Annotated in this window: 58 protein-coding genes, 1 tRNA gene and 1 pseudogene (2 of these 60 cut by a window edge); 25 read left to right on the top strand and 35 right to left on the bottom strand. The window is 60.4% G+C overall.

From position 1 onward, the window contains the following. Positions 1-368: the 3' portion of a methylated-DNA--[protein]-cysteine S-methyltransferase gene (locus ACTJJW_RS11225; protein WP_462644697.1), read on the top strand. The gene continues 145 nt to the left of window position 1, outside the view; the window shows 368 of its 513 coding nt (coding positions 146-513); its start codon lies off the left edge, out of view; its stop codon occupies positions 366-368. Continuing rightward, positions 365-955: a DNA-3-methyladenine glycosylase I gene (locus ACTJJW_RS11230; protein ID WP_462644699.1), complete on the top strand. Its 591-nt coding sequence runs from the start codon at positions 365-367 to the stop codon at positions 953-955. The genes ACTJJW_RS11225 and ACTJJW_RS11230 overlap by 4 nt, the downstream gene beginning before the upstream one ends. Here ACTJJW_RS11230 and ACTJJW_RS11235 read toward each other — a convergent pair. The 10 genes from ACTJJW_RS11235 to atpB are packed head-to-tail and all read right to left on the bottom strand — an operon-like array spanning position 952 to position 9,222. Further along, the gene (locus ACTJJW_RS11235) at positions 952-1,707 is read right to left on the bottom strand and encodes a YaaA family protein (RefSeq protein ID WP_462644701.1); all 756 of its coding nucleotides are present in this window, start codon (positions 1,705-1,707) and stop codon (positions 952-954) included. The two genes, ACTJJW_RS11230 and ACTJJW_RS11235, sit on opposite strands and share 4 nt — an antisense overlap. Next, a complete protein-coding gene (locus ACTJJW_RS11240; protein WP_462644703.1) occupies positions 1,704-2,225 on the bottom strand; it encodes a P-loop nucleotide/nucleoside kinase family protein in 522 nt (173 codons plus the stop codon). Before ACTJJW_RS11240 ends, ACTJJW_RS11235 begins: the two co-directional genes overlap by 4 nt. Before the next feature lie 7 nt (positions 2,226-2,232). Continuing rightward, positions 2,233-2,493, bottom strand: a complete 261-nt coding sequence (locus ACTJJW_RS11245; RefSeq protein WP_343925573.1) for a F0F1 ATP synthase subunit epsilon — start codon at positions 2,491-2,493, stop codon at positions 2,233-2,235. A gap of 2 nt (positions 2,494-2,495) precedes the next feature. Continuing rightward, positions 2,496-4,094 carry a F0F1 ATP synthase subunit beta gene (atpD, locus tag ACTJJW_RS11250; protein WP_462644705.1) on the bottom strand — a complete coding sequence of 533 codons (1,599 nt, stop codon included), beginning with the start codon at positions 4,092-4,094 and terminating at the stop codon, positions 2,496-2,498. 20 nt (positions 4,095-4,114) lie between these two features. Further along, positions 4,115-5,014, bottom strand: coding sequence for a F0F1 ATP synthase subunit gamma (locus ACTJJW_RS11255; protein WP_462644707.1), 900 nt, complete (start codon positions 5,012-5,014; stop codon positions 4,115-4,117). A 50-nt stretch (positions 5,015-5,064) separates the two neighbouring features. Further along, positions 5,065-6,702 (bottom strand): F0F1 ATP synthase subunit alpha, encoded by a 1,638-nt coding sequence (atpA, locus tag ACTJJW_RS11260; RefSeq protein WP_462644709.1) that lies wholly within the window; start codon positions 6,700-6,702, stop codon positions 5,065-5,067. A 37-nt stretch (positions 6,703-6,739) separates the two neighbouring features. Continuing rightward, positions 6,740-7,534 (bottom strand): F0F1 ATP synthase subunit delta, encoded by a 795-nt coding sequence (locus ACTJJW_RS11265; protein ID WP_462644711.1) that lies wholly within the window; start codon positions 7,532-7,534, stop codon positions 6,740-6,742. Beyond that, the gene (locus ACTJJW_RS11270) at positions 7,534-8,088 is read right to left on the bottom strand and encodes a F0F1 ATP synthase subunit B (protein ID WP_462644713.1); all 555 of its coding nucleotides are present in this window, start codon (positions 8,086-8,088) and stop codon (positions 7,534-7,536) included. Before ACTJJW_RS11270 ends, ACTJJW_RS11265 begins: the two co-directional genes overlap by 1 nt. Positions 8,089-8,113: 25 nt before the next feature. Further along, positions 8,114-8,338: an ATP synthase F0 subunit C gene (gene atpE, locus ACTJJW_RS11275; protein ID WP_100389974.1), complete on the bottom strand. Its 225-nt coding sequence runs from the start codon at positions 8,336-8,338 to the stop codon at positions 8,114-8,116. Positions 8,339-8,385: 47 nt separating this feature from the next. Further along, positions 8,386-9,222, bottom strand: coding sequence for a F0F1 ATP synthase subunit A (gene atpB, locus ACTJJW_RS11280; RefSeq protein WP_462644859.1), 837 nt, complete (start codon positions 9,220-9,222; stop codon positions 8,386-8,388). A 238-nt stretch (positions 9,223-9,460) separates the two neighbouring features. On the opposite strand from atpB, the gene ACTJJW_RS11285 reads away from it, so the two are divergent. The 3 genes from ACTJJW_RS11285 (at position 9,461) to ACTJJW_RS11295 (ending at position 12,692) form a co-directional block, all read left to right on the top strand. Continuing rightward, positions 9,461-9,748, top strand: coding sequence for a lactococcin 972 family bacteriocin (locus ACTJJW_RS11285; protein ID WP_462644715.1), 288 nt, complete (start codon positions 9,461-9,463; stop codon positions 9,746-9,748). Between the two features lie 175 nt (positions 9,749-9,923). Continuing rightward, complete coding sequence (locus ACTJJW_RS11290) at positions 9,924-11,966, top strand: hypothetical protein (RefSeq protein WP_462644717.1); 2,043 nt, start codon at positions 9,924-9,926, stop codon at positions 11,964-11,966. 48 nt (positions 11,967-12,014) lie between these two features. After that, the gene (locus tag ACTJJW_RS11295; protein ID WP_462644719.1) at positions 12,015-12,692 is read left to right on the top strand and encodes an ABC transporter ATP-binding protein; all 678 of its coding nucleotides are present in this window, start codon (positions 12,015-12,017) and stop codon (positions 12,690-12,692) included. Between the two features lie 43 nt (positions 12,693-12,735). On the opposite strand, the gene ACTJJW_RS11300 is transcribed toward ACTJJW_RS11295, so the two are convergent. From ACTJJW_RS11300 to ACTJJW_RS11310, 3 genes are read right to left on the bottom strand one after another with little or no spacing between them, the layout of a single operon-like run. Continuing rightward, on the bottom strand, positions 12,736-13,185 hold the full coding sequence (locus tag ACTJJW_RS11300) for a hypothetical protein (protein WP_462644721.1): 450 nt from the start codon (positions 13,183-13,185) through the stop codon (positions 12,736-12,738). Beyond that, entirely contained in the window at positions 13,182-14,411 is a 1,230-nt protein-coding gene (locus ACTJJW_RS11305) for an MraY family glycosyltransferase (protein ID WP_462644861.1), read from the bottom strand. Before ACTJJW_RS11305 ends, ACTJJW_RS11300 begins: the two co-directional genes overlap by 4 nt. Next, positions 14,408-15,064 (bottom strand): L-threonylcarbamoyladenylate synthase, encoded by a 657-nt coding sequence (locus ACTJJW_RS11310; RefSeq protein WP_462644723.1) that lies wholly within the window; start codon positions 15,062-15,064, stop codon positions 14,408-14,410. Before ACTJJW_RS11310 ends, ACTJJW_RS11305 begins: the two co-directional genes overlap by 4 nt. A gap of 68 nt (positions 15,065-15,132) precedes the next feature. On the opposite strand from ACTJJW_RS11310, the gene ACTJJW_RS11315 reads away from it, so the two are divergent. Continuing rightward, positions 15,133-15,747: an HAD-IA family hydrolase gene (locus ACTJJW_RS11315; RefSeq protein ID WP_462644725.1), complete on the top strand. Its 615-nt coding sequence runs from the start codon at positions 15,133-15,135 to the stop codon at positions 15,745-15,747. Between the two features lie 3 nt (positions 15,748-15,750). Here ACTJJW_RS11315 and prmC read toward each other — a convergent pair whose 3' ends face one another. From prmC to ACTJJW_RS11360, 9 genes are all read right to left on the bottom strand, one after another. Beyond that, positions 15,751-16,605 (bottom strand): peptide chain release factor N(5)-glutamine methyltransferase, encoded by an 855-nt coding sequence (gene prmC / locus ACTJJW_RS11320; RefSeq protein ID WP_462644863.1) that lies wholly within the window; start codon positions 16,603-16,605, stop codon positions 15,751-15,753. Between the two features lie 26 nt (positions 16,606-16,631). Then, positions 16,632-17,711 carry a peptide chain release factor 1 gene (gene prfA, locus ACTJJW_RS11325; RefSeq protein WP_462644727.1) on the bottom strand — a complete coding sequence of 360 codons (1,080 nt, stop codon included), beginning with the start codon at positions 17,709-17,711 and terminating at the stop codon, positions 16,632-16,634. 2 nt (positions 17,712-17,713) lie between these two features. Beyond that, positions 17,714-19,999: a transcription termination factor Rho gene (rho, locus tag ACTJJW_RS11330; RefSeq protein ID WP_462644729.1), complete on the bottom strand. Its 2,286-nt coding sequence runs from the start codon at positions 19,997-19,999 to the stop codon at positions 17,714-17,716. A gap of 131 nt (positions 20,000-20,130) precedes the next feature. Beyond that, positions 20,131-21,069 carry a homoserine kinase gene (thrB, locus tag ACTJJW_RS11335; RefSeq protein ID WP_462644731.1) on the bottom strand — a complete coding sequence of 313 codons (939 nt, stop codon included), beginning with the start codon at positions 21,067-21,069 and terminating at the stop codon, positions 20,131-20,133. Beyond that, positions 21,066-22,157, bottom strand: coding sequence for a threonine synthase (gene thrC / locus ACTJJW_RS11340; RefSeq protein ID WP_462644733.1), 1,092 nt, complete (start codon positions 22,155-22,157; stop codon positions 21,066-21,068). The genes thrB and thrC overlap by 4 nt, the downstream gene beginning before the upstream one ends. A gap of 3 nt (positions 22,158-22,160) precedes the next feature. Then, a complete protein-coding gene (locus ACTJJW_RS11345; protein ID WP_462644735.1) occupies positions 22,161-23,477 on the bottom strand; it encodes a homoserine dehydrogenase in 1,317 nt (438 codons plus the stop codon). Continuing rightward, positions 23,474-24,877 carry a diaminopimelate decarboxylase gene (gene lysA / locus ACTJJW_RS11350; RefSeq protein ID WP_462644737.1) on the bottom strand — a complete coding sequence of 468 codons (1,404 nt, stop codon included), beginning with the start codon at positions 24,875-24,877 and terminating at the stop codon, positions 23,474-23,476. Before lysA ends, ACTJJW_RS11345 begins: the two co-directional genes overlap by 4 nt. Positions 24,878-24,982: 105 nt before the next feature. Next, complete coding sequence (locus tag ACTJJW_RS11355; RefSeq protein ID WP_462644738.1) at positions 24,983-25,828, bottom strand: LmeA family phospholipid-binding protein; 846 nt, start codon at positions 25,826-25,828, stop codon at positions 24,983-24,985. Positions 25,829-25,833: 5 nt separating this feature from the next. Continuing rightward, a complete protein-coding gene (locus ACTJJW_RS11360) occupies positions 25,834-27,495 on the bottom strand; it encodes an arginine--tRNA ligase (protein ID WP_462644740.1) in 1,662 nt (553 codons plus the stop codon). 17 nt (positions 27,496-27,512) lie between these two features. On the opposite strand from ACTJJW_RS11360, the gene ACTJJW_RS11365 reads away from it, so the two are divergent. The 4 genes from ACTJJW_RS11365 (at position 27,513) to ACTJJW_RS11380 (ending at position 30,834) form a co-directional block, all read left to right on the top strand. Further along, a complete protein-coding gene (locus ACTJJW_RS11365; RefSeq protein WP_462644742.1) occupies positions 27,513-28,205 on the top strand; it encodes an arginyl-tRNA synthetase in 693 nt (230 codons plus the stop codon). Between the two features lie 177 nt (positions 28,206-28,382). Next, entirely contained in the window at positions 28,383-29,483 is a 1,101-nt protein-coding gene (locus ACTJJW_RS11370) for a hypothetical protein (RefSeq protein ID WP_462644743.1), read from the top strand. A gap of 35 nt (positions 29,484-29,518) precedes the next feature. Further along, on the top strand, positions 29,519-29,989 hold the full coding sequence (locus tag ACTJJW_RS11375) for a rhodanese-like domain-containing protein (protein ID WP_462644745.1): 471 nt from the start codon (positions 29,519-29,521) through the stop codon (positions 29,987-29,989). Continuing rightward, positions 29,986-30,834, top strand: coding sequence for a hypothetical protein (locus tag ACTJJW_RS11380; protein ID WP_462644747.1), 849 nt, complete (start codon positions 29,986-29,988; stop codon positions 30,832-30,834). Before ACTJJW_RS11375 ends, ACTJJW_RS11380 begins: the two co-directional genes overlap by 4 nt. Positions 30,835-30,870: 36 nt before the next feature. Here ACTJJW_RS11380 and ACTJJW_RS11385 read toward each other — a convergent pair whose 3' ends face one another. From ACTJJW_RS11385 to ACTJJW_RS11420, 8 genes are read right to left on the bottom strand one after another with little or no spacing between them, the layout of a single operon-like run. Further along, positions 30,871-32,280, bottom strand: coding sequence for an NADH-quinone oxidoreductase subunit N (locus ACTJJW_RS11385; RefSeq protein ID WP_462644749.1), 1,410 nt, complete (start codon positions 32,278-32,280; stop codon positions 30,871-30,873). A gap of 13 nt (positions 32,281-32,293) precedes the next feature. Beyond that, on the bottom strand, positions 32,294-33,784 hold the full coding sequence (locus ACTJJW_RS11390; RefSeq protein ID WP_462644751.1) for a complex I subunit 4 family protein: 1,491 nt from the start codon (positions 33,782-33,784) through the stop codon (positions 32,294-32,296). 3 nt (positions 33,785-33,787) lie between these two features. Next, positions 33,788-35,719: an NADH-quinone oxidoreductase subunit 5 family protein gene (locus ACTJJW_RS11395; RefSeq protein WP_462644753.1), complete on the bottom strand. Its 1,932-nt coding sequence runs from the start codon at positions 35,717-35,719 to the stop codon at positions 33,788-33,790. Beyond that, positions 35,716-36,018: an NADH-quinone oxidoreductase subunit NuoK gene (nuoK, locus tag ACTJJW_RS11400; protein WP_462644755.1), complete on the bottom strand. Its 303-nt coding sequence runs from the start codon at positions 36,016-36,018 to the stop codon at positions 35,716-35,718. The genes ACTJJW_RS11395 and nuoK overlap by 4 nt, the downstream gene beginning before the upstream one ends. Continuing rightward, the gene (locus ACTJJW_RS11405; RefSeq protein ID WP_462644756.1) at positions 36,015-36,578 is read right to left on the bottom strand and encodes an NADH-quinone oxidoreductase subunit J; all 564 of its coding nucleotides are present in this window, start codon (positions 36,576-36,578) and stop codon (positions 36,015-36,017) included. The genes nuoK and ACTJJW_RS11405 overlap by 4 nt, the downstream gene beginning before the upstream one ends. Positions 36,579-36,580: 2 nt before the next feature. Continuing rightward, positions 36,581-37,525: a complex I subunit 1 family protein gene (locus ACTJJW_RS11410; RefSeq protein ID WP_462644758.1), complete on the bottom strand. Its 945-nt coding sequence runs from the start codon at positions 37,523-37,525 to the stop codon at positions 36,581-36,583. After that, complete coding sequence (locus ACTJJW_RS11415) at positions 37,518-38,858, bottom strand: hypothetical protein (RefSeq protein WP_462644759.1); 1,341 nt, start codon at positions 38,856-38,858, stop codon at positions 37,518-37,520. The genes ACTJJW_RS11410 and ACTJJW_RS11415 overlap by 8 nt, the downstream gene beginning before the upstream one ends. Beyond that, on the bottom strand, positions 38,849-39,199 hold the full coding sequence (locus ACTJJW_RS11420; protein WP_462644761.1) for an NADH-quinone oxidoreductase subunit A: 351 nt from the start codon (positions 39,197-39,199) through the stop codon (positions 38,849-38,851). Before ACTJJW_RS11420 ends, ACTJJW_RS11415 begins: the two co-directional genes overlap by 10 nt. Positions 39,200-39,783: 584 nt before the next feature. On the opposite strand from ACTJJW_RS11420, the gene ACTJJW_RS11425 reads away from it, so the two are divergent. From ACTJJW_RS11425 to ACTJJW_RS11435, 3 genes are all read left to right on the top strand, one after another. Next, the gene (locus tag ACTJJW_RS11425) at positions 39,784-40,329 is read left to right on the top strand and encodes a helix-turn-helix domain-containing protein (protein ID WP_462644763.1); all 546 of its coding nucleotides are present in this window, start codon (positions 39,784-39,786) and stop codon (positions 40,327-40,329) included. Next, positions 40,326-41,561 (top strand): MFS transporter, encoded by a 1,236-nt coding sequence (locus tag ACTJJW_RS11430; protein ID WP_462644765.1) that lies wholly within the window; start codon positions 40,326-40,328, stop codon positions 41,559-41,561. The genes ACTJJW_RS11425 and ACTJJW_RS11430 overlap by 4 nt, the downstream gene beginning before the upstream one ends. A 152-nt stretch (positions 41,562-41,713) precedes the next feature. Continuing rightward, complete coding sequence (locus ACTJJW_RS11435) at positions 41,714-41,854, top strand: tautomerase family protein (protein ID WP_462644766.1); 141 nt, start codon at positions 41,714-41,716, stop codon at positions 41,852-41,854. 108 nt (positions 41,855-41,962) lie between these two features. Here ACTJJW_RS11435 and ACTJJW_RS11440 read toward each other — a convergent pair whose 3' ends face one another. After that, positions 41,963-42,757: a transglutaminase-like domain-containing protein gene (locus ACTJJW_RS11440; RefSeq protein ID WP_462644768.1), complete on the bottom strand. Its 795-nt coding sequence runs from the start codon at positions 42,755-42,757 to the stop codon at positions 41,963-41,965. 86 nt (positions 42,758-42,843) lie between these two features. Here ACTJJW_RS11440 and ACTJJW_RS11445 point away from each other — a divergent pair. Further along, positions 42,844-42,916 (top strand) — tRNA-Arg (locus ACTJJW_RS11445). 136 nt (positions 42,917-43,052) lie between these two features. On the opposite strand, the gene ACTJJW_RS11450 is transcribed toward ACTJJW_RS11445, so the two are convergent. Beyond that, the gene (locus tag ACTJJW_RS11450) at positions 43,053-43,418 is read right to left on the bottom strand and encodes an ArsR/SmtB family transcription factor (protein ID WP_462644770.1); all 366 of its coding nucleotides are present in this window, start codon (positions 43,416-43,418) and stop codon (positions 43,053-43,055) included. A gap of 85 nt (positions 43,419-43,503) precedes the next feature. Between ACTJJW_RS11450 and ACTJJW_RS11455 the strand changes: the two are divergent. Both ACTJJW_RS11455 and ACTJJW_RS11460 read left to right on the top strand, forming a co-directional pair. Beyond that, positions 43,504-43,605 (top strand): annotated as a pseudogene (locus tag ACTJJW_RS11455) (hypothetical protein); the annotation flags it as partial. Positions 43,606-44,059: 454 nt separating this feature from the next. Beyond that, complete coding sequence (locus tag ACTJJW_RS11460) at positions 44,060-44,461, top strand: hypothetical protein (RefSeq protein WP_462644869.1); 402 nt, start codon at positions 44,060-44,062, stop codon at positions 44,459-44,461. 81 nt (positions 44,462-44,542) lie between these two features. Here the strand turns inward: ACTJJW_RS11460 and ACTJJW_RS11465 are convergent, their stop codons facing one another. Both ACTJJW_RS11465 and ACTJJW_RS11470 read right to left on the bottom strand, forming a co-directional pair. Then, positions 44,543-44,788, bottom strand: a complete 246-nt coding sequence (locus tag ACTJJW_RS11465; RefSeq protein WP_462644871.1) for a pentapeptide repeat-containing protein — start codon at positions 44,786-44,788, stop codon at positions 44,543-44,545. Then, positions 44,722-45,150 (bottom strand): pentapeptide repeat-containing protein, encoded by a 429-nt coding sequence (locus ACTJJW_RS11470; protein WP_462644772.1) that lies wholly within the window; start codon positions 45,148-45,150, stop codon positions 44,722-44,724. The genes ACTJJW_RS11465 and ACTJJW_RS11470 overlap by 67 nt, the downstream gene beginning before the upstream one ends. 161 nt (positions 45,151-45,311) lie before the next feature. Here ACTJJW_RS11470 and ACTJJW_RS11475 point away from each other — a divergent pair, with 161 nt between their 5' ends. Continuing rightward, entirely contained in the window at positions 45,312-46,079 is a 768-nt protein-coding gene (locus ACTJJW_RS11475) for an alpha/beta fold hydrolase (protein ID WP_462644774.1), read from the top strand. 22 nt (positions 46,080-46,101) lie between these two features. On the opposite strand, the gene ACTJJW_RS11480 is transcribed toward ACTJJW_RS11475, so the two are convergent. Beyond that, positions 46,102-47,538 carry a helix-turn-helix domain-containing protein gene (locus ACTJJW_RS11480; protein WP_462644776.1) on the bottom strand — a complete coding sequence of 479 codons (1,437 nt, stop codon included), beginning with the start codon at positions 47,536-47,538 and terminating at the stop codon, positions 46,102-46,104. 138 nt (positions 47,539-47,676) lie between these two features. Between ACTJJW_RS11480 and ACTJJW_RS11485 the strand changes: the two genes are divergently transcribed. The 8 genes from ACTJJW_RS11485 to ACTJJW_RS11520 all read left to right on the top strand — a co-directional run. Next, on the top strand, positions 47,677-49,491 hold the full coding sequence (locus tag ACTJJW_RS11485; protein ID WP_462644778.1) for a phosphoenolpyruvate carboxykinase (GTP): 1,815 nt from the start codon (positions 47,677-47,679) through the stop codon (positions 49,489-49,491). Positions 49,492-49,595: 104 nt separating this feature from the next. Beyond that, on the top strand, positions 49,596-50,135 hold the full coding sequence (locus ACTJJW_RS11490) for a sigma-70 family RNA polymerase sigma factor (RefSeq protein WP_462644779.1): 540 nt from the start codon (positions 49,596-49,598) through the stop codon (positions 50,133-50,135). Then, positions 50,128-50,865, top strand: coding sequence for a hypothetical protein (locus ACTJJW_RS11495; protein ID WP_462644781.1), 738 nt, complete (start codon positions 50,128-50,130; stop codon positions 50,863-50,865). Before ACTJJW_RS11490 ends, ACTJJW_RS11495 begins: the two co-directional genes overlap by 8 nt. Positions 50,866-50,920: 55 nt before the next feature. Further along, positions 50,921-52,972 (top strand): TPM domain-containing protein, encoded by a 2,052-nt coding sequence (locus tag ACTJJW_RS11500; RefSeq protein WP_462644783.1) that lies wholly within the window; start codon positions 50,921-50,923, stop codon positions 52,970-52,972. Between the two features lie 38 nt (positions 52,973-53,010). Beyond that, on the top strand, positions 53,011-53,748 hold the full coding sequence (locus ACTJJW_RS11505) for a PspA/IM30 family protein (protein ID WP_462644785.1): 738 nt from the start codon (positions 53,011-53,013) through the stop codon (positions 53,746-53,748). Positions 53,749-53,769: 21 nt separating this feature from the next. Then, positions 53,770-54,591: an arginase family protein gene (locus ACTJJW_RS11510; protein ID WP_462644787.1), complete on the top strand. Its 822-nt coding sequence runs from the start codon at positions 53,770-53,772 to the stop codon at positions 54,589-54,591. 57 nt (positions 54,592-54,648) lie between these two features. Continuing rightward, positions 54,649-55,449 (top strand): crotonase/enoyl-CoA hydratase family protein, encoded by an 801-nt coding sequence (locus ACTJJW_RS11515; RefSeq protein WP_462644789.1) that lies wholly within the window; start codon positions 54,649-54,651, stop codon positions 55,447-55,449. Positions 55,450-55,456: 7 nt separating this feature from the next. Further along, positions 55,457-56,033: the 5' end (the start) of a dihydrolipoyl dehydrogenase family protein gene (locus ACTJJW_RS11520; RefSeq protein ID WP_462644791.1), read on the top strand. 836 nt of this gene lie beyond the right edge of the window; only the first 577 of its 1,413 coding nucleotides appear in the window; it begins with the start codon at positions 55,457-55,459; its stop codon lies off the right edge, out of view.

A 56,033-nucleotide genomic window follows, 5' to 3' on the forward strand; every position in this document is an offset into this window, starting at 1 on the left:
AAGACGAGCACACGTGCGCGGTACTCGACGATGCTGCTCGACAGCTCACCGAGTACTTCTCCGGAAAACGGCGATCATTCGAGTTGCCGCTCTCAGCAGCGGGCACCGAGTTTCAACGTTCTGTGTGGCACGAACTCAATCAGCTGCCGTTTGGTTCGGCTGTATCGTATGCCGATATCGGTCGCGCTACCGGTCGCCCGACTGCGGGCCGAGCAGTGGGAGGCGCCGTTGGTGCGAACCCGATCCCGATCATCGTGCCGTGCCACCGCGTGCTCGCATCGAACCAGCGCATCACCGGTTACAGCGGTGGTGACGGCATCCCTACTAAAATCTGGCTGCTCGACCACGAAGGAATCACTCACCGATGAGTGATCGTGCGTCAATTCTCGTCGGCCCAGATGGCCGTGGCCGCTGCGGCTGGGTCGGTGACGACGAACTTTATCGCCAGTATCACGACGAAGAGTGGGGCTCTCCCCTGCGCGGCGACCACAAGCTGTTTGAAAAGATCATGCTCGAAGCCTTTCAAGCCGGGCTTTCCTGGATCACTATTCTGCGGCGACGCGAGGGGTTGCGCGACGCGTTCGACCAGTTCGATCCGGCCGCGATTGCGAACTACACCGATTCAGACGTGGCTCGCCTGCTCAGCGATCCCCGAATCATCCGCAATCGGCTCAAAGTCGCAGCGGCGATCACGAATGCGCAGGCAACGCTAGAACTAACGCGCGAGGCGCCAGGCGCACTAGACGCGTTGCTGTGGCAATTCGCTCCCCCGCCTCGCGCACAGCGATTGGTGTCGTTGGCTGATTTGCCTGCGGTGACCGCCGAGTCGACAGCGATGAGTAACGCACTCAAGGCGAGCGGATTCCGGTTCGTCGGACCGACAACAATGTATGCACTCATGCAGTCTGCTGGCATGGTCGACGACCACGTCGATGGATGCTGGCGCGCGGTTTAGACGCCGGCGTTAGGCACTACGAGATCGAGTTCGCCGGGCGCACCGTGCTCGAGCCGGAATCCAGCACCTCGTGACCACGCCATAAGTGACTCGACTGTTAAGTGTGTGATCCCGGCGCTGATGAGTGCGCGCGAAAAGATGCCTTTCGACTTCTTGTTGAAGTGACTCAGCGCGACGCGCTTTCCATCCGGGCCCTCGGTGACGATTCGAAGATAAACGCTGTTTGGTGAGGCTGCACCCAATTGTGCGTACGCTTCGGAACGAAGATCCAACTGCAATCCCTCAACCGCGCTTAGGGTCTCGGTGACCGACTTGCGCCAATGCGACTTGAGGGTCAGCCCAGGAAGGCGCGAATTGTGCGAAAGCCGGTAGGCCGGAATCTGGTCGCCTGCCCCCACGGGCCCGAAGAGCGCCGAGTGCACAACCACCGTTGTGTGGGCAAACAAACGCTCCGTTGGCGTCATGCTTGGCGCATCGAGTCCGTCAAAGAGAACGCCCGTGTAGCGTTCGAGCACGGGCATGACCGGCGCAGATTCGAAGGTGCGGTTTCGCTCTACTTCAAACTGCTGTTTGACGCTGAGCCCGAGAGCACGCCGTGCGACGTCGGCGTCGCCGGTGAGCTCGGTGAGCTGTGCGGCAACAGCCTGACGTTGCTCGGTCAGCGCAGGAAATGACAGTCGCGACCAGTCAAGCGTCGAGCCTTGGTCTCCCCCGTCACGTTTCGTTTCAGAGGGAGGAAGGAGAACGATCACGCGTCAAGAAAGGCGATAGCGCGTTCGACGTTGACGCCAATCGCCCCGGCTGAGTCGAGCGTGATGCGCGCGACAGCGCCGCTTGCCCCAGTCCAGGGAGCGTACTCGTCCAAATTGTGCTCGACTGCGTTGCGCGCAACCGCACTAGACTGCTCACGTTTTGCGGCGCGCTCGACAAGTCGAGTTTTGTGTTCTTCTCTGTCGGAGCACACGATTTCGATAAACCGGACGCCTGATCCTGTGCGCTCGGCGAGGTTCACCCACTGTTCGCGGGCCGGGTCCACAGCATTCACGGCATCGATAATGATGTCCCGATCGTGCATGAGCACCGACTCAGCGAGCGTTTCTGCCACCAGATAGGCGGCGAGACCTGTCGGTTGCCCCCCGCTGATTCCCGCTTTCAGGATGGCGGTCTCGATCTGATCAACCGATAACACGGTAATCTTGCGCCGGGCACCGACGACCTCTGCGAGAGTCGACTTTCCGGCGCCCGGCAACCCGGCCATTGCAATTAGCATGAAAAAATTAGACCAGCTCTGCGGAGCTTGCCACGACTGTTACCGTGTTGTTCTCCACCGAGAGGAATCCGTTGTCTGCGTTCGCGGTGATCTGAGAACCATCGGCGGCAGTGACGCGAACCTCACCCTTTGCCAGAATCGCAAGAAGCGGTTCGTGGCCGGGCAGGATTCCGATTTCACCTTCGGTGGTTCGCGCAATGAGCTGGCTCGCCTCTCCCGACCAGAGTTCCTGGTCGGCAGAGACGACGCTCACCTTGAGAACGGCCATTATTAGGAGTTCTCTTTCTGGATCTTTGCCCACTGCTCTTCGACATCGTTGATGCCACCGACGTTGAAGAACGCCTGCTCAGCAACGTGGTCGAACTCGCCCTTGACGATCGCGTCGAACGACTCGATGGTTTCCTTGAGCGAAACAGTCGATCCTTCAACACCGGTGAACTTCTTCGCCATGTACGTGTTCTGCGAGAGGAACTGCTGGATGCGGCGTGCGCGCGAAACGGTAATCTTGTCCTCTTCAGAGAGCTCGTCAACACCGAGGATCGCGATGATCTCCTGGAGTTCCTTGTTCTTCTGCAGAATCTTCTTCACGTCGGTAGCAACACGGTAGTGGTCATCACCTAGGTAACGGGGGTCGAGAATACGACTCGTCGAGGTGAGCGGGTCAACGGCAGGGTACAAACCCTTCGATGCGATTTCACGGCTGAGCTCAGTCGTGGCGTCGAGGTGGGCGAAGGTAGTTGCCGGAGCCGGGTCAGTGTAGTCATCGGCAGGAACGTAAATCGCCTGAAGCGACGTAATCGAGTGACCACGCGTCGAGGTGATGCGCTCCTGAAGGATACCCATCTCATCAGCGAGGTTGGGCTGGTAGCCCACGGCCGAAGGCATACGGCCCAGAAGGGTCGATACTTCGGAACCTGCCTGTGTAAAGCGGAAGATGTTGTCAATGAACAACAGAACGTCTTGCTTCTGAACGTCACGGAAGTACTCAGCCATGGTGAGAGCCGAGAGCGCAACGCGAAGACGTGTCCCAGGCGGCTCATCCATCTGTCCGAAAACTAGGGCGGTCTTTTCGAAGACGCCGGCTTCATCCATTTCAGCGATGAGGTCGTTACCTTCACGGGTACGCTCACCAACACCGGCGAATACGGAAACTCCACCGTGGTCCTGCGCTACACGCTGGATCATTTCCTGGATCAGGACGGTCTTACCAACACCGGCACCACCGAACAGACCAATCTTTCCACCCTGAACGTAGGGCGTAAGGAGGTCTATGACCTTGATGCCGGTTTCGAAGAGTTCAGTCTTCGATTCGAGCTGGTCGAATGCTGGTGGCTTGCGGTGGATTGGCCAGCGCTCAGTGATCTCGACGGTTTCGCCGTTGACCTTGCCGTCTTCATCCGCGTTGAGGATCTCGCCGGTAACGCTGAATACCTTGCCCTTAGTGACGTCACCAACGGGGACCGTGATCTGCGAGCCGGAGTCGCGAACCTCTTGGCCACGAACGAGTCCGTCAGTGGGCTTGAGCGCGATGGCACGAACTACGTCGTCGCCGAGGTGCTGTGCGACTTCAAGCGTAATTTCGGAGGTCACGCCACCGATGGTGACGTTGGTCTTGAGCGCGTTGTAGATTCCGGGGATCGAATCGTGCGGAAACTCGACGTCCACAACGGGGCCGGTTACGCGCGAAATGCGACCAATGCCGGCAACAGTCGCAGCAACAACCGTCTTGGCTGCGGCCTTCTTGGCTGGTGTTTTTTTGGCTGGTGCTTTTTTGGCTGGTGCTTTTGTAGCTGCTGCCTTTGTGGTTGCTGCCTTTGTGGTTGCTGCCTTTGCAGCGGGGGCCTTCTTGGCCGGGGCTTTTTCAGTCATGGCTTCCCTATCTATGGTTCTTACTTAGCCGAGCTGAGGGCGTCCGCGCCGCCCACGATCTCGGAAATCTGCTGGGTAATCTCCGACTGACGCGCGTTGTTTGCCAAGCGCGTGTAGTCATTGATGAGCTTGTCTGCGTTGTCGCTTGCAGACTTCATTGCCTTCTGCGTCGCAGCGTGCTTGGCAGCAGCAGACTGAAGCATGGCGTTGAAGATGCGGCTCTCGATGTACACAGGTAGCAAAGCGTCGAGCACCTTGTCTACCTCTGGTTCGAATTCGTAGAGGGGAAGCACGTCATTTTCGTCGGGTGCTTCAACACCTTCAACGATCTCCAATGGGAGAAGACGAACAACCTCGGGAACTTGCAACAGCATGCTCACCAAGCGGTTGTAGACAATGTGGATCTCGTCTACTCCGCCTTCGCTTGCCGGCTGCAAGAACTTGCTCACGACGGCGTCGCCGATTTCCTTCGCAATTTCGAAAGCGGGCGAATCTGTTCCGCCGGTCCAAATTTGCTCAGCATCACGCTTGCGGAAGGCGAAATATGCTGCGGCCTTGCGACCAACGAGGTAGTAAACGACCTCTTTGCCTTCGCCTTCAAGCCGAGCTGCGAGTTCGCCAGCTTCGCGAAGAACGTTCGTGTTGAACGCTCCCGCGAGTCCTCGGTCACTCGAAAAGATGACTACCGCTGCGCGGTCGACTGTCTCCGGCTCAGTTGTCAGCACGTGATCGACGTTCGAGAAAGTCGCCACCGCCGAGACGGCGCGCGTGACCGCACGTGAGTACGGACCCGATGCAGCAACCCGCTGTTTCGCCTTTTGAATGCGCGACGCGGAGATCAGCTCCATCGCGCGTGTGATCTTCTTGGTCGTCTTGGCAGAACTAATTTTCTGCCGGTAGACCCGAAGTTGCGCTCCCATGGCTTTCTAACTTTCTATGTCGTGTTGGTCGATGATCACTGGTGCAGAGCTCAGCGCTTCTGCTTGACGATCTGCTCTTGGGCGATATCTTCTTCAGCGATCTCTTCGAACTGCTCGGATCCGACGGAGTTGAGCGACTTTCCTTCACCCGTCTGGAAGCCCAGTTTGAACTCGTCGACTGCAGCACCCATGTCAGCGATCAGCTGGTCATCGAGTGCGTTCTTCTCGCGCAGGGTGTCGAGCACCTTGGTGTTGCGAGCGAGGTAGTCGTGCAGTTCGCTTTCGAAACGAAGAATGTCTTCGACAGGAACCTCATCGAGCTTGCCGTTGGTGCCAGCCCAGATCGAAACGACCTGGTTCTCGACGGGGAACGGCGAGTACTGCGGCTGGCGCAGCAGCTCGGTGAGGCGAGCGCCTCGTGCAAGCTGGCGACGGCTGGTCGGGTCAAGGTCAGATGCAAACATCGCGAATGCTTCGAGCGAGCGGTACTGAGCAAGCTCAAGCTTCAGCGTTCCCGAAACCTTCTTGATCGACTTGACCTGGGCGTCACCACCAACACGCGAGACCGAGATACCCACGTCAACAGCGGGGCGCTGGTTGGCGTTGAAGAGGTCGGACTGCAGGAAGATCTGACCGTCGGTGATCGAGATCACGTTGGTCGGGATGTAGGCCGCAACGTCGTTTGCCTTGGTTTCGATGATGGGCAGACCCGTCATCGATCCGGCACCGAGCTCGTCGGAGAGCTTCGCACAACGCTCGAGTAGACGGGAGTGCAGGTAGAACACGTCACCGGGGTATGCCTCACGCCCTGGCGGACGGCGAAGCAGCAGTGATACTGCGCGGTAGGCCTCAGCCTGCTTGGAAAGGTCATCGAAGATGATCAATACGTGCTTGCCGCCATACATCCAGTGCTGGCCGATAGCCGAACCGGTGTAGGGAGCAAGGTACTTGAATCCTGCGGGGTCGGATGCGGGAGCAGCCACGATGGTGGTGTATTCCATGGCGCCGGCCTCTTCGAGTGCGCCCTTTACCGCAGCAATCGTTGAGCCCTTTTGTCCGATAGCAACGTAGATGCAGCGAACCTGCTTCTTCTCGTCGCCCGACTCCCAGTTCTCTTTCTGGTTGATGATGGTGTCGATCGCGATTGCGGTCTTACCGGTCTGGCGGTCACCAATGATCAGCTGGCGCTGGCCGCGGCCGATCGGGATCATGGCGTCAATTGCCTTGATTCCGGTCTGCATAGGCTCGTGGACACTCTTGCGGTCCATTACGCCGGGAGCCTGAAGCTCGAGCGCACGACGACCTTCAGCCTTGATCTCGCCGAGACCATCGATCGGAGCGCCGAGCGGGTCGACTACGCGACCAAGGAATGCGTCTCCAACGGGTGCGGAAAGAACCTCGCCTGTGCGAGTAACCTCCATGCCCTCGACGATGCCAGCGAACTCACCGAGGATAACAACACCGATCTCGTCTTCGTCGAGGTTCTGGGCGAGGCCTAGGGTGCCGTCGGCGAAGCGAATGAGTTCGTTGGCCATGACGCCTGGGAGGCCGTCGACGTGTGCGATGCCGTCTGCAGCGTCTACGACGGTGCCGGTCTCGGTTGTCGCAGCCTTGCCAGGCTCGTAGGCCTTGACGAAGTCTTTGAGCGCGTCGCGGATCTCGTCCGGACTAATGCTGAGTTCTGCCATTGTGTTTTCCTATTCCGTGGAAAGGTCTGCTAACTCGCTAGCCCGCGAGTTGGATCCTGAGGTCGTTGAGCTTGGTGGAGACGCTGCCGTCGATGACTTCGTCACCGATTTGAACGCGTACCCCACCGATGAGCGAGGGGTCGATGCGAACGTTGAGGTTGAGTTCACGTCCGTAGTTCTTGGTGAGGCCGGTGCGCAACCGTTCGAGCTGTGCTGCCGTGAGCGGCGCGGCAGTCGTAATTGTTGCGACTGACTGGCCTGCTTCGTCGGCGACAATGTCTGCGGCGGTTGAGATCAGTTCACCGATGCGGCGGCCACGCGGCTGTTGAACAAGTTGGTCGATGATGACGACAGCCTGTTCTGAAGCCTTGCCCTTGAGCAGGCTATGAACCAGCGCTGACTTCGACTCGGCAGAGCCGAGTTTGCTGCCAACAGCGAGTTCCAACTCAGAATCCGAAGAAACCGTGCCGCCGAAGGAGAAGAGTTCGCCTTCGATGGCAAGCGTCGCCGGAGCCGACTTTGCAATCGCGCGAATGCCGATCTCTTCGATTCCTGCGAGCAGATCGTGAGCGTTCGACCAGCGCGCGCTGACGATGGCTGAAAGCACGGTGCGCGCTGAGGCGCTCAGCGACGAGAAAACCGAACCGACTATTGCGGTCTTGTCTTTCGCAGCGGCGGCAGGATCAGCCAAAGCAGAACGCAGCTGGGCGGAACCGCCCACAACACGCCCTGCTTCGAACAGCTCTGCGCCAGTGGTCAGAGAGTCCTTGACAGTGACCGATGCCAGAGCATCTTTCGCTGCAACAAGCGCTTCTCTCGTAGCTGATCCCATTACTTCTTCGCCTTTGCCTTCTCTGAAGTTTCAAGGTCAGCCAAGAACTGGTCGACGAGCTCGGAAGACTTCTTGTCGTCGGTCAGGCTCTGCCCGATGACGCCCGATGCGAGATCGATGGCCATTGAGCCAACCTCGGTTCGGAGCGATACGAGAGCGGCCTGGCGTTCTGCTTCGATCGTGGCCTGTGCATTCGCAGTGATGCGTGCAGCTTCGATCGATGCCTGCTCTTTGAGCTCGTTGACAATCGCGGTTCCCTCGAGACGTGCTTGCTCGCGAATTTTCGCGGCTTCGGCACGGCCCTCAGCGAGCTGAGTCTTGTACTGCTCAAGAGCCTCAGCGGCTTCAGCCTGAGCGATCTCAGCCTTCTTGATGCCACCTTCGATGGCCTCGGCGCGAGCATCCAGAGTCTTCGTCAAAGCAGGAAGGAACTTCTTCCAGAAGAAGAGCAAGATGATAGCGAAGACAACCGCTGACCAAATAATGTCGTAATCCGCGGGAAGAAGGGGGTTCAGATCTCCCTCTTCGACGGCAGCCAGTGCTGCACTAAGCATCCCAGCCTCCTCAGTTAGTCAGTAGTTACGGGAATTGGATGAACGAGACAGCGATCGCGATGAATGCGAGTGCCTCGGTGAATGCAATGCCCAGGAACATAAGTCCCGTGAGGCGGCCCTGGAGTTCAGGCTGGCGTGCAACCGATTCAACGGTCTTTCCTACAACGATTCCTACACCGATTGCGGGACCGATGGTGGCAATACCAAAGGCAACCGGGGCAAGCTGACCTGTGATTTCAGCAACGTTCATTTGTTTTCCTTCCGTAGTTTCAATTTCCAGCGGATGCCGGAACCTGTCTAGTGCTCTTCGACCAACGCGAGCTGGATGTATACCGCGGTCAGGAATGTGAAGACATACGCCTGGAGCACAGCAACAAGAATTTCGAAGAGTGTAAAAATGAGCCCGAAAGCAAGCGTGAGACCGCTAAACAGTCCGTAGAAGCCTCCGGCAGTGAACAAGAAGAACTGTGTAGCCGAGAAACACAACACGAGCAGCATGTGCCCTGCGATCATGTTCATCAGAAGTCGCAGTGCCAGGGTTACTGGCCGAAGAATGAAAGTCGAAACGAATTCGATCGGCGTAACAATGAGGTAAAGCGCCCACGGCACACCGGACGGGAAAAGGGAAGCTTTGAAGAAGCGCATTCCCTGCTTCTTGATGCCCGCGTAAATGAAGGCCACGTACGCGACGACTGCCAGTACCAGCGGTACGCCGATCACCGAGGTGCCGGCAATGTTTAGCCCCGGCACAATGCCGGTGATATTCATCGCTAGAACCATGAAGAACATCGTCGCGAGCAGCGGCATGAACCGCTTGCCCTCTTCTTTTCCGAGCGCACCGTCTGCGATGTTTGACTGGACAAAGCCGACAGCCATCTCGAGGAGGCTCTGGCTTCGACCGGGGATCATTCGCATGCGACGGGTGCCGAGCCAGAACAGCAGAATCAGAACGGCGACCGCGATAAAGCGAACCATCATGACTCGGTTGATCTCGAATGGTGTGCCTTCAAAGAGGAAGGCAGGCGGGAAGAAATCGGCTAACGAAGGGCCTTTAAAGCCCCCGTCGCCGGATCCGTCATCGGTGGCAAAGGGCGCTAAGAGCGTGAGAGCGTGATATAACAGCGCTGTCTCCAGAATCGGGGCGTGTTATTCACGCGGCGAGGAATTGGGTTTCTTGCAAGAATTATTCTAGCAAAGGATTACGAAAACATAGACCAAATTTGCGAATAATGCGGGCTGCGCAGATTGCGCTAGAGCGTTGCGAGTCTCACCAGAGAAGTAGACCCATCATTACAGTAGACAGATCGTGCTAAGTTGCCTTATCCTCAAATTGTGATCGCAAATCCATTCAACCTAAGGATTGAGGAAGTCAATGCTGAAAAAGAAAATTGCTACCGCAACCATCCTCGCATTACTAATTGCGGGGGTGGGCACGGGCAGTGCTTTGGCGACAACGAAGTACGTTGATGGCGGAATCTGGGAGTACGGCGGGTCCGCCTACTCCAACTACTACCACCCTTCGAAAACCCACTACGCGAAAGTTGTAAACGGCAACGGAACCGTGGGGCTCGGTTACACAGTAGGCGGCGGCAGGTGGTCGAACGCGTCCGTAGTCGGTACGTGGTGGGGCAACGTTGCTTCGTACTACATCTTCAACTAGCGCCGGGAGCTAATGCTGGCGGTCGACGTGGCTCCGCTTCCGAGATTTCTCGAATCAAGCACGCCGACCGCTCGCGCTGGAGACTCGTGAGATGCAGATGCTCCTCCGAAAAAGGATACGAAATCACCCTGCGTCACAGTATCGGTTACGTCAGCGAATAAGGACACGCCAGTTTATGAGAACAGCTGCTTCCGCTGCCCAGATCATATTCCGAGTATCGATATTGATTGGTGTCGCGATCGCGATAGCCACCTCGTTCTTTTCCTACAAAGCCCTAGATGCCAACGTGCCGTTCGGCTCCAAGTCGTTCTTGGTAGTGACATCAATCTCAGATCAGCTAACTGAGGACGAGGCGTCCTCAGTACTTATTGGCGCAGTCTCTGATTATCGTACGAACTTATTCAGAGTCACCCAAACCATAGTCGGCCCAGACACAGAGCGCACTCTGTACGCTTTTGGCGGGGACCCCGAACTCCTCGATCAGTTATTCCCAGACGATATTTACCCCTCGTTTGACAACGAGGTCACGACCACTTTCGAGTCGCCACGCGACCTCAGCAGGGCTGAACTGCTCGGCGCGTACTCTACGACTTCCGAGCGTAGCCAGTTAGCTGGACTAATCCAGCACTTGCGCGTCTCTGGAATTTCCGTTTCTGTCGAACAAGTTTCCGCTAGCCGCGCGCTATCTGAGACTCTTACGCAGTCTTCCTTTGCGCCTGTGATCTGGAGTACTTTGATCGGGATAGGACTCGGGACCGTCTATTTTGTATCTCAAAGGCAACGTGTCCTAAGCGTTAAGGTGCTCCACGGCCACACCCTGATTCGTTCAGGACTTGCGGAACTCACCGAAACCGCAATCGTTTTCGGCGCTTGTTGCCTAGTTGCAATGCCTGTTGCGGCCATCGGCATTGCGGCATACAACGACCTGCACCAGATTGGTAGTTTCGGTGCTCAAACACTCGGCATACTTGCAGTACTGCTCGTTGCAATTCTTCTTACCCAGTTGATTGCGCTGATATTCCTTGCGGAAGAGTCTGAAATCGAAGTAATTCAGGGCAAGCGCCCTTCGCGGCTCGTTTCGATGGCAACCCATATTGCTCAGCTAGGCGTTCTATTTATAACTCTTCTGATCATGACTCAGGCTGCAGGTCAAGTTGCCGATTTGAAGGGCAACCAGGAGATGTCGCCGAATTGGGACAACGCAGGTGATTACGTCGGCATCGAGTTCGAAGCGCAAGGCGAAGAAGAATTTGAAGCAGTAGTTTCACGCTTCGGAAAGCTCGTCGACGATCTCGAAAGCGGAGGCAAGATTCTCCTCGCCTACCATCCAACTCAACCGTCGTCGGGCGACCCTAGACCGGGCCCGGATCGCGGCAATAGCATGGTCGTTAACACAACTTTTTTGGACGAGCAGCCTCCGGAACTCATCGTTCGCGGCCAGGATTATCACGCTGTTCTGCAGTCCAGCGATATTCTGTTGCTTGTACCAGAACAGTACGCGCATAGACTCGACCAACTCGAAGACGACTATCGCGATTGGGCTAATTTCCAGCGCAGCCAATGGTCCTCTCCCGCAATTTCAACACCGCTAGCAATCCAAACGCTGATCACTTCGTCGGATCAGCTGGTCTTCAATTACGATCACGCCAGCGTGGACATTGAGATGGGGCAGCTGGATCCAGTTATTGCTGTCATTCCTGCTGCCAGTAAAATCCTCCCGGCTCACTTTTATGCCGCAGCTGCATCACAGGGCAGCCTTCTCGTCGACGACGGTCAAGCTTTGTCGAACGCGATCGAGACAGCGGGCTTAGCGGGCCAAGTCAGGCCTTCCGCTGCAGCAGCAGACCTTGCGAGGCTAGCAATCGATAGACAATTGCGAGACGTCGCACAACGAGGTCCTGTGGTTGTTTTCCTAGCGACACTTCTGTTGCTAACTAGCTTGCTCTCGGGGGCAGTTCATTGTGACAGACACAGAGTCGAGAATTTCGTCCATCGTGTCCACGGTTTATCACCGATGAAAGCGAATTTTGCGTTTCTACTTAGGTTTTCGCTGAGCTCTCTCGCAGTGGTCGCAGTGGCGTCGATTATTTGGGGTACAGCTGACATGATATCGATCGCAATTGGCGCGCTTTGTGTCGGGCTTTGCGCGCTCGGGAGCGTCCTCGGGATCGTTCTTTTCGAAAATCGATTCCGATTCGAAGTACTGCAGCTGTTATAGCGACCAGATCACGCCATGACTAAGCGGCCAGAAGAGAGAAACAAAACTATGAAAGCTGTTGCCAACGCTCGAAATTTGGGAAAAAGCAAAGGAGGCAGGGAGCTATGGTCCGACGTGTCATTTGACATCGAGCGCGGAGCACGAGTAGCCATTACAGGCGCTAGCGGCGCTGGCAAAACAACGCTACTCAATTGCCTCGGGCTGCTGGAGTCGCCAGACCGCGGAAGCCTAATATTCGACGGGCAAGAGCTGCAAAACGCTTCCCAGCGAGCGCGCACTATGTTCTACCGGAGCTACGTTGGTTTTGTGTTCCAAAACTACGCGTTAGTGGATTCATGGTCAGTCGGCAGGAACCTCGGCATTGCCCTCACCTATTCGGGTCGAGACAAAGCTTCCCGCTCTCGGATGGCTGCTTCTGTGCTCGAGAGTTTGGGGCTGGCGGGCAAAGAGAAATCCAAAGTTTACACGCTGAGCGGTGGCGAACAACAGCGTGTAGCGCTAGCGCGCCTCCTACTAAAAAAACCACGATTGATTCTTGCGGACGAGCCACTAGCAGCGTTGGATAGCGAGACATCCGCGCTAGTCACGTCTGTGCTCGACGAGTGCTGCGAGCAAGGCGCGGCACTCGTGTTCTCCACGCACAATTCCGATTATGCAGCGACCGCTGACAAAGTCATTAGCCTGAGATCCCAAACTGTGATTCCACGATCTGTCGACCAGACTTGAGACAGTAGGAGGCAATGCGGCAAAGGGCAAAAAGTCCGCCAGATTAGTTTGATATCGAAGTATCTTCGCCTGGCAAGGTCACGCCGGGCACGTAGCTTTCACGCGCTCGCACGAACGCAAGCACATCAACGACGAGGCTCCCGATCACTGCCGCGAGCACCGCAATGAAGAATACGACGGGCTCAAGAAACGGTTGCCCCCTCAACAACACCATGAGAACGATGAAGAGAACGAACTTCAGCAGCCAGGCTCCAAGCACGATCCCAAAAAAGAGAACGCTCGAAGGATCCCCCTTAGTTGCCCTCGACGCAAGAACCACGGTGCCTGCGGTGAGTGCCATGAACAATGCCGTGAGACCCGCGCCGATGAGCGCGCTAACCAGCCCAGAGCTGCCAGCGACCAAGAACCCGATGATCGAACCGACCACTGCAATAGCGACCGTCAGTATTGCGCCATAGGCGATTGCGCGGCCGAGGATGGCGGAAGACTTCATACGGTGGGTTCCTTCGTGTGTGGCGTTGGCGAGGTGTCGGTGGATGCGGCATCCAGTCCGTCGAAGCGTGCGTCGTCAGCGGGAGCTTCGGGCACCTCACCGCGACGTTGAACTGCGGCTTCGCGTGCTTTGCGTCGGCTGAGCGGAGCCAGAGTGATCGCAGCACAGACAGCAAGGCCTGCCACGAACATGAGCGCTGCCCATCGCCACGGCACAAACGTGAATGCCATCACTCCGACAGAGGCAACAAAAGTCCACGCATAGAGGATGAGCACCGCGTGCAGATGCGAGTGCCCCATGTCGAGCAGGCGGTGGTGCAGGTGCTTACGGTCGGCGCTAAATGGTGACTTGCCAGCACGGAGGCGACGAGTCATCGCGAGCCCGAAGTCAAGCAACGGGATAACCAACACTGCCACCGGCAGCAGGATGGGGATGAAGGCCGGTAGGAAATCAAGGGTGAACTTGTCGGGCTGGGACAAGTAGCCCGCAGGCACCTGCCCGGTCACTGAAATTGCAGATGCTGCCATCAGGAGTCCGACTAGCAACGCCCCGGCATCGCCCATGAACATCTTGGCCGGATGGAAGTTGATCGGCAAGAAGCCAACGCACGCGCCAATAAGGATCGCAGTGGTGAGTGAGGCCAAGTTGAAGTACTCGGTCTGGGCTTGCAACTGCAGCAGATAGGCGTAGACAAAGAAGACACTACTGGCGATGACGGCAACGCCCGCCACGAGTCCGTCGAGCCCGTCGATGAAGTTGACAGCGTTCATTACCAACACAACCGCGAAGATCGTGATGATGAGCGAGACGTAAGGCGAAAGGATGGTCTGGCCGCCAACCGGCAAGGTGGTGAGCTGCACCCCCTGCCACGCGAGCACGCCAGCCGCGATGATCTGCCCGGCGAGCTTAGTGAGCCAGTCGAGATCCCAAATGTCGTCAGCAACCCCGATGACGACAATGATCAGTGCCGCGCCGAGAAGGCCAAGCACTTTGCCCGGTTCGTTGAAGATGAGCGAAAAGTTGCCGAGAGTTGATGCAACCGCAAACGCCACAACAATGCCCAAGAACATTGCGACACCGCCCAGGCGAGGCGTGGGCCGTGTGTGCACGTCACGTTGGCGAACCTGGGGGTAGAGCCGGTACTTGAGGCTCAGCTTCAGCACCAGCAGTGCCAACGCGTAGGTGACGATCGCCGCGATGCCCGCAATGAGCATGTAGAAAATTATTCGCATCGGTCGGCCCCGATCAGTTCACGGATGGCCTCGGCCGAGATAACGCCCTCACGCACAATACGCAGTTTGCCGCCCTCGGTGAGCAAACCGGTGGCATCGACGATGGTTGAGGCCAGTTCCCCACCCTCGCCATCATCGAGATATACCGTGACCGAGTCGCCAAGCATCTCCTGGGCTCCTGCTGCAGTTCGTGCTGCGGGAAGCCCAGTGCTGTTGGCACTCGACACCGCAAGCGGGCCCGTCTCCGACAGAAGTTCAAGAGCAATGCGGCTCGACGGCATTCGCAGAGCGACGGTGCCGTGGGTCTCCCCCAGGTCCCAGCTCAGCGAAGGCTGCGCCGGTAAAATGATGGTGAGGCCGCCTGGCCAGAATTCTGCGACGAGAGTACGCACCTCATCTGGGACTTCAGCCGCAAGTGCATCAAGAGTCGGGATGCCCGGAATCAGCACTGGCGGAGGCGACTGGCGTGTGCGCCCCTTGGCATCAATGAGCTTCTGCACTGCCTCGGGCTGGAACGCATCCGCCGCAACGCCGTAGACAGTGTCAGTGGGGATAACAACGAGATCGCCGCGGCCAATAGCAACGCGCGCGAGCCGCATTCCGGTAAGAAGCTGAGCGTCGTCTGCGCAATCGTAGAGGTCATCCATGTCCCCAACATGGTACCGGGAGAAACAGTGAAAGACTGGACACGACTAACAGATAGCGATGGTCAACAATGACGCTGCTTTTCATCTTCGACATGGATGACGTGCTCTATGAGTACGACTGGCGATCGCGAATGGCCGCCATGAGCGAGCTGACCGGCCTGAGCTTTCTTGAACTGCGTCGCCTCTGGTGGCATGAGGAGGGCGAATTTGGTGCCGAAGCTGGGCTCTACCCAACCGGCGAAGAATACCTAGCCGCGTTTGAGCTAGCGATCGATCAGTCGGTGGATGTCGCCCGCTGGGTCGAAATCAGAGCCGCCGCCATGACGGTGTGGCCCGATTCAATCGCAGCAGCACAACGCGCCTCTGAACTGGGTCAGACAACCCTGCTGACCAATAATGGCGCCCTACTTGGCGACCACTTGCCGACGCTAGCCCCCGAACTGGTGGACATTTTCGGCGATCACTTGCGCACCTCAAGCCACTACGGAGCGCGCAAGCCCAGCCCCGAGGTCTACGAGCGAACACTTGAGGCCTACGGGGTGGATGCGCACAACGCGTTCTTTGTTGACGACATGCAGGAGAACGTGGCCGGCGCACAACGCCTCGGAATCACCAGTCACCGGTTTCTCGACTGTGCTGGAATGCACCGGGCGATCGAAGAGTTCGCCGAAGCACGCGGGTAGTGCTTAGAGCAACGCGGTAGTTGCTCGATCTCGGCCGAGCAGATCTTTGTGGTGGGCTACGGCATTCCAGCCGTCCGCCGTGAGCAGTGCGGCAATTGCCGAAGCCTGCTCTTCGCCGTGCTCGAGCACGAGAGTGCCACCCTGGTGAAGCAAACGCTGCGCCGTTATTGAGACGCGGCGTACGACATCCAAGCCGTCTTCTCCGCCGTAGAGCGCAAGAGCCGGGTCATGAAGCTGAACCTCGATGTCGCGCGGGATCGCGGCCGCCGGAATGTATGGCGGGTTGGAGATCACGATGTCGACGGTGCCATCGAGCTCGGTGAACGCATCGCCGAGGTCAGCATTGACGAGGGTCGCGTTGGCAGAACCGTAGCGACGAAAGTTCTCGCTCGTATACGGCATCGCGTCGGGCGACAGCTCTACAGCGTAGATTCGCGAACGCGAAACTTCAGTGGCCATCGATAGCGCGATCGCCCCGCTGCCGGTACCGAGATCGACACCGATCGGCTCAGGAGTTGCGCTGGCGTTGAGCGCATCGATGGCGAACTGCACTACGGTTTCGGTCTCGGGGCGCGGCACGAAAACGCCGGAGCCGACGCGCAGTTCGAGATTGCGGAACGTTGCGATACCGGTGATGTGTTGCAGCGGTTCACGAGCTGCACGGCGGGTGAAGAACTCACGAGCTGTCGACTCCAGCACGGCAGGCACGGTCGCACCGGTGACGGCGCGCACGCGAAGCTCGCCCCGACTCAGCTCAAGAACGTGTGCGACCAGCAGCTCGGCATCGACAGCCGGGCTCGGCACTCCCCCAGCGCTCAACAGCTCAGTGCCGCTGCCAATAAGGTCAGCGACACTGATATTGGGCTCAGCAGAGACTGCCTCGCTCAGGATTCGTTTCCTATAATGGCCAAGCGCGCCTCTTCGTCGGCAAGAATGCACGACTGGATGACGGGCTCCATCGCACCGTTGATTGCTTGGTCAAGGTTGTAGGCCTTGTATCCGGTGCGGTGATCGGCGATGCGGTTTTCTGGGAAATTGTAGGTGCGAATGCGCTCGGAACGGTCCATCGTACGTATCTGGCTCTTGCGGTACTCGCTCGCCTCGGCATCCGCCTCTTCTTGGTAACGGGCCAAGATGCGCGCACGCAGCACCCGCATACCGGCCTCGCGGTTTTGCAGTTGCGATTTCTCGTTCTGCATAGCCACAACAATGCCGGTAGGAAGGTGAGTAATGCGAACAGCAGAGTCGGTGGTGTTCACCGACTGGCCACCAGGACCAGACGAGCGGTAGACATCAATCTTGAGATCGTTCTGGCTGATCTCAACCTCTTCAGGTTCATCTACCTCAGGGAACACGAGCACTCCAGCAGCGGAGGTGTGGATGCGCCCTTGAGACTCGGTGGCGGGGACGCGCTGAACGCGATGCACTCCACCCTCGTACTTCAAGTGCGCCCAGACGCCCTCAGCAGGATCGCTCGACGAACCCTTGATAGCCAATTGCACATCTTTGATGCCGCCGAGGTCGCTCGAGGTCTGCTCGATGATCTCGGTCTTCCACTTCTTCGACTCTGCATAGTGCAAGTACATGCGCAGCAGGTCGCCTGCGAAGAGCGCCGATTCAGCTCCACCTTCACCCATCTTGATTTCCATGATCACATCACGGGAATCGTTGGGGTCACGCGGAATTAGGATGCGGCGAAGCTTCTCTTGAACAGCTTCGAGTGTCTCGGTAAGATCCGGTATCTCAGCAGCGAACGACTCATCTTCGTCAGCCATCTCGGTGGCTGCTGCAAGGTCGTCCGTCAGCTGACGCCACTCCTTGTATGCCGCGACAATGCGCGACAACTCAGCGTAGCGTCGGTTGACTTTTCTGGAGCGGACCGGGTCAGAGTGGAGCTCGGGGTCAGCTAGCTGACCCTCAAGATCCTCATGCTCGGTCAGCAGCGTCTGTACTGACTCGAACATCGTTAGTCCTCTTTTTTGCCGTTAGTGGAAGGAAGTGACTTCTGGATCTGCATGAGGAACTCAACGTTCGACTGCGTCTCCTTTAGTTTACCCAGGACGATTTCGAGTGCAGCCTGCTGGTCGAGACCAGCCAGGGCACGACGCAAGTTCCAGGTGACCTTCACTTCGTCGTCACCGAGAAGCATCTCTTCACGTCGGGTTCCGGATGCGTTGACATCGACCGCAGGGAAGATGCGCTTGTCAGCGAGCTGGCGCGAGAGACGGAGCTCCATGTTGCCGGTGCCCTTGAACTCTTCGAAGATGACTTCATCCATCTTCGAGCCGGTCTCAACGAGCGCGGTAGCGATGATAGTGAGCGAGCCGCCCTCTTCTATATTGCGTGCCGCACCGAAGAAACGCTTCGGTGGGTACAGCGCTGCCGAGTCGACCCCACCGGACAGAACACGGCCGGAAGGCGGTGCGGTCAGGTTGTAGGCACGGCCGAGGCGCGTGATCGAGTCGAGCAGCACGACAACGTCGTGGCCAAGCTCAACGAGACGCTTTGCACGCTCGATAGCGAGCTCCGCAACCGTGGTGTGGTCTTCAGCGGGGCGGTCGAAGGTGGAAGCAATAACTTCACCCTTGACGGTGCGCTGCATGTCGGTGACTTCTTCTGGGCGCTCGTCAACGAGAACGACCATGAGGTGAACCTCGGGGTTGTTCTTGGAGATCGCGTTCGCGATGGCCTGCAGAACCTGCGTCTTGCCTGCCTTCGGAGGCGAGACAATCAGGCCGCGCTGGCCCTTGCCGATAGGAGCCGCGAGGTCAATGATCCGAGTCGACAGCATCGAGGGCTCGGTCTCGAGGCGCAGACGTTCCTGCGGGTAGAGCGGGGTGAGCTTGCCGAATTCAACACGGTTTGCTGCCTCTTCAACGGGCAGGCCGTTGATCGAGTCAATGCGCACGATGGCGTTGTACTTCTGGCGGCCCTGGTTGTTGTCTCCGTCGCGAGGCTGGCGGATTGCACCAACAACGGCGTCGCCCTTGCGCAGGTTGTACTTCTTGACCTGGCCGAGCGAAACGTACACGTCGCTGTTACCAGGAAGGTAACCAGTGGTGCGGACGAAGGCGTAGTTGTCGAGAACGTCGAGGATGCCGGCAACGGGAATCAGCACGTCATCTTCGGTGATCTCGGGCTCGAAGTCGTCACCCATGTTGCCGCGACCGCGCTTGCGGTCACGGTAACGGCCACGTCCACCGCGCTCGGAATCAACGTCGCCGCCGCGCGAGTCATCGTTGTTGCCGTTGCTGTTGTTGCGGTTGTCACCACGGTTGTCGCGGTTCTCACGCGGTTCGCGCGGTTCGCGGTTCTCGCGAGGTTCGTTGCCGCCGCCGTTGTTGTTCTGGCGACGGTTGTTATTCTGACGACCTGAACCGTCGGCATTCTGGCCGCTGCGGCTGCGGTTTCGGTTGCGGTTGCGACCCGAACCCGACTCACCGTCGGAGTTGTTGTCGCCATCATTGTCGGAATCGGAGTCCGAAGATGCCCGTCCGGAGTTATTGTTCTTATCGCCACTGTTGTCGGAGTTGTCGGAGTTGTCCGCGTTGTTGGCGTTGTTGTCACGCTTGTTACGGCCAGCGTTGCGGCCCTTGCCTGCATCGCTGTTCTTGTCAGCGTTGTTCTGCGAGTTATCTGACGTGGTCTCGTTCGAAGCGCCAGTCTTGGCATCATCATTCGGGCCAGCGGTGGCCTCTGCGGTGCGGGTCGAGCTACGGCGGTTGCGCTTAGGTGCTGCATCAGCTGCGGCAGCATCGGATGATGCTGGCGCGTCGGTCGAAGCGTTCGAGCCTGCTGCGGCATCCGATTCGCTTGCTGCAGGTGCAGCGTCGACCTTCTTCTTGCGAGGAGCCGTCTTAGGCTTCTGCTCTGCGGCGTCTGTTGACGGCGCGGCATCGGCTGCAGGTGCAGCGCTAGCTGCAGGTGCAGCCGAATCGCTCTTGGCAACCTGCGGGGCGCCCGCGGGAGCCTCGGTGCCAGCAATGGCTGCACCGTCGACGCTCGTGACACGACGCGAAGCGCGCTTACGGGCCGGAGCTACCTGAGCGGCCGGAGCCTCAGTTGATGCGGGTGCGGATGTTTCGGTATTGCTGTTCTTCTCGTTGATTGCTTCCACGAGTTCTCCTTTACGAAGTTTTGATGTGCCGGTGATGCCACGTTCGGCTGCCATTGCGTGAAGCTCGGGCAGTCGCAACGCGCTTAACGCGGCACGGGAATCCACGCTTGATGCGTGGTTATTGACGTCAGTCACTACTTGGGGTTCCTTTCCCCAACCACGCATTCGAGCGGTGGTGGAGAGCTAGTCGCTCACCGATGTCTACGCGGATGCGCAGGAATCTTATTCGGGGATGCGACGGGTGAAGTACAACCGGGATGCTACGACTACGCCGTAGCTTCTACCTGGTGCTCATTCACTGTAGCACCTTTGAAGTCCACAGCTAAGAGAAGGCATTCCCAAGACGTGGCGGCGTGTTCGTGAACGAGCGCCATTGCCTCAAGTCGCTTCGCTGGATCATCAGCGAGCACGAGAACTGAGGGGCCAGCGCCCGAAACAACGGCGGCGTGGCCGTGTGAGCGCAGCATCCGAATTAGCTCTGTTGTCTGCGGCATCGCTGCGGCACGGTAGTCCTGGTGGAGCCGGTCGCCGGTAGCTTCGAGCAACAATTCTGGGCTCTGGGCCAGTGCTGCGATAAGTAGGGCTGCACGCGAAACGTTATAGACGGCGTCGGCGTACGGCACCGTCTCGGGCTGCAAACTGCGCGCGTGCGCGGTGGAAACCCGGAAGTCGGGAACGCACACCAGCGGAGAGACTCCACGATGCACGATCAGCTTCTTCGCTTGCGGCCCAGTCTCGGTGCTCCACGCGATCGTGAGACCGCCCAAGAGTGCTGGCGCGACGTTGTCGGGGTGCCCCTCAAGCTCGGTTGCGAGCACGAGGAGGGTCGCGGCATCCATCTCGACAATGCCCGCAAGTAGGCCTTTGGCGGCCATGACTCCGGAGACGATCGCTGCGGCCGAAGAGCCGAGCCCGCCGCCATGAGGGATAACGTTGCTGGCCTTGACGTGCAGTGCCGGCATTTGCTGATCAAAGTGGGTAAAGCAGTGCTGAATCGCCTGAATCACCAGGTTAGATTCGTCAGTGGCGACGATGCCAGCACCGACACCCGCGACGGCGATCGTGACGCCCGAGCCTTCCACCGCAGTGACGATGAGTTCGTCATAGTGCGAGAGGGCAAGCCCGAGCGTGTCGAATCCTGGACCAAGATTTGCTGAGGTCGCCGGCACACGCACTACGACGCTGCGACCGACCAGCGAGGTCATGCCTTGGCCAACCCCAACACGCTTGCAACCTCAGCGGTGTCAACAGGAACGATTTTCGGTGTGATGTCGTCGCCGCTGGCAGTCTTGAGTGCCCACTGAGGGTCTTTCAAGCCGTGACCGGTGACCGTGAGCACAACCGTTGAGCCGCGCGGAATCTGACCGGCTTCGGCACGTTCCAATAAACCAGCAACACTGATTGCGGATGCGGGCTCAACAAAGATGCCAACTTCAGCCGAGAGAATGCGCTGAGCTTCAAGGATCTTGGCATCGCTGATGGCACCGAAGTAGCCATCGGAAACCTTGTGCGCTTCGGTGGCGAGGTGCCACGACGCAGGGTTGCCGATGCGGATGGCACTGGCGATCGTGTCGGGGTTCTTGACGACCTCACCACGAACGATTGGTGCGCTGCCCTCGGCCTGGAAGCCGAACATGCGAGGCAACTTGGTGGTGGCGGAGCGTGCGAGTTCTTCGCTGTAGCCACGGAAGTATGCGGTGTAGTTTCCGGCGTTGCCGACAGGCACGATGTGGAAGTCAGGAGCGTCGCCCAAAACTTCAACAACTTCGAATGCTGCGGTCTTCTGACCCTCGATGCGATCGGGATTCACCGAGTTGACGAGGTGCACCGGGTAGTTTTCGGCCAAATCGCGAGCGATGTCGAGGCAGTCATCAAAGTTGCCCTGCACCTGAATGAGTTCGCCGTTGTGGGCGATGGCCTGGCTGAGCTTGCCCATCGCGATCTTGCCCTCGGGAACGAGAACAGCAGCGGTGATTCCGGCGTGTGCTGCATATGCTGCGGCCGAAGCAGAAGTGTTTCCGGTCGACGCGCAGATAACGGCCTTGGCGCCATGCTCGACTGCCTTGGAAATCGCCATGGTCATGCCGCGGTCCTTGAATGAACCAGTGGGGTTCATTCCCTCGAACTTGACCCAGACGTTGGCACCGGTGCGCTGAGACAGAGCGGGCGCGGGAAGCAGCGGAGTACCGCCCTCCCCCAAGGTGATGATCGGGGTGGCATCAGAGATGTTCAAACGATCTGCGTACTCGTGAAGAACGCCTCGCCATTGCCGATTCTTAATTTCGCTACCCACTGGTTACAGCCCCTCAACTCTCAAAACGGACACAACTTCACGCACAACCGAGTTCTCGGCCAGCGCGGCCACCGTGGCAGCAAGCGACTCATCTGTCGCCTCATGCGTCACCGTGACTAGGGTAGCGCTTGGTACACCCTCGTTCACTGCGCCGACGGTCTGGTTGACTGCCTCGACAGAGACTCCATGGTCGCTAAAGACTGCAGCGATAGTAGCGAGCACTCCCGGCTCGTCCACGACCGTCAGCGTGATCTGGTAACGCGTCATTACGCTCGAGATCGGCAAAATGGGAAGATTTGCGTGAGTTGACTCGGCAACACCCGGGCCGCCAATGACATGACGGCGAGCAGCCGAAACAACGTCGCCCAGAACCGCGGATGCTGTTTCTAGTCCGCCAGCGCCTGCACCGTAAAACATGAGGCTGCCTGCAGCCTCGGCCTCCACGAATACCGCATTATTGGCACCGTGCACCGCAGCGAGAGGGTGAGCCAGCGGAACCAGCGCGGGGTGCACCCGCGTGCTGACGCCATCGATGCCGCCAGTGGCATCGACCACTCGCTCGCAAATAGCGAGGAGTTTAACGACATAGCCGGCCTTGCGCGCGGCGACGACCTGCTCTGCGGTGATGCTCGTGATGCCCTCGCGGTGCACAGTATCGAGCGGCACCCTGGTGTGGAAAGCCAGGCTCGACAGGAGCGAGGCTTTCTGGGCGGCGTCATAGCCTTCGATGTCAGCGGTGGGGTCGGCTTCGGCATACCCCAGGCGAGTTGCCTCTGCGAGAGCGTCGTCAAAACTGTCGCCCGTGGCATCCATGCGGTCAAGGATGTAGTTGGTGGTGCCGTTGACGATTCCGAGGATGCGCTGCACTCGGTCGCCGGCCAGGCTGTCGCGAAGCGGGCGGATGATCGGGATTGCTCCAGCAACGGCTGCTTCGTAGTAGAGCTGTGCGCCAACCTGTGCTGCTTCTTCGAACAGCTCAGCACCGTGGTGGGCCAGCAAGGCCTTGTTTGCGGTGATCACATCGGCGCCGGAATGCAGTGCTTTGAGGATCCAGGTGCGGGCGGGCTCAAGCCCTCCGATGAGTTCGATCACGATGTCGGCGCCGACGATGAGCGACTCTGCATCGGTCGTCAGCAACTCCTTCGGGATGTCGGTGTCACGGGGCGCATCGAGGTCACGCACCGCGACGCCCACGACTTCGAGCCCAGCTCCGGCACGTGCGGCGAGCTCGTCAGCGTGCTCGAGCAACAGTGCGGTGACCTGTGATCCGACACTTCCTCCGCCCAAAACTGCGACGCGAAGGTTGCGGTATTCGATCATTCAGAGTCTCCCGATGGTGTGATTCCTGCGTCGCGGCTGAGTAGGTCTTCTTCGGTCTCGCCGCGCACAATGATGCGGGCTTTTCCGTCGCGCACGGCGACAACGGGCGGCCGCGCGAGGTAGTTGTAGTTATTCGACATCGCCCAGCCGTAGGCGCCTGTGGCCGGTACGGCAATCACATCGCCGGGCTCAACGTCACCCGGCAAGTACTCGGCGCGCACGACAATGTCGCCAGCCTCGCAGTGCTTGCCAGCAATGCGTACGAGCGCAGGTTCTGCCTGCGAAACGCGGTTGGCGATGCGGGCCGAATAATCGGCACCGTAGAGAGCAGTGCGCAGGTTGTCACTCATGCCGCCATCAACGCTGACATACTTGCGCACGGCCTCCCCATCGACGAGAACATCTTTAATCGTGCCTGCCGTATAGAGAGTGGTTGTCGACGGCCCGATGATGGAGCGGCCAGGCTCAATCGCAATCAGCGGCACGTCAATGCCGAGGCGCGCGCACTCTGTCTCAACAATCGAAGCCAACGAGGCGGCAAGTTCAGCAACCGGTAACGCCTCATCCGCCGAGGTGTACGCAATTCCAAAGCCGCCACCCAAGTTCAGTTCAGGAACCGGGGCATCAGCCGAAAGCCGCGCATGCAACTCAAGTAAGCGCTGCGCTGCCTCAGCAAAACCAGCAGTATCAAAAATCTGCGACCCAATATGCGAATGGATGCCCACAAACTCCAACGAAGAGTGCGAGCGAATCTGCTCCACCACCGCCTCGGCATCCGACAACGGAATCCCAAACTTCTGGTCTTCCCGCGCAGTCGCAAGATACTCATGGGTTGATGCGTGAACCCCGCTATTGATGCGCAAGCGCACCCGCTGGGTTCGACCGTGCCGTGACGCGGCTTCAGCAACCCGACCGACTTCGACGACGCTGTCGATAACGATGGGGCCGATGCCCGCGCGCACAGCACGGTCGATCTCAGAAAGACTCTTGTTGTTGCCGTGGAATCCCAAACGCGACGCATCCGTGCCGGCCGCGAGCGCAACCGCCATCTCGCCAGCGGACGCAACATCGATGTTGAGGCCGGCGGCCGTCATCCACCGGGCAACTTCGGTGCACAGGAACGCTTTGCCCGCGTAGTACACCTTGACGCTGGAGCCGATGCGAGCGAACTCGCTATCGAATGCTGCCTTGATCTCAGTGGCGCGAGCAATCGCATCCGCCTCGTCAATGACGTAGACGGGAGTGCCGAAGTCGCGCACAAGCTCAGTGGCCGTAACGCCGGCAATAGCCAGCTCGCCCGTTTCTGTGCGCGCAGCATTATGCGACCAAACGGTCGATGGCAAAGAGTTTGCCTCGGCGGGAGCGTCAAGCCACTCGGGCGCCAGCGGATTCGCGAACACAGTCGCACCTCACAGAGATGTAGACGGAAAACGGCGGATTGTGTCCGCACGGGCGTTGGGGATGCTGACCACTCTAACGGCAGTCGCGGCTAGCGCTGAATCGAGTTACTGCTCAGGGCAGACGCCGTATTGCTGCCACTGGTCGTCCCCGAGCGCGATGTCCTCTGCGCTGAGCTGGATGACCAGGTCGGAACCTTCGACCGCCACCGAATCGATGGTGAGTGCAGCCGGCATCGAGGAAGCAACGCAGAACTTTTGCGAGCTGAGCAGATTGCCCGCAAGACCAGAAACCACAGCGTTCGCGCGCAAATCGGCAACCGAAATCTGTTGGTCACCGAGGAGCACAGATTGCGGCTCAAACGCAATGGAATCCCCCGCCGCAACCGGCAACAGATCAAGGGCAACGGGAATGCGGATGAAGAGGAGCTGGAAGATCGTCGACACCCGGATAGCTGAGTCTTGCAATTCGATGGAATCGAGTTCGAGACCACTCAACGTGCTCGCAAGCTTGTTGATCTCGTCGTTAGGTATCGAAGCCTCCATGGAGAAGGTTTCCAACGGCGCCGACGGAAGCAAAGGCACCTCGGTAGCGACAATGTGGACGGATGCTGCGAGCCCGTTAACCTCGACGCGATCGAGATCGACCGTCACAACATCGATTCCGCCGGTGAGTGCTTGCAGCACCAGCGAGCCCGAACCAAGATCTACAGCAACGCCATCGGTCGAGTCGATTCCGAGCGATGTAGCAATTTCATCGCCGACGATCGTCTCGGCCGCTGCGCGACCCACGGTCTCCACAAGAACAACGCCGACGATCAGGATGACCGCAATGATGCCGCCGGCAATCCACCAACCCCTGCGCCCACGACGGCGCTTGGCGTATGAGCCTTGGGGCTTCGACCCCTTGTCGAGAACGAGTTCGACAGTGGGCTGTTCGTTAGTGTGTTCCACGAAACCTACATCCGCTCCGGTGCGCTGACTCCGAGCATCCAGAGGCTATTGCGCAGCACTTGCCCTACAGCGTCATTGACCCAGAGGCGCGTGCGGTGCACATCGGTAACTTCTTCATCGTTCATTGGCGTCACGCGGCACTGGTCGTACCAGCGGTGGTAACTGCCGGCGAGTTCTTCCGCATAACGAGCAACCCGGTGCGGTTCCCGCAGTTCTGCCGCCTGGGCGACGATGCGCGGGAACTCTGCGAGCACGCCCAACAGGATGCTTTCCGTTTCGTTCGTCAGCAGCGACGCATCGAAGGCGCTGCGGTCCACTCCCGACTCCCCCGCATTGCGGGCAACACTGTGCGTGCGGGCGTGCGCGTACTGCACGTAAAAGACGGGGTTGTCATTCGTGCGCTTCTTCAAGATCTCAGGGTCGAGGGCGAGGGGCGAATCGGCCGGGTAACGCCCGAGCGCGTAACGCAGGGCATCCGTTCCGAGCCACTCCCGCAGGTCGTTGAGCTCGATTATGTTGCCTGAGCGCTTCGACAGGCGGGCACCATTGATGCTCACCAGTTGACCGATCAACACCTCGATGTCTTTGGTGGGGTCGTCGCCAGCAGCTCCGGCGAGCGCCTTGAGACGGTGCACGTAACCGTGGTGGTCGGCACCGAGCAGATAAATTTTGTGGGCGAAACCGCGATCACTCTTGCTCAGGTAGTAGGCGGCATCGGCGGCAAAGTAGGTGTAGATGCCATTGCCGCGCTTAATAACGCGGTCTTTGTCATCGCCGAAGTCAGTGGTCGTGACCCACACCGCATCGTCGATGTCGGCAACGTGACCTTGGGCACGCAAACGCTCAACAGCCTCGTCGATTGGGCTAACGCCGTAGTCGTCGGTGGCGTGCAGAGCACGTTCGCTGAACCACACATCAAAGTGCACGTTGAAGTCGGCGAGAGACTTCTTAATCTCGCCCAGTTGCAGTTCGTAGCCACGCTCACGAGCAACCGCGATCGCAGCATCATGATCGAGATCAAGCAGTTCAGGGTTCGAAGCAAGAACGCCCTTGGCAAGCTCGGCAATGTAGGCGCCCGGGTAGCCGTCTTCCGGAGTCGGTTCACCCTTCGCCGCAGCCAGAATTGAGGCCGCAAAGTTGTCCATCTGGTTGCCGGCATCATTGACGTAGAACTCGCTCACGAGCTCAGCACCGGCAGCCTTCAGTATGCGGGCGAGCGAATCGCCGAGAGCAGCCCACCGGGTGTGACCGATGTGTAGTGGGCCAGTGGGGTTGGCCGAAACGAATTCGAGGTTGATTGTCTGACCCGCGAGCGAATCGTTGTGGCCGTAAGCCTCACCCTGCTCGACGATGGTTTTCGCAAGCGCACCAGCGGCAGCAGCATCCAGCGTGATGTTAATGAAACCGGGGCCAGCGACATCCACAGCGGCGATGCCATCAATGGTGAGCACTTGCTCGGCGATCTCAGTGGCCAGCTCGCGCGGGTTCGCACCCAACGGCTTTGCCAACTTCATAGCGACATTGGATGCCCAATCACCGTGATCGCGATTGCGAGGTCGCTCTAACACCAGATCGCTCACGGTCAGGCCCAGATCGGGCGTGCCGCGGTCAGCCGCAATGCGGGTGACGACAGAAAGCAGGGTGGCAGAAAGATCAGCAGGATTCACACTGTTAAGAGTACTGGGTGGTCGCTACAGTTCTGTTCGGGATGGCTGGAATGGTTCATGACTTGGCCGGGTCAATGCACGGCATTGCCGGTGCGGGTCGCGAGAATGGGACCATGGCTCTTCGACTTCGCGTTCTTCCTGCAGTTATCGCGCTCAGCGCATCCGTTCTTCTGTTGACCGCATGCGTTCAGGCCGAGCCGGACCCAACTGGCCCGACGACTAGCCCAAACCCCACGCGCACGATTGACCCCTCGAACACTTCTACTGCGACGCCTGAGCCCACCGCAGTTGCGACGACCGACCCCGAGGCGACCGCAGTCAGCATCAAATGCACCGCTTTGATTTCGCCCGAAGCCATGTATAACTACAACCCCAACTTCTTGCTACTGAACGACTTCACCCCTTCGGCTGGTTCCCCGGCAGCCACCGCGATTGCCTCGAAGGGTGTCGCCTGCCGCTGGGAGAACTCCACCAGCGGAGTGACGATCGATGTTTCCGTGGCTCAGCCTGCGCCCAACAAGCTCGACGGGTTGAAGTCGAACGCAGGCAGTCGCGCGAGTGGATTCGACGGCTACTTCGCGGTAGCTGGCGGCATCGGCACCGCACAGGTATTTAGCGGCGCCTATTGGTCAACACTCAGTTCGAAAGCATTCTTCGAAACCGGAGATGTTGTCGAGCTCGTCTCCGACGTACGCTCAGCCCTCAACTAGCGAACGCGTACTTTCGCTACCAGAAATCGTTCGCAACCACCGTCCACGGCTCCCTTATCGCATGGTCCGGGCACGGCCGTGCCCCTCGAACAGTGCGACCAGCTAACCCAGGTGATACCCCCGCGGTTACGCCCTCGGGGGTATTCTCGTATAAGCAGACAACGCGAAGAGGTGTCCATGATGCGATCGGGGTCCGTCATCTCTCCCCACCTGCGAGCTGGAGCAGTGCGGCAGCAGCAGGTTCGTGGCCGTGCCTCCCGGCGCCAGGACGCGATGACCGTTGCCGCGGGAGCGTTGCTGGTTGCCGCTCTTTTCAGCGACGGATGGGCGCATGCGAATGTTCCGGAGATGGAGGGATTCTTCACCCCCTGGCACGCTGCCCTGTACACCGGTTTGGTCATCAACGCTGCGTGGATCGCGTGGCTGGCATGGTCTGGCAGGGTTGGTGATAGACGCCCAGTTTTGCCGCTCGGGTATGGGTGGGGAGCAATTGGGGTGGCAATCTTCGCCGCTGGTGGCCTCTCAGACATGATCTGGCACTTGGTCCTAGGGGTGGAAGTGGGCGTGGATGCTCTGCTGAGCCCGTCGCATCTGGTGCTGTTCACCGGCGGTATGCTCATCCTCACCAGTGCGCTGAGGTCACGGTGGGCGGCCGGGGACCTCTCCTCCATCGTCGCTCAGGGATCGCTCGCACTGGCGACAGCTCTGGCCTCCTTCTTCTTGCTCTACACCTCGGAGTTCGTGACCGTTGGCCCCACGATCCCCTACCTACGCCTGCCGGAAGGGGATCCCGGGCACGAGGAAGGTGAACTCCCAGCCTTGCTCGGGCTGGGCAGCTTCCTGGTCACCACCGCCGTCCTCATGGTTCCACTGCTGTTGGTCTGGCAGCGTGGACGTGCCCCGCGTGGACTGATCACCCTGTTGGTCGCGACCGTGGCATGGCTCAGCGCAGCCGTGGTGGATTTTCCGGTCGCGGTTCTGGCCGGGGCGCTCGGCGCAACGGTAGGAGCCCTTGCTGCTGATGTGTTCGTGCACGTGCTCGAGCGTCGAACATGGAACCATCCTGCGGCGCGGCTACCGGCGTTTGCCGCCGTCACTGCTGGCAGCGTGTGGACCCTACACATGGTCGCCTTGGCTGTGACGAGCGGACTGGAATGGCCAGCGGAGCTCTGGTCCGGGGTCATCGTGCTGTCATCGATGGCGGCAGCCGCGCTCGGCGGGCTCGCAACTGGCACATCACGCACCGCCCGCCAACACCTTGCCCAGCCCGTTGTGTAGGTATTGCCGCAGCACCACCATGTAAGCTCCTGCCCATGAATCCTGCACGTCGACTGCTGCACTCGACCGCGACCATCACACTGGCAGTGCTGCTGATGGCCGGTTGTGCGGCAAATACGCCCCAAGCAGTCACTCCGACTGACTCAGCCACCGCCGCCCGCCAACTCGGGCCCGAAGCCTTCGCTGCTGAGGTCGTCAGCGGCGACAGGTTCGTCATCAACGTGCACACCCCCGACGAAGGCGGGATCGACGGCACCGACGCCGACATCCCGTTCAACCAGCTCGAGAAGCGCGCGGCGGAGCTACCACAAGACCGCACGGCCGCGATTGCGTTCTATTGCATGTCCGGGGGGATGAGCGAGATTGCGGTCGATACCCTCGCAGGAATGGGCTACGTTGACCTGGTGGAATTGCGTGGAGGCATGATCGCGTGGGAAGCCGACGGCCGACCACTGATTTCACCGGCCGCAAGCCAAGAATCAGACGAGTCGAGCCGGGATTCATGAGCGGAGCAAGGTCACGCCCGGGAAAGGGTCGCTCGCAGGGGGTAGGTCACGTGCAGGGAAAGATCGGCACGCCTCGGGACCAGGTCAATGCTTCGCGTCCGAATCCCCGACCGACCAACCTCGCAACGGCGCAGCAGGCACGGTCCGATGGTAGTTGGGTCGTGTTCCTTCGTCACGCCGCGATGGCTGTGGTAACTGCTCTCCTCGTGTTCGGGTTCTGGTCGACTCGGATGGAGTGGACAGCGGACATGCGCCTGTGGCGCGCCATCGGGGACGCCGCGATCGTGCTACTTTTCGCCGCCCTAGCCTTGGGTCCGGCAGCCAATCTGTCAGCACGCGTGGGCAAGGGGGTGTCTTGGCGCCGCCCGCTCGGTATCTGGGCGGCTCTTGCTGCGATTACCCACTCAGTGCTGATCATCGACGGCTGGGCGCAGTGGAGCGTACGGCGTTTCCTCGGTTTTGAGTATCTGCCCCAGCTAGGGCGGGAGGTGCGACTGGAGCCGGGGTTCGGGCTTTCAAACCTGGTCGGACTCGTCGCGGTGATCTGGATGACCGTGCTGTTGGCTACATCGTCGGATCGAGCAGTGCGGTACCTTGGCCCCGCGGGTTGGAAGTGGGTCCAGAGCGGCGCCTACATCGTGTTCTACCTCTCCGTACTCCACTCAGGCTATTTCCTGTTTCTCCACTACACCGCGTCGTTCCACCGTGCTGTGCCCGATCCGAACTGGTTTCGTTTCCCGTTGCTGGCACTCGGGGCGATTGTCGTAGTGCTGCAATGGTGGGCGTTCACGCGCTCGGTACGTCAGCACCGATCGAGAAGGACGTCAGTGACTGCATCGAGCTGAGTGCGATGAGGCTTGGTGCTCAAGGTGCAAGTCGGCTCACACGACGAGCGGCATACCAAACGCTGCGAGCACTGGGCCTGCGGCGATCCCGATGATGAGAATCACAATCGCACCGACGACGGCGGCCCGAGAAGCCCCTAGGCGCGGAGGTGCAGGCGCACGTACGTCCGCTCCAGCTCGCGCGAACATCGGCGCTAGCCAGCGGAGGTAGTAGAACAGGCTTGCGGCGGTGTTGATCGCGGCGACGACCACGAGCCAAGCCAAACCACCGTCCCATGCCGCGGTAAAGGTAGTGAGCTTCCCGACGAAAACGGCGGTCGGCGGGGTACCGACGAGTCCGAGGAGGCTTACAACGAGAGCTCCAGCGAGCCACGGGTGTGCGGCCGCGACGCCGCGGTAGTCCTCGATCGAGCGGCGCTTTGGCAGCGCTGCAATGACCGCGAAGGCGGTGATGTTAGACGCGGCATAGCCGGCGAGGTAAAGCAGTAGGGAAGGCAGGGCAAGATCTGCCCGTCCTGCGACTGCCACGGGCAGCAGGAGATAGCCAACCTGACTTACCGTTGACCAGCCTAGAAGCCGCTTCACATCGGTCTGCCAGAATGCCGCGAGGTTTCCGAGTGTCATACTCACCGTGGCAATAACGGCCACTAACAACGGCCAGTCCACGCTGTCGGGAAGCAGTTCGAAGAAGCGATAGGCGGCGATGAGTGCGCCGAGCTTGGGAATCGACGTGAGGAACGCCGCAACCGCTGTTCCGGACGCCTGCGTCGCGTCGGGTACCCAGAAGTGGCCCGGAACGCCGCCCGCCTTGAACATCAGTCCCGCCATGACACCGACAATCCCGGCAAGGACGGCCGCGGGCGGCGCGTCACCGAGCATCGACTGCAGTTCGGTATACGACGTACTTCCGGCGATTCCGAACAGAACTGTCACCCCGAGCAGCATCGCGATGCCCATGAGCGCCCCGATCAGGTAGGTCTTAAGTGCGGCCTCGGCGGCACCGGGCAACCTACTCATTCCGACAAGGGCATAGAGGGGGATGCTCGCGAGCAGATATCCCGCAGCGAGCACGAGAAGATCGTTGGCTCCCGCCATCGCAATGGCTCCGAGTGCGGAAAGCATCATGAGCGTGTAGGTCTCGCTCTCCCGTGCAGTTCCGCCGAGCTCCTCGACACCGAGTATGAGCACGAGGATCGTCGCTAACGGGATGATGATCCGCGCGGCCCCGGTCGCGACATCCACCGCAAAGCCGCCCTCGAAAATCGTCATCGCGGGGGAAGTCAATCCGGCTACCGCCGCCGCAGCAGCCAGCAGCAGCGCTACGATCGCAACAGATCGTGTCACGACCTGCCGATCTCGGGGCAGGAATGACCCCGCAAGCAGCACGATCACCGCACCCGCGAGCACAAGGATCTCCGGCAGGAGCGCGAGGGTATCCTGTTGCATGTTCACGTGAACGCTACCTGCTGACGAGGTCGACGATTACGGATGACGCGGGCTCGATGATATCCAGCAGAAAACGCGGCACGATCCCGATGACCACAGCGAGGATCAGGAGCGGGGCGATCGCGAGGATCTCCCTCCGATCGAGGTCGCGGAATCCAGTGGACAGCCCCCGCGTCTCGCCGGTGAGCATCCGCTGCAGCGCTCGCAGAAACAGTGCGGCGGTGATCAGGATGCCCGGAAGTGCGAGCGCGGTCAACGGAACAGGTCCAATGCTGCCGGTGAAGATCTGGAATTCGGCAATGAAACCGCTAAACCCGGGGAGCCCGAGGGAAGCGAAGGCCGCTACCGCGAAAAAGGTGGCGTAGCGGGGTGCCGGGGCCGCGAGTCCTCCGTAGGATCCGATGTCATAGCTACCCTTGCGGTCATAGAGCACCCCAGCAAGGAGGAACAGCGCACCGGTGATGAGACCGTGGCTGACCATTTGAACGACCGCTCCGGTGACAGCAACCTCTCTCGCCTGGGCTGCGCTGTCGCTCACGACACCGGCCGCACCAACGGCCAGAATCACGTAGCCCATGTGGTTGACGGAAGTGTAGGCGATCATCCGTTTGAAGTCGGTCTGGGCGAGCGCGACGAGTGCTCCGTAGAGGACCGAAATGATGCCGACCACGACGATGATCCACGCCCAGTCTCGCCAGGCATCCGGCAGCAGGGGCATCGCAATCCGCACGAAACCGTAGGTGCCCATCTTGAGCAGGATACTTGCGAGCACGACAGAACCGATCGCGGGAGCGTCCGTGTGGGCGGGCGGCAGCCAGGTGTGAAACGGGAATGTCGGGGTCTTGATGGCGAGGCCGAGGAACACGGCCGCGAGCACGAGACCGCCAATGACCGGCTGGTCTCCGAAGGGTGGGTTTCGCGCGAGCTCGACCATGTTGAATGTCTTCGCGGCCGAACCTAGGTAGAGCCCAATGAACCCGACGAGCAACGCGAGCGAGCCGAGAAACGTGTAGAGGAAGAACTTCAGCGCGGACCGGGCTGCGTTGCCGTGTCCCCAACCGGCGATCACGAAGTACATGCCGACGATCGAAAGGTCGAAGAAGACGAAGAAGAGGATGAGGTCTTGCGCCGCGAACACACCAAGGCTCGCCGTCTGGAGGAAGAGAAATAGGGCCGCTTGCGAGCGGGGTCGGTCGGTGTCGCGCAGCGCGAATACGGCGCACACGACAAAGATGAGCGAGGTTAGCGCGACGAGAGGCAGCGACAGCCCGTCGACCCCGAGGTGATAACTGCTACCGACGTTCGGGATCCACGGCACCTGCTCCTCGAAGGCTAAAGCCCCCGCACCCGGGTCGCGATAGGCCAGCCACAGGCCGACCACCAGCCCGAGGTCGATGAGTGTGACGACAATCCAGATTCGGCGGGCTGCGACGTCTGGGATACGGGGCATGGTCGCGAGTACGATCGCGGCAAACACCGGAAGGAATACGATAATACTGAGCATGAGTTACCTTACGAGAAGGGTCAGGACGAATACGGCCGCAAGGGCGATCGCGATCTGTGCGTAGTACTGGTGAATCTTTCCAGTCTGAGGACGCCTCGCCAAACTGCCGAGTCGTCGTATGTGGCGTGCGAGACCCTCGACGGCACCATCGACGCCCCGTTCATCGGCACGCGCCGCACGCAAGCCTGCGAGAATACTCGCTCGTGCGGTCGCGTCGACCGCCGCATCGATCCCGGCATCGTCGAAGAGCCCGAGCCGTCGGGAGCCGCTCACAACTGCTCGTGCGGTCCGATGTAGACCGCGGTCGAGGATGCCGTCGTCGAATCTCGCGAGCGCCCCGCTGAGCACAAGTGTCGGCCGAACGATGACGATGTGTACGGCCTTCTCGAGACCGAGCCAGTTCACCGCCCAGGCTGGCTGCGGCAGACCTCGTCGGAGTCCGATCGCGACGATTGCGAGCATCGTGAGGGCGAGCACTGCCGAACCGGCGAGCTCGATCACGCTCGGTGTCGCAGTGCCTTCCTCCCCGAGCATCGCTTTCAGCGGCTCACTCACCGGCGGCAGTGCCAGAATCCCGAGCAGTGCCGCGCCGGTCGCGAGCACGATGAGCGGGATACGTTCGCCGCGACCGATGTGCCGCGTGCCAGGCTGCTCGTCGTCATATCCCGCTTCGGTCGTATCATCCGCTCTCCCCCACACGATGACGAGTGCCTTTCCGGAATAGATCGCCGAGAGCGCCGCCGCAGCGAGGCCGACAATGTAGAGCACAGGGCTCATCTGAAGGGTAACGGCCAGCAGTTCATCTTTGAGCGCCCAGAGCGACAACGGAGCGATGCCGGCGAGGGACAGTAACCCGACGGTGAATAACACCCCGACGAGCGGCCAGCGGCGCGCAGCGCCACGGAGTGCGAACAGCTGTTTGGTACCTAGCGCGGCAAGCCACGCGCCTGCGACGAGGAAGAGCAGGGCTTTGGTGGAGGCGTGCGCCACAAGATAGCTCGCACCGCCCGCAATCGACCCGACCCCCGCAGCGAGAACGACGAAGCCAAGTTGGGCCGCGGTTGATGCTGCAAGCAGCTGCTTGAGGTCGCGTTGAGCCACCGCAACCGCTCCGAGCAAGAGCGCGGTTAGTGCTCCGATCCACGCCACTGTGGTGCTCGCCCAGGCCGTTGCCTCGAGCAACGGCGCCACGCGGAGAAGCAAGTATCCGCCCATCGCAACCATTGCGGCCGAGTGCAGTAGGGCACTGACCGAGCTCGGTCCTTCCATCGCGCGGGACAGCCACGAGCTGAACGGTAACTGCGCAGCCTTTCCGAGGGCAGCGGCTATGATGCCTGCCGCGATAATGTCTCGCCAGGGCGAAGACGCAGCGGGTAGGTCGGCGAGTTCAAGGCTGGCGCCTCCGATCAGTGCGGCTCCCGCCGCGAGGTAGAGACCGAGATCGCCGGCCCTCGTCATGGTGAAGGCGACGAGTCCCGCCTGGACGCGCCGGTCATCACGCCATTGGAAGCCGATAAGTGCCCAAGACATCGCCCCCATAATTTCCCAAGCAAACAGTAGCGTTGTGAGCGTCGTCGCGGTCACGGTCACCGCGACGGCGGCGGCAAAGATCAGCATGAGACCGTGAAAGCGTTCCGGCGACTCCGTTCCTTCGGCAGCCGCAAATATCAGCACGAACAGGGTCACGATCGCGACGACAGGAAGCACGAAGGCGGAGAGCCCATCGACGGCGAGCCCTAGCGGCGCGCCAGCGACAAAGGGGATCTCGAATGCCGAGCGTGTGCCTGCCACGACCACGGCGAGCGCAGCCGTCACTGTCGCGGTCGTGAGCGAGACAGGGATCGCGACAGTGCGTGCGCGCCGCCCGGCGAGGCAGAGTGAAATTCCGGATACCGCAGGCAGCAGTACGACGAGAGCAAGGGCGAGCACACTCATCCGGAAAGGTCCGTCGCCGAGTCGGTCATATCTGAATTGCGAGAACGATGCAGGAGGGTTGCAACAGCGAAGCCCATCGCCATCTCGACGGTCATTGCGGCAATTACGACGAGCAATAGTACTTGGCCGTCCGGGGCTGGCGCGAGGAACCACCAGAAGGCGCCGGCCGCAAGGATGACGCCGTTTAGCATCAGTTCGAGCCCCATCATGACCATCACGACCACCTGTTGGGACAGCGCACCATACAGACCAACGCAGAACAGCGCGGCGGCGACAAGAAGAACGGCTTGGAGCGTCATCGGCCGAGACCTCCTTGCATCGGATCGTCGGGTGTGTCACGTTTCAGGTCGTCGCCCCAGCGATCGTACCGCCCGCGTGGGTTTGCGATCACGAGCCCAGCAATGATCGTGGCGAACAGCACGGGGCTGATGGTGAGCATCGCGAGCATCTTTGGACCCATGATCGCCTCGCCAAGCGAGGCGGTGAGGTCGGCGGCGGGCGCACCGATGCGTGCGGGCCACGGGATAAGCAGGGCTCCCGCGGCCAGCAGCACGAAAGTTCCTGCCGCCAAAACCGCCGACCAGCGTTTGTTGTGCGTCATGTCCATGGGCATGAGAGCCGGATTCATCCCCATGTACATCACCATATAGACGGCCATGATCGCCATCTCCATAACCATCATGAGAATCGTGATGATGCCGATGTACTCGAGGCCGACCATCACGAGCATGATCCCGACGGCGATGAACGAGACCGCCAGGGCGTAGGTTGCTCGCGCCATCGAATTGACCACGAAGACGGCGACACCGGAGGCAACGGATACAACCGCGAGCGCCCAGAACAGAATGTCAATCAACATCGTCAGCTCCCCATTGTGATGGTCGCGATGATCGCGACGATGAGTACCTGCAGGAGGGCCGCTGGCAACACGATGATCCAGGCGACCTCGGCGAACCGATCAGGGCGGATCGTAGGCACTCGGTGACGGATCGCGATGAAGGCAGCGAGCACGAGCGCAGTCTTGACGATGGTCCAGAGCCAGTCGGGCAGCAGCGGACCTGCTCCGCCGCCGAGGAAGAGCGGAACGGCGAACGCGGCACCCGCGGTAAGCACAGCGTAGCGGCCGGTGAGGATAAGCAGCCGGTCGACACCGGAAACGTCGGTGAGAAAACCACCGGCGATGTCTCGTCCCACTGCGGTGGCGTATGGTCCCCAACTCGAGAAGGCGATGACACTGCTGCAGAAGATGACAAAGGCGATGGGCATCCAGATCACGAACCACAGGTCCTGTTGAGCCGCGACGACGTCGCCAACTCTCAGACTTTGCGCCGCAACTGCTGGAGTGATCAGTGCGAACATCAGCGGCAGCTCATAGGCGACAGCGAGCGAGAGGAAACGATAGCCCCCCACGAGCGCATGCGCGCTGTTGGCCCCCCAGCCGATAAGCCAGAACAGCGCCCAGATCATGACATCCATCGTGTTGAACCACACGACACCGACGTCGAGGTCGGCAAGGGTCCATGGCCCGAGCGGGATGACCAGGATCTTCAGTAGCGCGACGACCACGAGGCCGCCCGCGCCCACCCGCCAGAGCAGAACATCCGCCGCGACGGTTACCTGTCGTCGCTGTCTCAGCAACCGCGCGACCTCGGCGAGCGGTGCGCTCGCTCCGGAGAGGAACGGTCGGCCAACGGATCGGCCCACGAGAGCACCGTTTAGCCCGGCTCCCGCGAGTGCCAACAGCAGCAGGCCGAGCGGAGCCAGAACTGCCCAGGCCGGGCTGACCTGCACGATTGTGTCAGCCATGAACGGCTCCATTGTCCGCAGCACCGCCGTGGCCACCATGGCCGCCGGTCGCGTCGCCGTGATCAGCATTGTGCGGGGAAACATCGTACGAAGCGACGGCCGCGGTGTCGAGACCGAGAGCGGCAATGAGCAGCCGAGCCGTTCCCAGATCCGTCCCGCGGAGGAGTTCCGGCAGCGTAGCGAGGCGGTTCTGAGTCTCCTGTGCTGCCTCAGCGCCTGTCAGCGGGCTCAACCGGAATTGCCCCGTGTCTGCAAGCTCGGTCGCCTCGCGCAGCCATCCGATCAACCGAAGGCGGATATCGCCGCTCAGCTTATTGCCAGATACAGCGGCGGCATCGGTGCCCTCGCTCGCCACATCCACAGTTAGGCCTTTGAGGGACCAACGCAGCACAACCGAACGCTCCACACGTCGACGCAACCGATCGAGTGCCACTGCCTGATCGGCGATGACTACGCCACCAGCCGCGGCGTCGCGGAGCCGGCAAGCACTCTGCGCAGCAGAGCCCCACCCTGCAAGCGCGAGCAGCTGCACTGCCTGGTCGCAGAGCCGGATGATTCTCCGCCGAGGCTCCTCCGCAATAGGCGTCTCGAGTTCCGCCGATCTCGATGCTGCGGCAAGAATCCGGGCCTCTGCGCTGACGATCACATCGCCCTGTAGTACGCACTCGACGACGAGCCCGGCTGGCCAATGCGATAACACCGGGCCAAGGGGCATGGTGAGTACATCCATCTCGAGTCCATCCCGGTCATCACCGCCGCTCGCAAGAGGAATGCCGTTAATTAGCATCTCCATGTTCTCGTGGCCCATACCCGCATGATCCATACCCGCATGATCCATGCCCGCTTCGTCTTCGCTATCCGTCATGTGCATGCCTTCGTGCATGTCAGGACGCGCAGCCCCGAAACCGGCATCGGCCGGGACCTGCTCATGGGCACCGTGTTCCTCGTGGCCGACGGCATCCGGTTGAGAGTCTTCCGGGACTGAGGATCGAGATCTGGATACGGCATCGTGGCGCTGTCGGGAATCATCGACCAGGTCTGCCACGGCAGCATCGAGCGAGACAGCTATACGGGCCGACCCGGTGAGGTTCACGAGAGTCCGCGGTCCGGGAAGCTGATCCCAGACTCGGTCACAGACTGCACGGAGTTCCTCCCCAGGAGTCCCGCATATTGCGAGCAGGTCGGCATCTGCCGGGGAGAGAGCGCTAATCCAGCCGCGCCGGTTGAGCTCCGCCTCAAGCAGCATCCGTGTTTCACTCCAACCGGGTACCTCGACGATCAGAACGTGCACAGCAGTGGCAGCTAGTCGCGCGACCTGCGAGGTCACACCCATCGCAGGGAGCCTTCCCGCCATGCCCAGACGACACCAACCATGAGCAGCCCGAGGAAGACGAACATCTCAATGATTGCTGTGGGGCCCTCATTGACCACGACAACCGCCCATGGATACATGAATAGCATCTCGACATCGAAGACCAGAAAGATCAGGGTGAGTGGGTACCAGCGGGCGTGATAGCGGGACAGGGCGTGCTCCCGGGGATCCCACCCCGACAGGAACGGCATGACCTGAATCGGGTCTCTCGATACGGCCGTGACTCGTGCCACAAGGTAAAGAATGCCGATACCGGCCATAGCCACCCCGAGGATCACCGCGACACTGATGTAGGCCGACATGCCTTCTGGCCTCCCTCGCTGCGCGGGTGTCGAGAAGCACCGATGTCAAGCAATCGACACAACGACGATACGTGGATGACTTTACCATCGCTGCCGTATGCGACAAGCCTCAAAAAGCGCACGAGCACCTCCGCTAGTGCGAGTGGGTACTTGGCTCACGCACCTAGAACCTGACTGAACTAGCCCTGTCTGGAGCCACTGGCTTGAGACGCTCGGCCAGCGCTTCAGCTACATCCGTTATCACGCCCGCGGGAATGGTCTCTCAGATCGCGAGCCCACCGACAACGGCGTCCCGAACGCGTCTCACACCTCATTCTCACGGGGGCGTATGGGCGCGGCATCATGGCGCGAAAGTCGGGCGAAGACGCGCGTCCGAAATGGAACTTGAACACCAGATGATCAAGGTTGGATGGGGCCGAGCCGACCCGATCTATCGTCGCGTCGTCACCTCATTCATCATTGCCGAGGCCTCTGAGACGCAGATGCGGAGTGCCCGACTCGAAAGAAAGGATGTTAAGAGTCTGGAATCGTCAACCGCAAAAGAACAATTTTGCGGTTGAGCACTCTTCGGCATATCTTTGAGGATGCTTGATCCCACCAACTCCTCAAATCTCGATGGCCTGCGGGTCGTCGCACACCCGTTGCGCCTGCGCTTGCTTTCGCTTCTGACGGCAGAGGCACTCAGTGCGACCGAGGCGGCACGCGTCTTGGGCGAGAGTCAGGCGAACGTGAGTTACCACCTTCGCCGTTTGGCCCAGGCCGGGCTAGTTCAGCTCGTCGAGGAAGCGAATATTCGCGGCGGGACTGCCAAGCGCTACCGACACGACTCTGCGAGCGGTGAAACGCTCGGCTCGGGCAGCATCGATGAACATCAGTCGCTGATGAGCTCGCTTGCCTCAGAGCTGATCGCCCGCAGTACGCGCTACGTTTCGGGATCCAAATTCACTTTCACCGAGGCGGAAGTCACGGTTTCCCCCGAGGTCTGGGCACGCGTCCTCGAACTCTCCCGCGAGGTAGGAAGAATTATCCACGATGAGGCGCTGCCCGCTGGCACGCCCGACGGCATCCGGATCAGTGCGACTCTCGCCTTCTTCGAAGTCGCGAAACCTGACACAGCCCCACGCGTGTGAATCGCGGCTACCTCGAGGTATTGCGCACGCCCGGTGCTCTCAGGGTTTTTGCCCCCGCGCTCATTGGACGTCTCTCGTTCGCGATGGTGACCCTCGTACTGCTTTTCGCGGTGCAACAGAGCACAGAGTCGTTTGCAGTGGCCGGCTCGGCTGCCGGGGCATTCGGGCTCGCGAACGTAATCGCCTCCCCCTACCGCGCACGATTCGTCGACCGGTACGGCCAGCGGTTCGCGCTCAACTCGCTAGCGATCGGATTCGCCGCGGGGCTCAGCGGGATTGCTGCATTGACTGCTCGGCCCGACCCCTCGGCAGGATTGGTCATCGGGCTCGCGGCCATTGTTGGCTTGTTTCCGCCACCACTTGGAGCCTCGATGCGTGTGCTGTGGGGATCACTCACACCGCCGGGAGCATTGCGGACGAAAGCGTACAGCGTCGACGCGGTCTGTGAAGAACTGCTCTTCACGACGGGTCCACTGATCGCAGCCGCCATCGTCGGCGCGGCATCGCCGCCGGTCGGGTTGCTCGCGACCGCCGCTGTGGCGCTCGCCGGAACCGTCGGCATGACAAGTAGTGCGCTTTCCCGACGGCACGGCGTCGCAACACCTTTCCTCAGTAAGGCTTCACGTCCGCTACGACAGAGTGGATTCGTCGCAATTCTGATCGCGTTGCTCGGAGTGGGAGTAGTACTCGGAACAGTGGAGGTCGCCGCACCCGCAGTCGGTGACAGTCAGGGCTCGGTGAGCTTGGCCGGCATCCTCCTTGCGGCGTTCGCAGCCGGAAGCGCAATCGGAGGCTTGCTCTATGGCCAGCGGACGTGGAGGAGCTCGCTTGCGAAGCGACTACTCATCTCGGTCACAGCCATGACCGCCCTGTGCGCACTTCTGGCAGTCATCGAATTCGCCGTTGTCCTTGGATTCGGGCTCGCCTTCGTCGGTTTCTTCCTGGCACCTTCGCTCGTGACCGGCTACTTGCTCGCCGACGAGCTCACCGCTGTTGAGGTGCGCACCGAGGCATCTAGCTGGATCAACACCGCGGTCAACGCTGGTGCAGCAGTTGCCGCGGTGGTCGTAGGGTTCGCTGTGGACTCGCTAGAACCCCGACTTGGGTTCATCATCGGTGCTGGGGTGGCATTAGTCCTCGTGCTTGCCGCAGCGGTGCCGCTGCTCAGAAGTTCACGCGTCTCCGCCGCTGCGGGACTGCCCGAGCTGGAACACGACGCCCTCGGCGCCTGACCGTAACCGGCGCAGACTACATAGTGCCCGACATCCGGAGCCAACACATTGGAGCACAAACTGCCGATATCACGGATGCGCTCTGTGTGCCCGGAATCTAGCGTTGAAAGCGTTCCACCAACCGCCAATTCATCACAAAGCTGACCGACACCATGGTGGGAATCGAGGGCGAAAACATGCGCTCCGTCACCTGGTGTGTCGTCGAAGAGGTGAGCAGCGGTGACTGGGGAATCGCCGGACAGCCGCTGACTACCGAAGACGTGCTCACGCTCGCGCGAGGTACATCCGTCTGATTGTCACAGCTACGAATCAGCAGAATGCAGTTAAGCGTCGCCTCCCGTCAAGCGGCGCTTTTCTGAGTGCCGAGTGGCTCCGATGCAAGCTTCTTAGGGGCGTGGCGACTAGGGAAGCTGGACTGGCGAACGATGATCGTCGTTCGGCAACACATCGGCCGTTGCGGTGATCACAAGATTCTGCAGGAAGAGGTCGGCCCAGTGATTAGTGAGGAACGCGACGTCTGCCGCATCCCGACCTGTCGCAATGCGCACGAGTGACTGGCGTGGAGCAAGCCCCGTGGAGTCAACGATCCACCACGCGCCGTCTACGTAAGCTTCGGCGACCGCATGAAAGTCCATCGGGCTGAGCCCTGGCGCATACACCGAGGCGTAGCGGGCCGGCACATCTTTCGCCCGCAACATCGCAATCGTCAGGTGCGCATAGTCGCGACACACACCCCGTCGCGCTAACAGCGAGTGCGCCGCGCCATCAGTCGCAACAGAAACACCCGGGGTGTAGCGGAGATTCTGCGACACCCAATCGCGCACTGCCTGCACCAACTCGTGGCCGGTCTGGGTCGGGAACAGCGAGCGAGCAGTAGCGGTGAGCACGTCAGACTCGCAATACCTGCTGGGGCGCAAGTACTCGACTCGATCGAGCTCGTTGAGCGGCGCGGGCTCGGGGGATGCCTCTACGGTGGCGGCGTAGTCCACCACTAGACGCCCAGGCCCCGCAATCAGCGAGTGCAGGCGACTACCGCGCGCATCGACCAATTCTGTCGGCTGCTGGGGTACGCCATCCAACACAAAATCAATGGACTCGGATGCCGTCGGCCAGTGTGCAGACACGGCAATGCTGAACACCATTTGGGTGCGACCGCGAAGGTCAAGTTCTTGGTGGGATGAAACGGTACGCAGCATGGTTCGATAATGTCACGAGAAGCTGAGGTGGGCATCAGAACAACGTGCTAATTGTTGGGGCGATTGCTTGCTAAGCTAGCCTCCTTGCCTTCGTAGCTCAGGGGATAGAGCGCCGGTTTCCGGTACCGTAGGTCGGGGGTTCGATTCCCTCCGGGGGCACTGTTATTTAGGACGCGGCGGTGTCGTCCAACGCTCGCTCAGGCAACCACCGCATCATTCATGCCGGTGATCTTCATCGTGATGCTCGCTGTCTTCTTTCCGCGAAAAGCGCGGGAAGCGACTGCGGCGTGATCAGCTAAGAAACAACGCAGCAGGCCTCTGCCCCAGCATCCGTGCTCGTGGCCACGGACGCGAGCATCTTGACGGGCTCCGCGAAGGCTTCACAGCACAGTTCGTAAACGTTGGAACGGCCTCGTGGCGTAACTGTGACGAGGCCGTTGTCGCGCAGTGGGGCGAGGTGGTGACTCACCAACGTTTGACTGAGGCCGGTGGCGTCCGTCAACTCGCGAACGGTGTGGGCGCGCTCCGTGAGCAGCAGTACAAGCTGCAGCCGGTTCGGGTCCCCCAACGCGCGCAGCAGCGGTGCGAGGGTTTGTGCCCGCTCAGCACTAGCCGACCAGATTGGCTTCTGAATCATCAGAAGATCGACGCGTTCACTCATAAGGACATTCTTGCACAAACACTCTGTTATCAACAGTAAATACTATTATTGTTAGCGAACACTGAACACGATTTCGAGGAGAGAAATGGTCGCCGCACAATCACCCTCCGTCACGTTGCCCGTTGTCGTCATCGGGGCTGGCCCCATCGGGCTCGCTGCCGCCGCGAACCTCGTCAAACGCGGCATAGGCGCGATCGTGCTTGAACAGGGTGACCATGCCGGGGCAGCCATCAGCGACTGGGGCCATGTGCCCTTCTTCTCCTCCTGGAAATTCAGCATCGACCCTGTTAGTCACGAACTTCTCGACCGCACCGGCTGGCACTCCTCCGACGCCGATGCTCTCCCGACCGGCATCGAGGACATCTTGGCGTCAGCCATCATCGACGCATCGGGAACTTGGGGGCACAACAACCCGGTAGGCGCATCAGGGCTCCCCGCGCAAGGCGAAGCCGCCAGCAAGCGACTGGCTCGCCGGCCCGCTCCCCTCGAAGCCTCTACGGCGGCGGCAGCGCCGACGAACTCCCCGGCCGCGCGGCCCTCTCGGCACCCGACTCAAAGCAGCCGTCGATGCCGGAAAAATCACCCTGCTGACCGACTTCACGATCACGAACTTGGCGCCACAGGACGACGGGCGACTCCTCGTGACCAGTCGCAACCCCGACGGCAACCAATCCGTCACAGTGGATGCCCTAGCCGCCGCCACCGGGTTCCGCCCCGACCTCAGCATCCTGCGCGAACTGCACCTCAGCCTCGACCCCGTGCTCGAAGCTCCCGTAGCCCTGGCCCCGATGATCGACCCGAATGTACACAGTTGCGGAACCGTCTCATCCCATGGAGCGAGCGTGCTCGAGCATCCAGAGAAGAACGTCTACATCGTCGGCATGAAGAGCTACGGCCGCGCGCCGACCTTCCTGCTCGCCACCGGGTATGAACAGGTTCGATCGGTAGTGGCCGCCATCGCTGGTGACATTGCCAGCGCCGAGCGCGTCAACCTCTTGTTGCCCGAAACCGGGGTGTGCTGCACAACAAGTGGTGGATGCTGAGCCGCCAGCCAACCGCCCTCTGACCACTACCGCGCCTCTACTCGTCGAGCACGATCCCAAGGTGATTGGCCAGGAGAGGGGCTAGCTCGGCCAGTTGATGGTCGCGCCCTTGAGGTGCTCCACGCCAGTGAGATGCCTCAGCTCGAGCGAGCGAAGATCGACGTTTGTGAGCACGGAGGGCGTGAGGTCGAGGTTGTTGACCTGGGTGTTCGTGAACGAGACGCGGTTGGCGGTTGCGGTACCAAGATCGAGCTCGTCGATCAGGCAGTCATCGAAGAGAACGTCCTGCAGGTGTGTCCCACGCAGGTTGAGGTGCCAATACGGCAATGGCTGAAGCGAACAGATTTCCAGGTCGACTCGTAAAACTCGGCTGACCCCAGTCGAGATCCTTCAATGCTGACGTCACGAAGATTTGAGCGCGGCGCGATGAATATCGGCGCAGTGAGGCGTCCGAAGCGAGTCTCTACAAAAGTCGCCGCCCGAAAGTTGGTTTCGTTGGCTTCCAACTCGACAAACTCACACTCCGAGAAGGATGCGCCCGAGAGATCGTGCTTGCCCACTTCGGATGCCGTAAACCGCTCTCCGCTGTAGCTTTCGTGTGCCCGCAACGACTTCGCATCGCCGTCCTCGAGGTTCTGCAGAAGCAGAGCCTCGATAAGAGGAGCGGTCGTGAGGGTCTTCTTTGCCATGCAATCAGTTGCTTCCTAGACGAGTCGGTGGGAGAGGATTCGAAGCTACCCCACACCCCTGAGGCTGACTCCCATTATGAGGCTGACTCCCATTATTCTGTGTCCATGACGCCAACCACCCTTGCCGCCGATCGGGTCGCTCGTTTCGTCGGAAAGCTAGCGTGATCCACGAACAACGGTCGTTCCGCATCGGAACGTTGTCATTCCGCGCGCTCTCATCTTCGGGTACGGACGCCGACGGACGCACGCCGTTCGTCCTGATCCCCGGGATCGGCATGTCGCACCGGTACCTCGCGCGGCTTCACAACGTGCTGTCACAGACCGGCAAGGTCTATTCAATCGACTTGCCAGGCTTCGGCGGTCTACCAAAACCACCTGAATCTGTGGGGATTCCCGAGATGGCCAGAGCCCTCGGGCAGGTGTTGGACCTGCTCGGAATTGAGCGGGCTGTCTTAATCGGACATTCCATGGGAACGCAGTGGGTCGTCGAACTCGCCACACAACGGCCACAGCTGGCGACGCACGTTGTCGTCGTCGGCCCCGTTGTCGACGACGAGCACCGCTCGATAGTTGCCCAAGCAATCGCACTCGGCGCCGACTCACTCGGCGAACCGTTAAGCGGCAACCTGCTGGTCTTCTCCGACTACCTCCGTTGCGGTCCATCGTGGTTCCTGAGCCAGATGCGGCGCATGCTCGCGTACCGGATCGAGGATCGCGTTGGTGACCTCCAAGCGCCACTCCTAATCTTGAGAGGCGACCATGACCGCATCGTGGGGTTGGGCTGGTGCCGGCGATTGCGCCGTGAGGCCCGCACAGCGATGCTGGTGGCCGTCCCAGGCCACGGGCACCTTGTCCAACGCACCGCGCCTCGCGCCGTGGCATCCGCCATCCATGCATTAATTCGCACTCATACTTCGCCCGCCGGCTAATGCGAAGGCGCCGGTTGAGCCCCTAGCGCGCGTCGCTCGAGTGCGACTCCAAGAACTCGTAGAGCTCACGATCATCAACGCCAGGGAACGTTCCTGATGGCAACGGCGACAGGATGTGCGCGTGCAGCTTCGCGCTCGACCACGCGTTGCCCGCCCACCGATCACGCAAATCATCTTCCGGCTTACGGCAACAGGTCTCATCCGGGCACGTAGATGCCCGACGGTTGTCTGTCGCGCGGCCGCGGAACCACTTGGAGTGCGAGAACGGCACCCCGATGGTGATGGAGAACTCTTCGGCATCCGTAGTTCCCGTTTGGGTGGATTCGAAGAAGCTGCCATCGGGAGTGTCGGTGTACTGGTAAAACTCCGTGGTGCGGTTAGTGCGCGTGAACGCGGTTCGAGCGCTCCAATTGCGGCACACAAACTGACCCTCAGCCGAGCCAGTGACATCCACCGGCAAGCGCAATCCGTCGTTCTCGTACGCCTTGTAGACGGCGCCGTCATCACCCACCCGCAAGAAATGTGTCTCCAGATCGAGGTGTGAGGTCGCGAGATTGGTGAAACGCAACGCCGCGGCCTCGTGAGTGACGCCAAAGGCATCCCGAAAATCTTCGACTGCGATGTTGCGCTGCGCTTTGGCGTCGCTCAAGAACTCGACCGACTGCGTCAACGGCATCAGGACGGCCGCCGCAAAGTAGTTGATCTCAAGTCGCTGATGCAAGAACTCGGCGTAGCTAGTGGGCTCGGTGTGCCCAAGCACGCGGTGCGCCATCGCTTGAAGAGCCATCGATCGCAGGCCGTGACCGCCAGGAATGGATGCTGGCGGCAGGTAGATGCGACCGTGCTTGAGGTCGGTAACCGAACGCGCAGAATGCGGCAGATCGTGCACGTGCACGAGTTCGAAGCCCAACGATTCGGCCATCAGACTGACAGCGCGGTGGGTGAGCGCCCCCGTCGTGTGGTTGCCAGCAAGAGTCAGTTTTTCGGCTTCTGCCTCAAGATCTGGCAGGTAGTTGTCAACGGTGCGCATCTGCTGGCGCAGCTCAGTATTGGCTCGCCGTGCCTCCTCGGGAGTCGCAATGGCTTTGCGCGAACGAGTCGATAATTCATGGTGCAACCCGACGATTGCCTCAAGCGTTTCATCAGGAATACCCTTCGACGGGCGAATCTTGGGCAACCCCAACGACGCGTAAATGGTGCTGCGCTGCACCCGATCCAGCTCAATTTCTAACGCCGCACGTTTCGTGGGCGGTGCCTCATCAAGCAGATCAGCCAATTGGATGTCCGTGGCCGACGCAATTGCCGAGAGCAAGGTCAACCGTGGTTCGCGTCGCCCGTTCTCCATCAGGGATAGCTGACTGCCCGCGACCCCCACGCGGTCCCCGAGTTGGTCGAGGGTGAACCCCGCAGTGGTACGGAAATGTCGGATGCGTTGCCCTAAAGTCACAAGATCATTCACAGGTTCACTATAACTAAAGAACACAGATTCTTTTCAGTCGAATCCTCAGTAATGCACAGAAAAGTAGGCGACCATCGAATAAGAACAGTTTTTCACCACTACACACTTCAGCGGAAGGTAGAAATGAGCATCGCCGAGATGACAAAGACACACTTCTCCGCACCCAACGGAACCGACCCCCGTGTCATTGCCTGGGTGGAAGAGATCGCCACCCTCACGCAGCCAGAGGAAATCGTCTGGTGCACCGGCAGCCCCGAAGAAGCCGACCGATTCGCTGACGAGATGATCGAAGCCGGAACGCTCACGCGGCTCAACGACGAGTACCGCCCCCACAGCTTCCTCGCACGCAGTGACCCCAGCGATGTCGCACGTGTCGAATCACGCACCTTCATTTGCTCGGCGAAAGAAGAAGACGCCGGCCCCTCCAATAACTGGGCGCCTCCCGCAGAAATGCGCGACACTCTCGACGATCTCTTCGCTGGCAGCATGCGCGGTCGTCGGATGTTCGTGGTGCCGTTCTCCATGGGGCCTCTCGGTTCTCCCCTCGCCAAGATCGGCGTGCAGGTCACCGACTCCCCCTACGTCGTCATGAGCATGGGCATCATGACGCGAATGGGAACCGCTGTTCTCGAATCGATTGATGCCTCCACCGAATGGGTGCGCGCTATCCACAGTGTCGGAGCACCACTCGCCGCCAACGACACCGATGTGCCGTGGCCCTGCAACCAGACCAAATACATCAGCCACTTTCCCGAAACCCGCGAAATCTGGTCATTTGGTTCCGCCTACGGCGGCAACGCAATTCTCGCCAAGAAATCTTTCGCACTGCGCATCGCTTCGGTGATTGCGCGTGACGAAGGGTGGCTCGCCGAGCACATGCTTCTGCTCAAGCTCACCAACCCTCGGGGTCGTGTCTTCCACATTGCGGCGGCGTTCCCGAGTGCGTGTGGCAAAACTAATCTTGCGATGATCAAGCCCACCATTCCCGGCTGGAAAGCCGAAACGATTGGCGACGACATCGCATGGCTCGGCAAGGGAGCTGACGGCCGACTGCGCGCCATCAACCCCGAAGCTGGTTTCTTTGGCGTGGCACCCGGCACCGGAAACGCCACCAACGAAACCGCGATGGAAACCATCTGGGGCAACACCGTCTTCACCAACGTCGCCCTGAAGGACAACGGCGATGTGTGGTGGGAAGGCATGACCGATGAGGCGCCTGAGCACCTCATCGATTGGCAGGGAAACGACTGGACGCCAGAATCTGGCACCCCGTCGTCGCACCCGAACTCACGTTTTACTGTGGCAGCAGCACAATGCCCCACCATCGCAGATGACTGGGAATCGCCACAGGGCGTCGTCATTGACGCCATAATCTTCGGCGGTCGCCGCGCGACCAACGTGCCGCTAGTGGTGGAGGCACGAGATTGGGAGCATGGCGTCTACCTGGGCGCCACTATCTCATCTGAGCGGACGGCGGCCGCCGAAGGCACCATTGGCGAACTACGACGCGACCCGTTTGCCATGATGCCCTTCTGTGGATACAACATGGCCGATCACTGGGCTCACTGGCTCTCAGTGGGTCAAAATCTGCGCACATCGGGCACCGTCCCTCGCATCTTCCAGGTGAACTGGTTTCGCAAGGGCCCAGACGGCTCGTTCCTCTGGCCAGGTTTTGGCGAGAACTCTCGCGTGCTCGAATGGATTCTTGAGCGCGTCGACGGCAAGGTTGCCGCTAGCGAAAGTGCCCTCGGGTTGCTTCCGCGTGACGGCGACCTCAACATCGACGGTCTCGAGCTCAGCGATGACACCATGGAAAAGCTTTTCGCGATCGATGCCGACTCATGGCTCGCCGAAGCGGCATCCACTGAAAAGTTCTTCGCAACCTTCAATGGTCGCGTTCCTGCCCCAGTAACCCGCCAGCTTGAGCAGTTGAAAGCGCGCCTCCAGAGCTAACCAACGAAACCGTCTCGCCGTTCGTCTTTATTAGTGTGACCACAATTGCGCTAACTGTTGGCCATTCCTCGGCCACAATAGAGATGACGGCGAGGAGGGGCTCAGTGGCTGAGACCGAAAACACCCCTGCCCGCTGGGAAGACGTGGTCACGCAACTCGTCGAAGAGCGCGGCGAAGCCTTGACGCGCTATGCGTTCCTGATCTCGGGAAATCGGGAAGACGCATCCGATCTCGTGCATGACGCTCTCGTCAAAACCTTCGGCCGACTGCGCAATGGGTTCTCGATCGCCAGCGCTGAAGCGTACGTGCGCCGAGCGATCCTGAACACCTATCTCGATCGCGGTCGGCGCATCAGTCGCTGGCGCAAGATCGCGCACCTCACTGCTGAACCCGATAGCCAGCCATCATCGGATGTGGACACCGAGACCCGGCTCGACCTCCAGTCTCAATTGATGAAGCTTCGACCGCGCGAACGAGCCTGCATAGTGCTGCGTTACTACGAAGACCTCACAGTGGATGACATTGCCGAGACACTTCAGATCAGTTCAGGAGCGGTGAAGCGCTATTTGAGTGACGCTCTCGCCCGAATGGCTGTGAGCCTCGATCGCGCCGAAACACACGACCTAGGGAGCAACCATGGTTGATGAAAACGAACTGCGCGCGCACCTGTTTTCTGGTGAACAACCAGCAATTGAGATTGACACTGCTGCGGTAGTTTCACGCAGCAAAGCCCGGCGCCGTCCGCGCCAGTTGGCGGTTGGTGTCGTGGGTGCGCTTGCGGCAGCCTCTCTTCTTTTTGCGGGCATCAACACGTTTCCTCGCACCGGTGAGCTCACAGCAGGCAGCAGTGTGGCAGAGGATTCCAGCACTCGCATGGATAGCGAGGGCGGTGCAGACTCGGCTGAGTCTTTTCTCGCGCCCGAGAATGACGCAATCGCCGAGACGTGCGGCGCGATCATCCCGACCACCGCAGCGTCACCCTATGGCCTCGCTCTTGAGCTTGACCTTTCCAGCCCGCTGACGGCATCCGGCAGCGCCTTCGGCACGGTTCGCCTCACGAATACCTCGGATGACGCTGTGACGGGAACCACAGCATCGGTACCCGACGTGAACCTGATCCGTGAGTCGGTATCCATTTCGCACAGCCCTGACGCACAGATCTTGTCGGTCATCCCTGTGAATTTGCAGCCAGGTCAGAGCATTGAATTTGCCATTTCCATCGCCATCTATGACTGTACGACGATTGATACCGGCGGCATGATCGACCCCGGAATCTACACGATCAGCACCTCTCTAGCCTTTGTGCCAACGGACCCCGAAGATGGCGAGGCTGCCGAAGTGCGCAGCTCACCGTCGACCATAGTGCTGCAGTAATCTCATCTCGCTTCGCTAGACTCCTCCTGTCACTTTCGTCGACGAAGGAGCACCCGTGAAGGCTCGACTGGCCACCGTATTAGCGCTCGCTGCGGGACTCGCACTTATGACCGCGGGCCCGGCGCTTGCCGACGATCCCGTAAGCCTCGATGGCGCCTATGTCATTGATTCTGCTGGGGTGCTCGACGGCGACGATGCCGGCATTGTTACGGCGCTCGATTCGCTGTATGAGCGGGCCGGCATCCAACTCTTTGTCGTGTACGTCGACGAGTTCACGAACCCCAACATGCCTATCGACTGGGCGAATGCCACGGCAGACGCCAATGGGCTCGGCGATGACGATCTTCTGCTCGCGGTTGCGGTTTCGCAGCGCCAGTACGCCCTGTCCGTCGCCGCAGATGCGCCAATAACAGACGCCCAATTGGATGCCGCCGAAAGCGCCATCGAGACGGAACTGCGCAACGACAACTGGGGTCAAGCCGCTATCGCGGGCGCGAACTCGCTCGCAGGCGAGGCATCACCCGACTCTCCCTCATCATCGAGCGGGGGTATCTCTGTCTTGCCGATTGTCGGAGGCGCGGCAGTGATCGGCGTTGGTGTGTATGCGATTTACCGGATGCGGCGCCGTGGTCGCGCTGGAGGAGGCGAGAGTCCTGTCGAGAGTGTCTCGCAGGAGGAACTTGATCGTCGTGCCGGTAGCGCTCTTGTCGAGTTGGATGATGCCCTCAAGACGAGCGAACAGGAACTCGGTTTCGCGGTCGCACAGTTTGGCTCGGCTGCGACGGCAGACTTTGAGGCGTCACTAGCGGAGGCCAACACCACGGTTGCGCAAGCGTTTCGCATCCGACAGAAGCTCGACGACAGCGAGCCAGAAACTGCGGAGCAGAGGCGTGCGATGACGATCGAGATCATCGAGCTGTGCGAACATGCCGACGAGTTGCTGGATGCTCAGGCTGAGGCCTTTGACCAACTGCGGCAGCTCGAAACTAATGCACCAGCAGTGCTGGCCGAGACGTCTGCACTGATCGCGACGGCCAGCAATCAACTCCGCGCGGCAGAAAGCGCCCTGACTGCATTGACCGCGCGTTACGCACCATCTGCACTCGATTCGGTCGCCGAGAATGTTGAACGCGCGCGCGCCCTGCTCTCGGCTGCCGTTGAATCGTCAACGACCGCGAGCGCCGCGATCGAGGCCCAGCAGCCCGGTGAAGCGGCCGTTGACGTGCGCACCGCGCAGGCCCAACTCGGCCAGGCGATCCAGCTGATGGACGCGGTGGATTCACTGACAACAGAGCTACAGTCAGCAGAGGGCGAGCTTGCAGCCGCAATCACTGACACCACCGGCGATATTGCCGCCGCACGCGCGCTGCCCCGCGATGACACGTCTGCAGCGTTGCAGCCACACATCGCAGCCGCTCAATCGGCTCTCGCATCGGCGCAGGCAAACTCGAGCGATCCAGTTGCAAGTTTGAGCATTCTTGGCGACGCGAATGCTGCCCTCGAGACGGTCTTTGTCGGGGTGCGCGATCAGCAAGCTGCGGTCGCGCAGGCGGCTACACAGTTGAGTGCTGCGCTTGCTGGAGCACAGTCAAGGATCACCACTACCGCACAGTTCATTACGACTCGTCGCGGCGGTGTCGGTTCCGAGGCGCGAACGAGAATCAGCGAAGCAGACCGTCAGGTGAAGCAGGCGCTGGCGCTGCAAACATCCGATCCGGTTACTGCTCTGACTCACGCACGACAGGCCGACCAGCTGGCCGCGACCGCCTACGAACTCGCACAGCGCGATGTCTCACAGTTCACGACCGGAGGCGGTTCGGGCTCGGGCATGGGCGGGCTCGGTGGTCTCGGCGGGTTCGGCGGAGCTGGCAGAGGCAGCTCGGGCGGCGACCTCCTCGGTGGACTCATCGGCGGCCTTATCGGCGGCAGCTTGGGTTCACGATCGTCGCGATCAGGCCAGGGCCCATCATGGGGCGGCGGCTCATGGGGCGGCGGCTCTGGGGCGAGCGGTCCTCGATCCGGCGGTTATCGCTCAGGCGGCAGCCGTCGTTCTGGAGGAAGTTCTGGTCGCAGCGGTGGCGGCCGCAGTCGCGGCGGTAGATTCTAAGTACGGTTTGCTCATAAAACTCACGAAAGGCATATCGCATGGCAAAGCAGTCAATCCTTGGACGTATCTCACAACTACTCAAGGCGAATATCAACTCGATTCTCGACCAGGCCGAGGACCCTCAGTTGATGCTCGACCAACTAGTGCGTGACTACACAAACTCCATTGCCGATGCGGAGAGCGCCGTTGCTCAGACCATCGGCAACCTCCGGCTCATGGAGCAGGATCACACGGAAGACAGGAATGCGGCAGCAGACTGGGGCCGCAAAGCCCTGGCCGCTAGCAACAAAGCTGACGAACTGCGTGCCGGCGGCAACTCTACCGACGCCGACAAGTTCGATAACCTCGCGAAGATCGCGATCGGTCGTCAAGTCTCCTCCGAGAACGAAGCCCGCGCCGCCGCACCCACAATTGCCTCACAGACTCAGGTTGTCGACCAGCTCAAGAGCGGCCTCGACGGCATGCGCGCAAAGCTCGGTGAGCTGACCTCTAAGCGCGACGAACTCGTTGCTCGCTCGAAGACTGTCGAAGCTCAGTCGCAAGTCCACGATGCTCTCAAGTCGATCGACCTGCTCGACCCCACGAGTGACCTCGGTCGCTTCGAAGACAAAATTCGGCGCGAAGAGGCCAAGGTGCTTGGGCAGCAAGAGTTGGCGGCATCCAGCCTCGACGCTCAGTTTGAAGGCCTCGAAGACGTGGGCAAGCAGGGTGAAGTTGAGGCACGTTTGGCGGCTCTCAAGTCGGGCGGTACGAAGGCCGTTACGGCTGGCGAGTAGTTCGCGCGCGAAATCTAACGAATGACGATCAACTATGTTGTCGTTCCACAGTGGCAAGGTTCGGGGTCTTCTCGAGCAATGCAACTCGTGGACGGTGCCGAGTCGATTCGGGGCGATCTTCCCTTCGCATCGACTCGCACCGTAGACGTACCTCTCGAAGCGGGCGACCACCAGGGCACGGGCGTTCATCGTCTGAGTTCGCTGCTTCTCGTGAGGGAACGAGCTCTTCAGATTTATGCCGCTGACCCCGCAACCTATGTGACGATTGGCGGCGATTGCGGCGTTGAGCTGGCCGCCATTGAGCATGTCAGCGCCAGCGTGCCAGCCGTGGTGTGGATTGACGCGCACCCCGACCTGCACACTCCAGAATCAAGCCCGTCTGGCGCGTTCACCGGGATGGTGTTGCGGACGCTTCTCGGTGACGGGCCCGCAGCACTCGTGCCCGGGCATCCACTCAGCGCAGATCACGTGATTCTGGCAGGTGTGCGCTCGGCCGACCCTGAGGAAGATGCGTACATTCAGGATGCCGGCATCCGTTTGATCGGCGCTATTGAGTTCTCCCCTGAGGCAATTCTCGAAGCGATCGCCGCGACAGGCGCGGACTCCGTGTATCTGCACATCGACCTCGATGTGCTCGACCCTGCCGACTTCGCAGGGTTGGGTTCGCCAGTGCCGTTCGGGATCTCGCCCGCACTTCTCGCGGAGACAATCCGTGCGGTGGTAGCAAAGTATCCACTCGCTGGCGCCGGAATCACCGAGTTTGCTCCGGCATCCGTCAGCCAGGCAGCGGATGATCTGCCGACCATTTTGCGGTTGATCGGCGCAATTACTTCTGCACGCTAGGGCACAGATCGTTCAGCATCCAGCGACACCGCCGCGCCCGCGTCGTAGTCTGGGAACATGACTGATTCCAGCCCCAGTGCCGCAAAAGTTACTCTCGAGCGCGACGGTCACGTTCTACTCATCGGTCTCAATCGGGTCGACAAACGCAACGCCGCCGACCTCGAACTTCTTGAGCAGCTTGCTCTTGCCTACGGCGAACTTGAGCGTGACCCCGAGCTACGCGCCGGTTTCGTTTTCGCGCACGGTGACCACTTCACTGGCGGCCTTGACCTGGCCGACATCGGGCCGCGAATCGGCGCCGATGGGCTCGATATGGTGCCCGAGGGCGGAATCAACCCTTGGCAAGTCTCGGGCAAAAAACTCTCCAAGCCGGTCGTGATCGCGGTTCAGGGAACCTGTCTTACTCTCGGAATTGAGCTCATCTTGGCCAGCGATATCGCTATCGCCGCCGATTCGAGTGTCTTCGGCCAGGTAGAAGTGTCTCGCGGCATCTTGCCCTTCGGGGGAGCAACAATTCGGTTCCCGCGTCAAGTGGGCTGGTCGAACGCGATGCGGTGGATCCTCACCGGCGATAGCTTCGATGCCGCCGAGGCTCACCGCATCGGACTCGTCCAAGAGGTGGTGCCGCATGGCGAACAGTATGCCCGGGGACTTGAGCTCGCCCAGCGCGTAGCCGCCCAAGCGCCACTCGCCGTGCAAGCCGCACTCAAGAATGCCAACATTGCGGTTCGCGATGGCGACGCCGCAGCAGAGGTTGCTCTGCAGCCGGAGCTCGTCGCGCTCGCGCAGAGTGAAGATTCCCGAATCGGAATGCAAGCATTCATGACTCGCACGACCGCATCCTTCATCGGAAAGTAGGGGAACCGTGGCTGACAATACGTGGGATGTCATCGTTATCGGCGCTGGCGCTGTGGGCGAGAACGCTGCAGACCGGGCAGTGCAAGGCGGACTGAGCGTCGTTCTGGTTGAGAGCGAGCTCGTTGGCGGCGAGTGCTCCTATTGGGCGTGTATGCCCTCGAAGGCGCTTATCCGCAGCGGGCTCGCACTGCGGGCAGCCGAACGCGTCGGCGGCGCAGCACAGGCCGTCACTGGCGGTATTGATGTTGCCGCACTATTGGCCCGGCGTAACAGTTTCACTAGCAACTGGGATGACGCTGGTCAGGTTCGCTGGGTTGAGAAAGCCGGCATCGACCTCATCCGTGGGCACGGTCGCCTCGACGGCGCGAAACGCATCACGGTCACCGCTGAAAACGGCGACGTGACAACGCTGACCGCCAACCATGCTGTTGTGGTTGCCACTGGCTCAGACCCGAAACTCCCCAACATTTCCGGGCTCCTCGAAGCCGAACCGTGGACCCCTCGTGAAGCAACCTCCGTCAAGGACGTTCCCGAATCGCTCGCGATCATCGGTGGCGGAGTGGTTGGCGTCGAAATGGCGACCG

The organism is Rhodoglobus galactosidasius (assembly GCF_054957775.1).

Excerpts from the sequence above, each read along its gene's own strand:
- ACTJJW_RS11230 (WP_462644699.1), top strand. The coding sequence starts at position 365 with ATGAGTGATCGTGCGTCAATTCTCGTCGGCCCAGATGGCCGTGGCCGC.
- ACTJJW_RS11240 (WP_462644703.1), bottom strand. The coding sequence starts at position 2,225 with ATGCTAATTGCAATGGCCGGGTTGCCGGGCGCCGGAAAGTCGACTCTC.
- ACTJJW_RS11245 (WP_343925573.1), bottom strand. The coding sequence starts at position 2,493 with ATGGCCGTTCTCAAGGTGAGCGTCGTCTCTGCCGACCAGGAACTCTGG.
- atpD (WP_462644705.1), bottom strand. The coding sequence starts at position 4,094 with ATGACTGAAAAAGCCCCGGCCAAGAAGGCCCCCGCTGCAAAGGCAGCA.
- ACTJJW_RS11255 (WP_462644707.1), bottom strand. The coding sequence starts at position 5,014 with ATGGGAGCGCAACTTCGGGTCTACCGGCAGAAAATTAGTTCTGCCAAG.
- atpA (WP_462644709.1), bottom strand. The coding sequence starts at position 6,702 with ATGGCAGAACTCAGCATTAGTCCGGACGAGATCCGCGACGCGCTCAAA.
- ACTJJW_RS11265 (WP_462644711.1), bottom strand. The coding sequence starts at position 7,534 with ATGGGATCAGCTACGAGAGAAGCGCTTGTTGCAGCGAAAGATGCTCTG.
- ACTJJW_RS11270 (WP_462644713.1), bottom strand. The coding sequence starts at position 8,088 with ATGCTTAGTGCAGCACTGGCTGCCGTCGAAGAGGGAGATCTGAACCCC.
- atpE (WP_100389974.1), bottom strand. The coding sequence starts at position 8,338 with ATGAACGTTGCTGAAATCACAGGTCAGCTTGCCCCGGTTGCCTTTGGT.
- ACTJJW_RS11285 (WP_462644715.1), top strand. The coding sequence starts at position 9,461 with ATGCTGAAAAAGAAAATTGCTACCGCAACCATCCTCGCATTACTAATT.
- ACTJJW_RS11290 (WP_462644717.1), top strand. The coding sequence starts at position 9,924 with ATGAGAACAGCTGCTTCCGCTGCCCAGATCATATTCCGAGTATCGATA.
- ACTJJW_RS11295 (WP_462644719.1), top strand. The coding sequence starts at position 12,015 with ATGAAAGCTGTTGCCAACGCTCGAAATTTGGGAAAAAGCAAAGGAGGC.
- ACTJJW_RS11300 (WP_462644721.1), bottom strand. The coding sequence starts at position 13,185 with ATGAAGTCTTCCGCCATCCTCGGCCGCGCAATCGCCTATGGCGCAATA.
- ACTJJW_RS11310 (WP_462644723.1), bottom strand. The coding sequence starts at position 15,064 with ATGGATGACCTCTACGATTGCGCAGACGACGCTCAGCTTCTTACCGGA.
- ACTJJW_RS11315 (WP_462644725.1), top strand. The coding sequence starts at position 15,133 with ATGACGCTGCTTTTCATCTTCGACATGGATGACGTGCTCTATGAGTAC.
- prfA (WP_462644727.1), bottom strand. The coding sequence starts at position 17,711 with ATGTTCGAGTCAGTACAGACGCTGCTGACCGAGCATGAGGATCTTGAG.
- thrB (WP_462644731.1), bottom strand. The coding sequence starts at position 21,069 with ATGACCTCGCTGGTCGGTCGCAGCGTCGTAGTGCGTGTGCCGGCGACC.
- ACTJJW_RS11345 (WP_462644735.1), bottom strand. The coding sequence starts at position 23,477 with ATGATCGAATACCGCAACCTTCGCGTCGCAGTTTTGGGCGGAGGAAGT.
- ACTJJW_RS11370 (WP_462644743.1), top strand. The coding sequence starts at position 28,383 with ATGATGCGATCGGGGTCCGTCATCTCTCCCCACCTGCGAGCTGGAGCA.
- ACTJJW_RS11375 (WP_462644745.1), top strand. The coding sequence starts at position 29,519 with ATGAATCCTGCACGTCGACTGCTGCACTCGACCGCGACCATCACACTG.
- ACTJJW_RS11380 (WP_462644747.1), top strand. The coding sequence starts at position 29,986 with ATGAGCGGAGCAAGGTCACGCCCGGGAAAGGGTCGCTCGCAGGGGGTA.
- ACTJJW_RS11385 (WP_462644749.1), bottom strand. The coding sequence starts at position 32,280 with ATGCAACAGGATACCCTCGCGCTCCTGCCGGAGATCCTTGTGCTCGCG.
- ACTJJW_RS11390 (WP_462644751.1), bottom strand. The coding sequence starts at position 33,784 with ATGCTCAGTATTATCGTATTCCTTCCGGTGTTTGCCGCGATCGTACTC.
- ACTJJW_RS11395 (WP_462644753.1), bottom strand. The coding sequence starts at position 35,719 with ATGAGTGTGCTCGCCCTTGCTCTCGTCGTACTGCTGCCTGCGGTATCC.
- nuoK (WP_462644755.1), bottom strand. The coding sequence starts at position 36,018 with ATGACGCTCCAAGCCGTTCTTCTTGTCGCCGCCGCGCTGTTCTGCGTT.
- ACTJJW_RS11405 (WP_462644756.1), bottom strand. The coding sequence starts at position 36,578 with ATGTTGATTGACATTCTGTTCTGGGCGCTCGCGGTTGTATCCGTTGCC.
- ACTJJW_RS11410 (WP_462644758.1), bottom strand. The coding sequence starts at position 37,525 with ATGGCTGACACAATCGTGCAGGTCAGCCCGGCCTGGGCAGTTCTGGCT.
- ACTJJW_RS11415 (WP_462644759.1), bottom strand. The coding sequence starts at position 38,858 with ATGGGTGTGACCTCGCAGGTCGCGCGACTAGCTGCCACTGCTGTGCAC.
- ACTJJW_RS11420 (WP_462644761.1), bottom strand. The coding sequence starts at position 39,199 with ATGTCGGCCTACATCAGTGTCGCGGTGATCCTCGGGGTGGCTATGGCC.
- ACTJJW_RS11425 (WP_462644763.1), top strand. The coding sequence starts at position 39,784 with ATGCTTGATCCCACCAACTCCTCAAATCTCGATGGCCTGCGGGTCGTC.
- ACTJJW_RS11435 (WP_462644766.1), top strand. The coding sequence starts at position 41,714 with ATGGTGGGAATCGAGGGCGAAAACATGCGCTCCGTCACCTGGTGTGTC.
- ACTJJW_RS11440 (WP_462644768.1), bottom strand. The coding sequence starts at position 42,757 with ATGCTGCGTACCGTTTCATCCCACCAAGAACTTGACCTTCGCGGTCGC.
- ACTJJW_RS11450 (WP_462644770.1), bottom strand. The coding sequence starts at position 43,418 with ATGAGTGAACGCGTCGATCTTCTGATGATTCAGAAGCCAATCTGGTCG.
- ACTJJW_RS11470 (WP_462644772.1), bottom strand. The coding sequence starts at position 45,150 with ATGGCAAAGAAGACCCTCACGACCGCTCCTCTTATCGAGGCTCTGCTT.
- ACTJJW_RS11485 (WP_462644778.1), top strand. The coding sequence starts at position 47,677 with ATGACAAAGACACACTTCTCCGCACCCAACGGAACCGACCCCCGTGTC.
- ACTJJW_RS11495 (WP_462644781.1), top strand. The coding sequence starts at position 50,128 with ATGGTTGATGAAAACGAACTGCGCGCGCACCTGTTTTCTGGTGAACAA.
- ACTJJW_RS11505 (WP_462644785.1), top strand. The coding sequence starts at position 53,011 with ATGGCAAAGCAGTCAATCCTTGGACGTATCTCACAACTACTCAAGGCG.
- ACTJJW_RS11510 (WP_462644787.1), top strand. The coding sequence starts at position 53,770 with ATGACGATCAACTATGTTGTCGTTCCACAGTGGCAAGGTTCGGGGTCT.
- ACTJJW_RS11515 (WP_462644789.1), top strand. The coding sequence starts at position 54,649 with ATGACTGATTCCAGCCCCAGTGCCGCAAAAGTTACTCTCGAGCGCGAC.